Raw genomic sequence first — 56623 nt, forward strand, 5'->3', positions numbered from 1 at the left:
CTGCCCGTGAACCAGGGGTGCGAGCGCCGTCTCCCAAGAATCTCTAGTTGGGTCGGCGCTGTTGCCGGCCGGAGGGAAAGCGATGGGTAGGACCCTCCGGCCGGACCGGGACTCGGGGGTCACTCGTGCGGGAGGATCGCGACCGGGCAGCGGACGTGGTGCATCACCGCGTGGTCGACCCGACCGGTGTGCGTGCCGACCCTGGCCGGGCGGTTGCGGCGGCCGACGACCAGCAGGCCGGCGTCCGCGACCGCGCTCTGGATCAGGTGCGCCGCATGGTCGTTCGCCACGCGCTCGTGGACCTCCACCGTCGGGTACTTCTCGCGCCACGGCCCGAGGACCCTGGCCAGCTCCCGCTCGGCGTCGTCCTGCGCGCTCATGTTCTTCGCGCCGGGCCCTGGTGCGATCGACTGCTGCCACGCGTGCACCGCACGCAGGGGCGCGGACCGCAGTACAGCGCTCTCGAAGGCGAACGCGAGGACCTCCTCACACGTACGCGCCGTGTCGACACCCACGACGACCTCCCGGTACGGGGCACGGGCCGACGGCTTGCCGTCGGCGTCGGGCATCCGCTCGCTCGCGGGGGTGTCGTCGGCCCGGACCAGCACGACCGGCCGCGTCACGTGGGCCACCGTCGCCAGCGCCACGGAGCCGGCCAGGAACCCGCCGAATCCGCTGAACGCACGGCTGCCCAGCACCAGCAACTCGCCCTCCGCGCACGCCGACACGAGGGCGTCGGCCGGGGGCCGGGCGATCTGTTCGGCACTCAGATAGACCTGCGGATAGCGCTCGTTGACCCGGTCCATGGCTTCGCGCAGAATCCGCCGGGCCCAGAACCGGGGCGCCTCCAACTCGGGCAGCGTCGACGGTTCGGGCGACGCCGCCTGCCACGCGTGCACCAGGCGCAGCGGCAGACCGCGGCGCAATGCCTCCCTGGCCGCCCAGTCCGCGGCGGCGAGGCTCTCGCGTGAACCGTCCAGTCCTACGACAACAGGACGCAGCACGGTCAACACCTCCCTGGATCGGTGGCCGCGGGCTGGTCCGCGGACCCTGTACCACCAGCGTCGTCCCGACGGCACCGCCGCAGGAGAGCCCATCGGGGCCCGGGTGGGGACCGTTCGGCCCATGCACCGGGTGCTGCCGTGACTGAGGCTGAAGGTGTCCCGTGACAACGCCGGAGGACGTCATGAACAGCACCCCGCACATCGTCAGCGATGTGATGACCCGCACCGTCGTCGCCCTCGGGCGCGGGGCCGGGTTCAAGGACATCGTCACGACCATGCAGCAGTGGAAGGTCAGCGCCCTTCCCGTCCTGGACGACGAGCGTCGGGTGATCGGCGTCGTCTCCGAGGCCGACCTGCTGCCCAAGGAGGCGTTCCACGACGGCGACCCGGACCGGTACTCCGAACTGCGCCGCCTGTCCGACCTGGTGAAGGCCGGGGCCGTCACCGCTGCCGACCTGATGACCGCACCGGCTCTCACGGTCCACGCCGACGCCACTCTCGCCCGGGCCGCACGCACCATGGCCCAGACCCGGACCAAGCGGCTTCCCGTGGTCGACGGCCAGGGTGTGCTGAAGGGCATCGTCAGCCGCTCCGACCTGCTGAAGGTGTTCCTGCGGGACGACGAGGACATCGCGGGCGAGATCCGCCGCGAGGTCGTCGCCCACCTGTTCCCGGAGCAGGTCGAAACGATCCGCGTGGAGGTGCACGACGGCGTCGCCACTCTCACCGGCCGCATCCCCGACACCGCCCTCGTGCCCGTCGCCACCCGCCTGGTGCGCGCGGTGGAGGGCGTGGTGGACGTGGACTGCGCGCTCCTCGGACCGACCCGCCGTCCGGACCTCGAACCCCTGTGAACACGGCGGGCGTTCGGCTGCCAGGGCCGACCGGGTCGACCACGGGCCCGGTCGGCCCACGCGTGCGACGCCTGCGCGCGGGACGCTGGAAGTGAAGAAGAAGAGGAGGGAGAACATGAGCGGCATGATCGAGCGGCTCCCCGGCTGGCCGACACTCCCCGAACTGTTCGGCTGGGTCGAGACAGGGCTTCCGGGCGCGCACACGATCCCGGGACTGCACACCATCCGGGTCGAGGAGCACCTGACGGACGGGACGTATGTGCTGCGGGCCGAGCTTCCGGGCATCGACCCCGCCAAGGACGTGGAGATCACGGTCACGGAAGGCGTTCTGACCCTGCGGTCCGAGCGCGGTGAGGAGATCACGGAGAAGCACCGCACGGAATTCCGCTACGGCAGTTTCGCCCGCTCCGTCCGGCTGCCGGCCGGCGCGAAGGGCGACGAGGCCACCGCCGCGTACAAGGACGGTGTCCTGACGATCACGGTCCCGGTGCCCGAGACGAAGACCGGCACCCGGACCATTCCGGTGCAGCACGGCTGAGCGCGCGCACGCGCCGTGTCGCACCACGTGTGCGCGGCCGGGACAGGGCCCCCGGCCGCGCACACGACCGAGCCCCGCTCCTTCGACGAGGAGAGCGCCATGACCCCGAACGAAGCACCACCGCCGGCACGACCCGCGCAAGTCCGTACCAGACCCGCACTGCTCACCTTTCTGGGCGGCGTCGGGACGGTCACCGGCAGCAAGTTCCTCGTCGAGAGCGACCACGCGCGCGTACTCGTCGACTGTGGCCTCTTCCAGGGCCTCGCCGATCTGCGCCGGCTCAACTGGCGGCGGCTGCCGTGCGACGCGACCGACATCGAGGCGGTCGTCGTCACGCACGCCCACCTGGACCACTGCGGATACCTGCCCAGGCTGGTGCGTCACGGTTTCCACGGCCGCATCGTGACGACCGAGTACAGCGCACGCCTCATCGAGATCGTCCTCAGGGACAGCGCCAAGCTCCAGACGGAGGCCGCCCAGCACGCCAACGACCACGGCTGGTCCAAGCACCGGCCCGCACAGCCGCTGTACGACGACTCGGACGTCGACCGCACCCTCAAACTCCTCGACCCGGTACCGACTGGCGTGACCACCGAAATCGCCCCGCACACCCGGCTCACGCTGCATTCGGCCGGCCACATCCTCGGCTCGGCCTGGGCGCTGCTCACCCTGGAGGACGGGCACACCCTCGCGGCCAGCGGCGACCTCGGCCGCCCCGGACACCCCCTGCTACGGCCCCCGGAGCCGTTCTCCGGAGCGGACGTCCTCCTCATGGAGTCGACGTACGGAAACCGCCGCCACGAGGAGGACTCCGGGCGGGCCCACTTCGCCGACGTCCTGGCCCGCACCCTCAGGAGGGGCGGCACGGTCGTCATCCCGGCGTTCGCCATCGACCGCACCGAGGTCGTCCTGCACGAGCTCGCCGCACTCCGCCGCCGGGGCCTGCTGCCCGCCGCCGTACCGGTGTACGTCGACAGCCCGATGGCCCTCGCCGCGTTGGACGTCTACCGGGACGCCGTCCTCGCCAAGGCCCCCGAACTGCACCCCGAGGTCACGGCCGACGGCACGGACGCGCTGAGCCCCGAGCCGTTCCTCGCGGCACGGACCGTCCAGGAGTCCATCGAGATCGGCCGCTCCACCGGACCCGCCGTCATCGTCTCGGCGTCCGGCATGGCCACCGGCGGCCGTGTCCTGCACCATCTGGAGCGGCTGTTGCCCGACCCGCGCAACACCGTCATGGTGGTGGGTTTCGCGGCGCGGGGCACCCGGGCCCGCGACCTCGTCGACGGAGCCAAGGCGCTCAAGATGTTCGGCGAGTACGTCCCGGTGCGTGCACAGGTCGCCGACGTACCGCACTTCTCGGCCCACGCGGATGCCGCCCAGATCATCGACTGGCTGCGCGGCGCGCCCGCCCCGCACACCACGTACCTGGTGCACGGTGAGCCCGACGCCGCCGAGGCCCTGCGGGACCGTATCGATCAGATCCTGGGCTGGACGGCCGTCGTGCCGCGCTCGGGGGAGCGGGTCCTCGTCCGCTGACGGGGCGGTACCGGGTCAGTACGGGAGACGCCGTCCGGACGGGGTCCGCAGATCGAGCGGCGCGGGCCGGCGCGGGATCGAGGGGCGCTTGGTCTCCTGTATGCGCTTCATGACCGCCGCCTCCTGGATTCCCGTGGGCGGGGTGCCTCTCACCCTGCCACCGCGCTCGTACGACGACGGGGCCTCCGACTCCGGTCCGTGGGCATCAACGACCACGTACCAGAACCGAACGGCCCCACTCCCTCGTACCCGTACGGCACACCCCGTACCCCTCCGGCACGAGAACCGGCCCGGACTCCAGGTCCGAGCCGGTCGGTCTTCCGCCCGCCACGGCGCTACGAGGCACCACTCCTGGCCAGCGAAGGCGAGTCGACGCCTTCCCACGGCTCCCGGGACCGCTCCGCCACCGGCACGGTCACCACCGGAACCGTCGCGTGCCGCAGGCACTCACGGCCCACCGGGCCGACGGAGGGCAGTCCGAAGTCTCCGTGCGCCTTGCGTCCCAGGGCCAACAGCAGGGCGCCGCGCGCCTGTTGGAGCAGCACGCGTGCGGGCGGCCCCTCCACCACGACGCGAAGAACGGCATCGCTGGTCCGGGGTCCCAGAGCCGCGCGCACGGTGGTGGCGAGGACCTGGGCGGCCTGTTCGCGCTCCTGGGCGACCGTCGGACGAGCGGGTACCGGAGCGTAGGGTGCGTGTCCGCTCGCGGCCGGCTCCCAGGCGTGCACGGCGACGAGGTCCGTGTGCAGGACTGTCGCCTGCTCGGCCGCCCAGCGCAGGGCCGCCATCGACTGCTCGGATCCGTCGACGCCGACCACGATGCCGGTGCCGTCGGTGTGTTCGGTCATGGGAGCCTCCCTGGTCGGTCTCTTGTCACCCGGTGGCCCGGACACGGCGGCCGTGGCGTGGGCCGACGGGGCCGTGTCCGGGCCCGGACGGGTGCCGTGCTCAGGGCGCGACTTGGGGTTCGTCACCGCCCTGGTCGAGCCGGAACGGCGGGTACACGTCGGTGAGGAGTGCCGCGTAGGCGATCACGCGCAGCACCCACCGGTTGAGTCCGATCACCAGGTCGAACAGGCCGCGCGGGTAGCGTCCGGTGGCGGCCAGCGAGACCCCGGCGAATATGGCGAGCAACGCGATGAGGCCGCCCGAGGCCCAGGGCACCTTCAGTCCGCCGAGCAGGAACGCCAGGATCAGATAGTGCGGGACGGCCAGGAGCCACCACTTCACCAGGACGAGACCGCGGGACAGGTGCTCCGGATGGGCCATGTCCCAGTGCGTCGGGTAGTCGGGTACGTCGGCGAGGGTGAAGGGCGGGTACCGGTCGGTGCCCAGGGCGCCGTACGCGTAGTACGCCACGCGCCAACTCCAGCGCAGCACACCGGTGTTGAAGTCGAACAGCGGGCGCGGGTAGCGGCCGGTGAACAGGATCGAGAAGAAGGCCACCGCGCTCGTCCCCACGAACGCCACCCACAGGAAGAACAGGACGACGTAGTGGGGGAGGGCGAGCAGCCACTTCACCAGCCACAGCCAGCGCGACAGGGCCGGATCGAGGTCCGCGGTCAACCGGGCGGGGTGGACCGCGGGCATCGCTTCATTCATGGCGAACGATCCTTTCGGGGGCTGATGCGGTCAACTCCGGTAGTTCCGGTGGTCGTCGTGCTTGCCGATGTAGTGCCGTTCCTCGATGACGGCCTCGCGCTCGCCCGGTCGCAGGACAGTGCCCCGGGTGCTCATGAATGTGATGAGGCCGATGACTCCCGCCACCATCAGGAAGAAGCCGACGATGAACGAGTTGTAACCGAACACCAGGCAGCCGCCCAGTACGGTCGCGCCGAGCAGAATGAGCGGAATCATGACCGTCTCCTTCAGTTGGACGCGCGGTACTCGGGATGCCATCTCGGCCGCGGGCCGGCGGCATCCTTCATCCGGCATCAGCGCCAGCGTCCCGCTCCGGTCTCCGGCAGCACAGGGGCTGAGTGGGCAGGCAGCCGGGCCGAGTGGCCCTCGTCCTGCCCGGACTCGCGAACTGACCGCAGACGACGGGGACATGGGGCCGGATGGCCCCGCGCATGCCCCGGAGGCCCCTCCCGCCCGGGCGGTCGGGGAACGACGCTGGCATCGAGGAACACACCGAGTGTGGGGAGGTGCGGATCATGCTTGCGTCCGTCATGGCCGGAGTGGACGGATCTGCGGAGAGCCTGGCCGCGGCCGAATGGGCGGCCCGAGAAGCGTTGCGCCGCGGCCTGCCGTTGCGGCTCGTGCACGTCTGGGACCGGCATCCGCATCCGGCGCAGGAAGAGTCCGTGAGCGCGGTCCAGCGGCATCTCGCGCGCAGCGCCCTGCGGCAGGCACAGGACCGGGCCCGGGCGGTGTGTCCGGACGTGCGCCTGGCCAACGAGCTGGTGGAGGGTCCCGCGATCGCGGAGCTGCTGAAGGCAGCCGAAGACGCTGAACTGCTGGTGCTGGGTTCGCGCGGCCTGAGCGGGTTCACCGGGTTCCTGGTGGGCTCGGTCGCGCAGGGCGTGGTGGCCCGTGCCACGCGTCCCGTGGTTCTCGTCCGGGCCGGCGAGACGGCGGCCGACGAGCTCGTGTCGACCGACTACGACAGTGACGGCCCGCGGACCGGGTACCGGGACGTGGTACTGGCCGTCGACCTCGACGCACCGGGCGACGCGGAGATCGAGTTCGCCTTCGAGGCGGCCCGGCTGCGCGGCGCGAGGCTCCGCGTCGTCCACGCCTGGCAGACGCCGATCCTGGGGCTCGGCCCCGGCGAGGTCGACCTGCTCAACGACCCGCACCGGGCCGAGGAGTGGCAGAACGCACTCACCGGCGCGCTGCGGTTGTGGTGCGACAAGTACCCCGACGTGGAGGTCGTCGCCACCGTGACCAAGGACCAACCCCGGACCGCGCTGATCCGAGCCGCGTCCGGAGCGGGCCTGCTCGTCGTCGGCCACCGGATCGCCGAGCGGCCTCTCGGCCGCCGTACCGGCCCCGTGACCCACGCCGCCATCCATCACGTCGACTGCCCGGTCGCCGTGGCCCCGCACGTCTGAGGAGTGACCCCGTGATGATGTACTGGAACCACCACGACATGAGCGGCTGGGACTGGTTCGCGATGTCGATCGGCTCGGTCCTGCTGTGGGCCCTGCTCCTGACCGTCGCCATCCTGCTCATCCGCAACCTGAGCCACACCTCTCAGCGTCCGCACACCCTCGCCGCGCCCCCGCCCGAGCAGGTGCTCGCCGACCGGTTCGCCCGCGGGGAGATGGACGAGGAGGAGTACCGCAACCGCCTGGCCGTCCTGCGTACGGACGGCTCCAGGCTCACCGAACACTGAGGCCCGGGGTGGGACGACGAACTACGGCAGAGGCCCGTCCGTCGTCCCACCCCGGTGCGTTCCGGGGGGCGCGGGACTGTCCGCCGAGGGCCCAACGGGTCCGCGGGCGGGGACCGGTCGGTGTGCCGAGGGGCCCGTCCGGCCCCTGTGGAAGTACCGGAGACCGCACGAGTCTGGAGTCCAGTGGAGCGCCTCTTCCGACCAGGGAGGGTGCCTGGAGAGGGGTGGACTGTGATGAGTGGACCGGTGGTCGTGGGAGTGGATGGTTCGCGGTCGAGCCTGGCGGTGGTGGAAGTCGCCGCGCAGCAGGCCGAGCGGCTCGGAGTCGGCCTGGAGCTGATGCAGGTCATCGGCTGGCCGACCGCGGGCGCACCGTCCGCGATCCCCTCGTGGGACGCGGACAGGACCGGAGGACGTGCGTCGTCGACCGGTGCACTGGCAGAGGCCGAGCGGTGTGCGCACAGCGCCGCACCGGGCGTGCGGATCTCGCGCGAAGTCCTTGTCGGCGAACCCGAGAACGTGCTGTTGGCGGAGTCGCACCGCGCGTCCCTGACCGTCGTCGGAAGCAACGGCACTCGAGGGCACGGCACCCCGCGCAACGACCCCCTCGCCGGCCGCCTGTCCGCGCGTGCGTCCGGTCCGCTGCTGGTGGTGCGCGGCAGGCCGAACCCGGCCGGTCCCGTGCTGCTCGCCGTCCACGGCACGTCGACACTTCGCGAAGCCGCCGAATTCGCCTTCGCCGAGGCCTCGTTGCGGGGAGCCGACCTGGTGGCCGTACATCTGCGGCCCGTTGTCGCGACAAGGCCGTACGGCGAGTCCGATGTCGCCTCCGCGGCGGAGGACGACGAGGACTTCGCGCTCGCCGAGACCCTGTCCGAGCTGAGCAAGCGCCACCCGGACGTCACCCTGCGCTGCCGTCGGCCACAGGGCCGATCCCGCCGGGTCCTCGTCGAGGCCAGCAGCGACAGCCAGCTCCTGGTGGTAGGGGTACGTGGCCGGTCCCGGTTCGGAGGCGGCCTGCTGGACCCGGCCGCCCGGACCGCCCTGCACGAGGCCGACTGCCCAGTCGCCCTCGTCCGCTGCTAGCCGCAGCGGAGAGTGGCCGGTGGAACACCGTCCGGTGTTCCACCGGCCACTCTCCTGTGCGACGACGGTCACTTCAACGGGCGGCCACACCGGACCCCGCGCCCTGCTCCAACGACTGACCCGCCGACCGGCGCGGTGAGGCGGGCCCCTGCCTGCCGTAGCCCAGACGGAGCACCATCTGTGCGTGCTCCCGTCGGCCGTCCGCGAGCTGCTCACGCAGGTCGGGCCATTCCAGTGCCTGGTGCAGGAGCGATGCCCGCACGCCGTGGGCGGTGGCCACCAGCAGGACGCGTTCGAGCGCCTCCCCGGCGCGCAGCCAGTCGGTCCTGCGGTCGTGGAGGGTGGACAGTACGGCGATGGAGGGCCGCTTCTCGAAGGGGCGGGCGGCGAGTGCCGTCTGGTGCCGGTGGGCGCCGAAGTCCCGCACGGGTACCTGCTCCCGGAAGTCCTGCGGGCCGATCGCCTCGGGTGGCATGCCGAGCGACTCGGCGTCGGGAGGGTGGACCCAACGGCGGCTCTCCACGGCCCGTCCGGTGTCCGCGATGTTGCGCTGTTCCGCCTGTCGCGTCAGCCGCAGCAGCCGGTCCGTCGCCGTGGGCCCGGGAAGGTCCAGCACGGCGCCTTCAGCATGCGCGGCCTCGGTCAGTTCGGTCAGTACGGAGGCCGGCACCGGCCGGTCGGAGAACGGGAAGCGGCTGCTGCGCCGGCGCCACAGGGCGTTGTACAGCTCCGGAGCCGCTGAGAACCGGGTGGTTCCGGCGAGCCGTACGGTGGCCAGCAGGTCCGGTTCGCCGGGCCGGGGGAGACGCCGCGTCACGGGCTCCCAGCCGTAGTGGGCGACCGCGACGCGCAGGTTGTACAGCGCGCACCCGACCGAGACGTGCAGGGCGCGTCCCGACGGGTCGATGTGCGGCAGGCCGCGTTCCACGACGGCCCGGATCTCCAGCGTGACCGTGTCCGGGTCGAGCCGGAACCGCCAGGGCTGGGTGTTGTGGATCGAGGGCGCGGCGACGGACGCCGCGATCAGCGTTTCCAGGGTCAGGACGTCGAGAACCGTGCTGGACATGGGGTCTCCTCCCCGCCCCGCGCCCGAAGGGTGGCAGGGCTGTTCGCCGTTCCTGTCCAGCGTGGTGCTGCGGGGAGGGCCGGAGGGAGGGGCCGTACGGCCTCGGGTCGCGCCGGACGGCCCGGCGCGCGGCTCAGCCGCCGGAGCGGTTCCCGGACTCGGACTGCTCCAGGTGCGAGGCGAGTACCGCGGCCTGCACCCGGCGCTGGACGCCCAGCTTGGCGAGCAGCCGGGAGATGTGGTTCTTGACCGTCTTCTCCGAGAGGTAGAGCCTCTTGCCGATCTCGCGGTTGGTCAGGCCGTCCCCGATCAGCGCGAGGATCTCGCGCTCGCGTGGTGACAGGCTCGCCAACTCGGGTGCGATCTCCGGGGTCTGGGCGGGTTCGGCCCGCAGGGAGCGCATCAGACGGGCCGTCGTCGCGGGGTCGAGCATCGACTGTCCGGAGGCGACCGTCCGTACCGCCGAGACCAGGTCGGAGCCCTTGATCTGCTTGAGCACATAGCCGGACGCCCCGGCCATGATGGCGTCGAGCAGGGCGTCCTCGTCGTCGAACGAGGTGAGCATCAGTACGGCCAACTCCGGCATCTGGTCGCGGAGTTCGCGGCAGACGGTGATGCCGTCGCCGTCGGGGAGGCGTACGTCGAGCACGGCGACGTGCGGGCGCACCGCGGGGGCTCGTACCAGCGCGTGCTCGACGTTCTCGGCGTCGCCGACCACCGAGATGTCGTCCTCGGCGTCCAGGAGGTCGGACAGACCGCGTCGCACGACCTCGTGGTCGTCCAGCAGGAAGACCCGGATCGGGTCCTGTGCGGTGAAGGTACGTGCCTCGGTCATCTCGACCCCTCGTTCCCCGGAGTATGAACGGACTGCGGGCCGTCCGTGAACACGATCATCACGCGCCCGGCCCGGAAGTACTAGGGCCGACCGGCCCAACCGGCACCGTGGGCGTGTCCTCACCGGCCCCCACACGACGGTCGGGTGGCCCATCCCCGCGGCGATCACCCGGTGGGACCGTCCTCTTGTCCTTGTCTTCATGATGCCCGCGAGGGGGTGTGACCGATGCCGAAGACCAAGCGCCCGAAGGTCCTGGGGTGGCGCTGGCGGCACAACGAACTGCGCCGGCACAGTGACGCGGTCGAGGCGTGGATCGTCCTGGCGGCCTGGGCGTTCGCGACAGCCGGCGGTGTCGTGGCCGGCGTGGGCGGCGCCCAGGCCGTGGCGGCCGGGCAGGCGAGGGACGCGGCGGAGCGCCGGCCGGTGACCGCCGTGATGCTCGGTACCGCGCCGGGCGCCGCGGCCGAGTACAACCGCGTGAAGGCGACCGTGCGCTGGACCGACGCGCAGGGCACCGTCCGTACCGCCACGGCGGACGTGAAGGACGGAACGGCCGTCGGCGGCACGGTACCGGTGTGGACGGACGGGCACGGCCACCTGGTGGACGAGCCCGCGAGCCCGGTCGTGGCGACGGCACGCGTGGTGCTGGCCGGAACGGGAGCCGGGCTGGCAGGCGGACTGTTCGTGCTCGCGGGTGGTCGTCTGATCCGGCTGCGGGTGGAGCGGCGGGCCACCGATCGGTGGGGCGAGGAGTGGGAGCTGACCGGGGAGCGGTGGGGGCGCAAGGCCGGCTGAGACGCCGTTGCCTCGCCGGCAGTCGGTGGCCGACGGGGCAACGGCTTACGGGCCCAGGGCACTTTGCGCTACCGGGATTCATTCGCAGTGCATCGGGCTTCAGTCCGGTGGTGAAGCGAATCTGATGGTTGCGACGCGGAGCGTCGCGGATTCTGGTCCGGCGGAGCCGGATGGTGTGTGTCGATTACCCGTGGCGCGGAGCGCCGCGATGGCTGGGCCCCGGTTGAGCCGGGCGGTGCTCACACGGGCCGGTTCTGCTGTTCGATGTACTGCTTGACCATGGAGAGCGGGGCACCGGCGACGGTTCCGGCGAAGTAGGAACCGGACCAGAGCTTGTTGGCCCGCCAGTAGTGGCGTACCAGGTCGGGAAACTCCTGCCGCAGACGGCGGGAGGACACGCCCTTGAGGGAGTTGACGAGCTTGGTGACGGTAACCTTGGGAGGGAAGTTCACCAGGAGGTGGACGTGGTTGTTCTCGCCGTTGAACTCCACCAGCTCGCAGTCGAAGTCCGCGCACACCGATCGCATGATCTCCTCCATGCGCGCCAGATGAGCATCGGTGAACACTTCATGCCGGAACTTGGTCACGAAGACCAAATGGACATGCATCACGAAAACACAGTGCCGACCAGTTCTGATGTTCTGCATATCGCCCATAACCCAAGTATGTACGGTGGGTCTCATGCGGCTTCGGTACAGCTTCCGCCTGTACCCGGACACCGGCCAACGCACCGCGCTGGCCCGCGCGTTCGGGTGCGCCCGCGTCGTGTTCAACGACGCCGTGCGTGCCCGTGAGGACGCCCGGACGGCGGGCGGGGCGTTCCCGACGGCCGGCGAGCTGTCCAAAAGGCTGATCACCGTCGCGAAGCAGACCCCTTCACGGCTCTGGCTGGGTGAGGTCTCCGCGGTCGTGCTGCAGCAGTCCCTGCGCGACGCGGAGGCCGCCTACAAGAACTTCTTCGCCTCCCTCAAGGGCGAACGCAAGGGTCCGAAGGTGGGTACGCCCAGGTTTAAGTCCCGCAAGGACAACCGTCAGTCGATCCGCTTCACCGCCAATGCCCGCTGGTCGGTCACCGACTCCGGGCGGTTGAACCTTCCCAGGATCGGCGCGGTGAAGGTGAAGTGGTCACGGACCCTGCCCGCACAGCCGTCCTCGGTCACCGTGATCAAGGATGCGGCCGGTCGGTACTTCGCCTCCTTCGTCATCGAAACCGACCCGGCCGCTGACGCGACCCGCATGCCCGACTCCGACCAGATGGTCGGCATCGACCTGGGGCTGACCCACTTCGCCGTCCTGTCCGACGGCACGAAGACCGGCTCCCCGCGGTTCCTGCGCCGCGCGGAGAAGAAACTCAAGAAGACCCAGCGGGAGCTGTCCCGTAAACAGAACGGCAGCAAGAACCGCGACAAGGCCCGCCTGAAGGTCGCCCGCGCCCATGCCCAAGTGGCCGACGCGCGCCGGGAGTTCCACCACCAGCTCTCCACGAAACTGATCCGCGAGAACCAAGCGATCGGCGTGGAGGACCTGGCGGTCAAAGGACTCGCGCGCACCAGGCTGGCCAAGAGCGTGCACGACGCGGGCTGGGCACAGTTCGTACACATGCTGGAATACAAAGCAGCCAGGTACGGGCGGACCCTGGTGAAGATCGGCCGCTTCGAACCGACCAGCCAGGTCTGCTCGGCCTGTGGGACCAAGGACGGGCCCAAACCCCTGAACATCCGGGAATGGACCTGTGCCGCCTGCGGTGCGGTCCATGACCGGGACCACAACGCCGCGAAGAATGTCAAAACGGCCGCCGGACTGGCGGTGACAGCCTGTGGAGCGCAGGTCAGACCAGGACACGTCCTGGCACAGCGTGCTGAAGCAGGAAGCCACGGATTCTCACCCGAACCCCGTGCCGCGTAGCGGCACAGCAACGGACGAGAAGGCCAGAATCCTCGGGCTTCAGCCCGAGGAGCAAGTCAAGCGGAGCGCTCGTCGGGCCCGTCGAGTCCGAATTCCACGTCCACGACCCCCTCGATGGCTCGCACCAGCCGCGCGGCCACGGGGACCAGGGACGTGTCCCGCACCCGGCCGCCGAGCCGTACGACACCGTCCCGGACCTCGACCCGCACCGCCGACGCCGGACCGGGGAACAGGTACGCCACCACCTCGCGCCGTACCTCCTCCGCGATCTCCTCGTCGTCCCGGAGAAACACCTTCAGCAGGTCGGCACGGCTGACGACACCCTCCAGCCGGCCCGCGTGATCCACGACGGGCAGCCGCTTGACCTTGGCCCGAGCCATGGTCCGCGCCGCCTGCGCGAGGGTCGCTCCCGCGCCCACGGTCAGGGCGGGCGACGTCATCAGCTCGCCCGCCGTCACCGAACCGGCCTTCGCGAGGTCGGACAGCCGGCGCCACTGCGTGTGCCGGTCGGGGTCGCTGTCGCGGAACTCCTCCTTGGGCAGCAGATCCGCCTCCGAGACGATTCCGATCACCCGCTCCGCCGCGTCGAGCACGGGCAGGGCGCTGACCTTCCGCTCCTGCATGGCGCGCACGATGTCCTTGAACGCGGCCTCGCGGCGGACGGTGGCGACGGTACGGGTCATCACGTCGCTCACGATGTGCGGGGATCCGTGCATGGTCACTCCCAGTTCGTCGCGGCCCGTCGACGCGGTCATCGCATGCCGCCGCTGCCGTAGGGGGCGTACAGGTCCAGCAGCCGGGTACGGGCCGAACGGAGCCGGTGGGCCACGATGTCGCCCACCCACTGGAAGACGTTCACGCCGAGCGCGGGATCGTCCCTGCACAGGGTGCGGACGGCCGTGGCGTCGAACTCCCAGGCGCGCACCGGCGTCGTCGCCTCGGCGCCCAGATGCCAGGTGTGCGGGGCGAACAGCCAGGACCAGCCGACGAGTTCGTTGTGCCCCAGCGACTCGATGACGGCGGCCTGCCGGCCGGGCACGCGCATGTCGAGGGCGACAGTGCCGGTGCGGATGATCCAGAACCGGTCGGCGCGCGCGCCCTCCGCGAAGAGCCGGGTGCCCTGCGGGATCGACACCTCGCGGGCGAGCTTCATCAGCTGCTCGCGGTGCTCCGGGGGCAGGGCCCGCGGCATGCTCATGGTCGGGGAAGCGTTCATGGCGTACCTCCGGAAAGCGTACGTATCTACCACTTCCAGCGTCCGCCCGTGTGTCCCGACGGGCCATGGGCCACTCGGCCCGCGGACCGGGCCGACCGGTGCCCCGGGGGAGCCCTACGGCACCCTGTGCCACCCGGCTGCCCGCGGTTCGATGAAAGCGAGAGAGGTACTCGACCGACATGAGCATGAGGGGGTGAACACCGTGGGTACGACCTTGACACCGGAGTTCTGGAGGCAGTTCGCCGTCCTGCTGGTGATCGCGACCGTGGCCACCGCCGTACTCAGCGCCGTACTCGACGCGCTGGTGCTGCGGATGCGCGCCCACCGGACACCGCAGCGGCCGCCGGCCACACCGGTGGTCCGCACACACCGGCCGATCCGGCGGACACCCGTCCACCACTGACGCACCGTTCGCGAAGGGCTGACCCCGGAGCCGCCGACACGGAATGCGGTGACCTGAGAGTCTGTCGCTCGTCGGAAAGGAAGCAGGGGTGCCGCCGGCGTCCCGACGGACGGTCCCTACGATCGGACAGTGATCAAGCAGACCACGGTGCGTACCGGGCGGGGGAAGGTCTTCGGGACCGTCCTCTGCTGTGTGATCGCCCTTTCCCTCTTCGGCGTCGCCGTCCACATGGCCGTCTCGGCCGTCGGGCGCCTGGGGCTGGTGGGGAAGGAGCTGACCATGCGGGTCACGGTCTGTGACGCGTCCGCGCCGGTCACGACATCCCGGGGCGGTGGTCATCCCGACCTCGACTGCCGGGGGTTCGTGGATCCGGCGCAGGTCCCGGGTGGTGGGACACGCCGGATCACGGCGACCGGCTTCTCCTCCGAACCCGTCTTCGGCGCGCCGGTGAAGGTGGCCCAGGAGCCGTGGGGGTCCTGGGTGCCGGTGGACCAGGGCGACTGGAACCGGCTGGGCCGCGCGCTCTCCCCGCTGATCCCGCTCGCCTTCGCCGGCTTGTTCGCCAACGTGCTCTTGGCCGCCCACCGCCGACGGAAGAGCGCTGGGCAGTTGCCCGCAGGGGCCTCGACGGAGAAGTAGAGAAGGAGAAGGGCCCTTGCTCCCGAAGACGGCGCAGGGCCCATCGGGCAGGGCCGGCACCGGCAACGCCCTCCCGCACCCGGGCGAGTGGCCGAAGCCCTGCCCGGCCGTTCCAGGTATCCGTACTCACAGCGCGCCCTCTTCTGCTGCTGAGCGCAGTGCGAAGAGTCGAGGCTTCTGCTCCTTGGCCCGGCGGGCCGCCCGGTGGCCGATGCCGGTTGCCACGCAGACCGTTCCGGCAGGTGGCCCAACAGGCCCTGCGGAAGGGGTCGTTCAGCCCGCCGCCGACGGACCAACGGCATCAGGTGACGGACGTCCCGGCGCACCAGAGTGAGGGGTGCAACGAACGACCCGACACCTCGAAAGGAACACGATCATGGCCGTGCACGAGCACCCGCACCGCAGCTCCGGCTTCCACCTGCCCACGTTCCGCAGGAACGGCTCGGCGTCGGACGGCGCCGTGACGGCAGTTGCCACGCCGACCACCATGACGCGTGCCTACGCGTTCGCGTCCCTGCGTCTGCTGACCGGGTTCGTCTTCCTGTGGGCTTTCCTGGACAAGACGTTCGGGTTCGGTTATGCGACTCCGTCCGGCAAGGGCTGGATCGACGGCGGCTCGCCGACCAAGGGTTTCCTGAGTTCGGTGGCGGCGGGTCCGATGGAGTCGACGTTCCATGACTGGGCCGGTGCCGGCTGGGCGAACTGGCTGTTCATGCTCGGTCTGCTCGGTATCGGTGTCGCGCTGGTCTCCGGTGTCGCGCTGCGGCTGGCCGCTGTGGCGGGTACGGCGATGATGGCGCTGATGTGGATCGCCGAGTGGCCGCCGGCGAAGCACCTGTCGGACGGCACGCTGAGCATGTCGTCGAACCCGTTCGTGGACTACCACCTGATCTACGCCGTCGTCATCATCGCCCTCGCGGTGGCGGGCGCCGGTGCCACGTGGGGGCTCGGCAAGGTCTGGGCCACGCTGCCCATCGTCCGCGACCACACCTGGCTGCGCTGACCGCAGGAGAAACGCTGGGCCCCCTTGTGAGGGGGCCCGGCCTGCCGCTGCCCATTGGGCCGAACGGCCCCTGTCGGGGACCTGCGGCCCCTGCTGCGGGAACCCCTACGGCGCGAAGCTGAAATCAGACATCCGTTCAGGAGGAAGAGTCATGGTGCGCACTGTTGTCGCAGGTCTCGATGGTTCGCCCGAAAGCGGTGCCGCCGCAGAATGGGCGGCCCGCGAGGCGGAGCTGCGCGGCCTGCCGCTGAAGGTCGTCCACGTCTGGGAGCCCGTCCCGGACCCGCTGGCCCAGGCCCCGCTGATGGGCGCGGAGACGCAGCAGCACTGGAGCGAGCGGATTCCGCGCGAGGCGGGCGAGGGCCTGCGCCTGCGCCACCCCGGCCTGGACGTCTCCGAGGAGCAGGTGACCGGTTCGCCCGGGGACGCGCTGGTGGACGCGGCGAAGGACGCCGAACTGCTGGTCCTCGGCTCCCGCGGACTGAGCGGCGTCGGCGGATTCCTCGTCGGATCCGTCGGCCTCTCCGTCGTCGCGCACGCCGAACTCCCCGTGGTCCTGGTCCGGGCCGGCGAACAGGCCGCCGACGAGCACGAGAGCGACCCGGCGGGCAGCCCGTCGACCGGCACCTCGTACCGGCCCGTGGTCCTGGGCCTCGACGCCGACGCCCCCGCCGACGCGGTGATCGAGTTCGCGTTCGCCGAGGCCGCCCGGCGCGGTACCGGCCTGCGGGTCGTCTACGGCTGGAACCTGCCGCCGTACTACGCCTACGGCCTCGCGATGGACGCGGGCCTCAACGACGAACTCTCCCGCGAGGAGACCACCGCCCTCACCGAGGCCCTGCGCCCCTGGCGCGAGAAGCACCCCGCCATCGAGGTCGCCCTGGAGCCCCGCGTCGGCAGCGCCGCCGACCACTTGGTGGACGCCTCCCGCGAGGCCTCCCTGGTCGTCATCGGCCGCCGTATCCGCCGCAATGCGCTCGGCGCCCACATCGGCCCGGTCGCACACGGAGTCCTGCACCACGCCATCGCCCCCGTCGCCGTCGTCGCGCACGACTGACCCACCCCTCAAGGAGCAGGAATCATGAAGGCAGCCGTTGTACGAGCGTTCGGTGAGCCCCTCGTCATCGAGGAGCGCCCCGATCCCGAGCCCGGCCCCGGCCAGGTCCGTGTCCGCGTCGAGGCCTCCGGGCTGTGCCACACCGACATCCACGCCGCGCACGGCGACTGGCCCGTCAAGCCGAACCCGCCGTTCGTGCCCGGCCACGAGGGCGTCGGACTCGTCGAGAAGCTCGGCGACGGCGTCACCCACCTGGCCCTCGGCCAGCGGGTCGCCGTGCCGTGGCTCGGCAAGGCCTGCGGGCGGTGCGAGCACTGCCTGTCCGGCTGGGAGACGCTGTGCGAGCAGCAGATCAACACCGGGTACGGCTGTGACGGCGGGTACGCCGAGAAGATGCTGGCCTGGGCCGACTTCGCCCAGCCGGTGCCCGACGGCGTGAGCGCGGTGGACGCCGCCCCGCTGACCTGCGCCGGCGTGACCACGTACAAGGCCCTCAAGGTCGCCGGTGTGCGGCCCTCCCAGCTCGTCGCGATCTCCGGGATCGGCGGGCTGGGCCACCTGGCCGTGCAGTACGCGAAGATCGCGGGGGCGACGGTCGCGGCGATCGACGTCACCGACGAGAAACTCGAACTGGCCGCCGAACTCGGCGCGGACCTCGTCATCGACGCCCGCAAGGAGGACGTCGGCCAGGTCCTCAAGCAGCACGGAGGTGCCCACGCCGCCATCGCGCTGGCCGTGAACGAGGCCGCGTTCACCGCAGTCAACTCCGGTCTGCGGCGCGGCGGCAAGCTCGTCATGGTCGCCCTGCCCGCGCACGGCACGATCCAGGTCCCGATCTTCGACACCGTGCTGAACGGCACCTCCGTGATCGGCTCGATCGTCGGCACCCGGCAGGACCTCGACGAGGTCTTCCGGCTGCACGCGGCGGGCCGTACGAAGGTCATCCACGAGACCCGTCCGCTGGACACCGTCAACGAGTCCATCGCCGACGTGCTGCGCGGCGAGATCAAGGCCCGGATCGTCTTCGACCTCACGTCGGGGCGGTGACCACGATGACACTCCCCATGGTCGTGGGCGTGGACGGCTCGGAGCCGAGTCTGCGCGCCGTCGACTGGGCGGCCGACGAGGCCGCGTTGCGCGGAGTTCCCCTGAGGCTGGTGTACGCCTCGCTGTGGGAGCGCTACGAGGGCACCTCGATCGCCGAGGACCTCGCCAAGCCGGACGAGCAGGTGATGGCCGAGGACATCGTCGACAACGCCGCACGCCGGGCACGTCGCCGCCGTCCGGAACTCGACGTGAGTGTCGAGGTGTTGGCGGAGGAGCCCGAGTACGCGCTGGTGCGGGAGAGCCGCAGCGCCTCGGTGCTGGTGACGGGGACCCGCGGCCGGAGCGGTCTCGCCGAGGCGCTGCTGGGTTCCGTGAGTCTGGTCGTGGCCGGGCACGCGCAGTGCCCGATGATCGTCGTGCGCGGCAACCACGACAACCAGGCCCGCACCGGCACACACGGCCGCGTCGTCGTGGGTGTCGGAGAGAAGCCGGCGGGCTCTGCGGCGGTGCGCTTCGCCTTCGACGAGGCGCGGCGACGCGGGGTGCCGGTGGAGGCCGTACGGGCCTGGCGCTGGCCCGCGCACGAGACCACCGACCATCCGCTGATGTCCGGCGAACCCGCCCGGCTGCACGAGCAGCAGGCGGTGGAGGCGCTGGACACGGCACTCCAGGACGCTCCCGCCGATGTCGACGCACGCCGCCGTACGGTCGAGGGCCCCACCCGGAAGGTGCTCGTGGACGCCTCGCGTGAGGCCGACCTCCTGGTGGTGGGGGCCAAGCGCCGTGCCGGGCACTACGGGCTCCAACTGGGCCGAGTGGCCCACGGGGTACTGCACCACTCCGCCTGCCCGGTGGTCATCGTGCCCGAAAAGGGATGAGCACGATCGTCCCCAACTCCGTCTGCTGACGCAGTAGTTCAGCCTCCACCACCCGTTGACCCATGCCGATGACTTCCGGAGCATCCGATGCCCAAGGTCGCACACCAGGACGCCACCGCTCTGTCCGTACAATCCGAACTCTCCGACGACGAACTGCGCACCCTCGACGCCCACTGGCGGGCCGCCAACTACCTTGCCGCGGGCCAGATCTACCTGATGGCGAACGCGCTGCTCACCGAGCCCCTGAAGCCGGAGCACATCAAGCCCCGGCTGCTGGGCCACTGGGGGACCTCGCCCGGCCTCAACCTCGTGTACACCCACCTCAACCGGGTGATCAAGGCGCGCGGTCTGGACGCACTGTGCGTGTGGGGGCCCGGACACGGCGGTCCCTCCGTGCTCGCCAACTCCTGGTTGGAAGGCAGCTACAGCGAGACCTACCCGGACGTGTCGCGCGACGGTGCGGGGATGGAGAGGCTCTTCAAGCAGTTCTCCTTCCCCGGCGGTGTGCCGAGCCATGTGGCGCCGGAGACCCCCGGTTCGATCCACGAGGGCGGTGAGCTCGGCTACTCGCTCGCCCACGCGTACGGCGCCGCCTTCGACAACCCTGACCTGCTGGTCGCCTGTGTGATCGGCGACGGGGAGGCGGAGACCGGGCCGCTGGCCGCCGCCTGGCACTCCAACAAGTTCCTCGACCCGGTCCACGACGGCGCCGTCCTGCCGATCCTGCACCTCAACGGCTACAAGATCGCCAACCCGACCGTGCTGTCCCGCCTCCCCGAGTCCGAACTCGACGAGCTGCTGCGCGGCTATGGCCACGAGCCGATCCACGTCACCGGCGACGACCCGGTCAAGGTGCACCGGGCGATGGCCGCCGCGTTCGACGACGCACTGGACCGCATCGCCGTGATGCAGCAGACCGCCCGCGAGGACGGCGTCACCGAACGCGTCCACTGGCCCATGATCGTGCTGCGTACGCCCAAGGGCTGGACCGGACCCGCCGAGGTCGACGGCGTCCCCGTCGAGGGCACCTGGCGCGCGCACCAGGTCCCGCTGTCCGAGGTGCGCGAAAACCCCGAGCACCTACGGCAGTTGGAGGCCTGGCTGCGGTCGTACCATCCGGAGAAGTTGTTCGGCGCCGACGGCCGGCCCGTCGCGGACGTCCTCGCCTGCGTACCCGAAGGCATCAAGCGGCTCGGCTCCAGCCCGTACGCGAACGGCGGTCTCCTCGTCCGCGATCTGCCGATCCCGTCCCTGGACCGATTCGCCGTCCCCGTCGACAAGCCGGGCACCACCCTGCACGAGCCGACCCGCATTCTCGGTGACCTCCTCGAAGAGGTCATGCACGACACCGCGGCGAGCCGCGACTTCCGCGTCGTGGGCCCCGACGAGACCGCCTCCAACCGCCTCCAGGCCGTCTTCAACGCCAGCGGCAAGGCCTGGCAGGCAGGGTTCCTGCCGGTCGACGAGCATCTGGACCGGCACGGCCGTGTGATGGAGATCCTCTCCGAACACACCTGCCAGGGCTGGCTGGAGGGCTACCTCCTCACCGGCAGGCACGGGCTGTTCTCCTGCTACGAGGCGTTCGTCCACATCGTCGACTCCATGGTCAACCAGCACATCAAGTGGCTCAAGACATCACGGGAGTTGGCGTGGCGGGCGCCGATCGCCTCCCTCAACTACCTGCTCACCTCGCACGTGTGGCGCCAGGACCACAACGGCTTCTCGCACCAGGACCCCGGCTTCGTCGACCACGTCCTCAACAAGAGCCCCGAGGTCGTCCGCGTCTACCTCCCGCCGGACGCCAACACCCTTCTCTCGGTGGCCGATCACGTCCTGCGCAGCCGCGACTACGTCAACGTGGTCGTCGCCGGCAAGCAGCCCTGCTTCGACTGGCTGTCCATGGACCAGGCCCGCGCCCACTGCGCGCGCGGCGCCGGGATCTGGGAGTGGGCCGGCACCGAGAACGGCGGCGAGCCCGACGTCGTGCTGGCCTGTGCCGGTGACGTTCCCACCCTGGAGGTGCTGGCCGCCGCGCAGCTGCTGCGCCGGCACCTGCCCGGTCTCGCCGTCCGGGTCGTCAACGTGGTCGACATGACGAGGCTGCTGCCGCGCGAGGAACACCCGCACGGGATGAGCGACTTCGAGTACGACGGCCTGTTCACCGCCGACAAGCCGGTCATCTTCGCCTACCACGGCTACCCGTGGCTCATCCACCGCCTCGCCTACCGCCGTGCCGGTCACGCCAACCTGCACGTACGCGGCTACAAGGAGTCCGGCACCACGACCACACCCTTCGACATGGTCGTACGCAACGACCTCGACCGCTACCGCCTCGTCATGGACGTCATCGACCGCGTCCCCGGCCTCGCGGTACGCGCCGCCGCCGTACGCCAGCAGATGGCCGACGCCCGTACTCGCCACCAGTCCTGGATCCGCGAACACGGCACCGACCTGCCCGAGGTCGCCGACTGGACCTGGAACGCCTGAAATCCGCGACCCGGTAAATCCCCTGCGACGCAAAGGAGTTCACCGTCATGACCGTACGCGTCGGCATCAACGGCTTCGGCCGGATAGGCCGCACCTATCTGCGCGTGGCACTCGACCGTGCCGAGGCGGGCACCCAGGACGTCGAGGTGGTCGCGATCAACGACATCACCTCGCCCGCCACCCTGGCCCACCTCCTGGAGTACGACTCCACGTTCGGCCGGATCGGACGGGAGGTCAGCCACGACGACAGCTCGATCACGGTCGACGGCAGGCGTATCGCCGTCAGCGCCGAGCGCGATCCGGCAGCCCTGCTCTGGTCCGACTACGGCGCCGGCATCGTCATCGAGTCCACGGGCCGCTTCCGGGACCGCGACTCGGCCGCCCTGCACCTGAAGGCGGGCGCGCACACCGTGCTGCTGTCCGCGCCCGGCAAGAACGCGGACGCCACCATCGTGATGGGCGTCAACGACACGACGTACGACCGCAGGCAGGACCGGATCGTGTCGGCCGCCTCCTGCACCACCAACTGTGTCGCTCCGATGGTCAAGGTGCTGAACGATGCCTTCGGTATCGAGCGCGGCATGATGACCACCATCCACGGTTACACGAACGACCAGTCCCTGCTGGACGGTCCGCACAAGGACCTGCGCCGGGCCCGGTCTGCGGCCCTGAGCATCATCCCGACCAGTACCGGTGCCGCGCGTGCTGTCGGCCTGGTGCTGCCGGAGCTGGCCGGCGCCCTGGACGGCATCGCGGTGCGGGTGCCCGTCGAGGACGGCTCGCTGACCGACCTCGCGGTGGTGCTGCGCCGCGAGGTGACGTCCGAGGAGATCAACGCGGTCTTCGACGAGGCCGCCGAGGGCCCGCTCAACGGCATCCTCCGCGTGTCGAAGGCCCCGATCGTCTCCCGTGACGTCATCGGCGACCCCGCGTCGTGCATCTTCGACCCGGCCCTGACCCAGGCGCACGGCACCCTGGCCAAGGTCTTCGGCTGGTACGACAACGAGTGGGGCTACACCAACCGTCTCCTCGACCTGACGGCGCTGGTCGCCGACGACTGAGCGCGACCGGGAGAGGCCCCGTGCGGTGGGCCTGTGCGGCGGGTTCCTGAGGGCCGAAAGGCCCATCGTCCGCCCCCAGGCAGCCCATGGGGCCTCTCTCCGTTCCGCGGGACGCTCGAAGTGCCTAAGAATCCTGGAGGGGATCCGCGATGACGCACGACACACTCGGTCGACCCGGTGTCCACGCCCTGCTCGCGGACGGCACCACCGTGTGCATCCGCCCCGTCGAGGCCGGCGACCACGACCAACTGCAGGGTCTCTACGAGGAGATGTCCCCGGAGAACCTGCGGCTCCGCTTCTTCGGAGTGAGCCGCCGGTCCGCCGAGACGGCGGCCGACCGGGCCTGCCGGGCGCACCCCGGATACCGGGCCCTGCTGGCCGAGTCCAAGGACCAGGTGATCGGACTCGCCGAGTACGACACCGGTGGCACCGGGACAGCGGCCGACATCTCCATCGCGGTCGCCGACGGACTGCACCACCGGGGTATCGGCACCCTTCTCGTCGAGCACCTGGTCTCCGCCGCGCGCGCCGAGGGCGTCACCACGTTCACGGCCGACGCGCTCAGCGAGAACCACGAGATCCTGCGGCTCTTCGCCGACCTCGGCCTGCGCACCGCCCGCCGCTTCGAGGGCCCCGAGATGCGCTGCACCATCGAACTCGACGAGGACGAGAACTACTTGTCGGCCACCGAGGCGCGGGGCCGTGCCGCCGACGTCGCCAGCCTCGAACCGCTGCTTCGCCCGGACGCGGTCGCCGTCGTCGGTGCCGGGCGCAAGGCCGGTTCCGTGGGCCGGGCGATCCTGCACCACCTGAAGGCGGGCGGCTTCACCCGCCGCCTCTTCGCGGTGAACCCCGCCGCGACCTCGATCCTCGGCGTGCCGAGCTACCCCTCGGTCGGCGCCCTGCCCAGGACGCCCGACCTCGTGGTCGTCGCCGTACCCGCCGCCGCTGTTCCGGCCACCGCCGAGGAGTGCGGCAAGGCGGGCGCACGCGCCCTCCTCGTCGTCACCGCGGGACTCGACCCGGCCCAGGCCAAGGCGCTGACGGAGGCCTGCCGGACGTACGGCATGCGGCTCGTCGGCCCCAACTGCCTCGGCGTCTCGAACACCGATCCGGAGCTGAACCTCGACGCGACCTTCGCCGCCGACCACCCCCGCCCCGGCACCGCGGGCATCGCCGTGCAGTCCGGTGGCGTCGGCATCGCCCTGCTGGACGGGCTGTCCCGGCTCGGCATCGGTGTCTCGACCTTCGCGTCCCTGGGCGACAAGTTCGACGTCAGCGGCAACGACATGCTCCAGTGGTGGGAGAGCGACGGCACCACCGACCTTGCCCTGCTGCACTTGGAGTCCTTCGGCAACCCGCGGGCGTTCTCCCGCACCGCGCGGCGCGTGACGCGCCGTATGCCCGTGCTGACCGTCGACGCGGGCCGCACCGACGCGGGCCGTCGTGCCGCCGCCTCGCACACCGCGGCAGCGGCCACCCGCACCATGACCCGCGGGGCGCTGTTCACGCAGGCCGGCATCACCGCGACCCGCTCCGTCGGTGAACTCCTGGAAGCAGCGGCGCTGTTGCACTCCCAGCCGCTGCCGGCCGGATCCCGCGTCGCGATCGTCACCAACGCCGGGGGAGCCGGGGTCCTCGCCGCCGACGCCTGCGCCGAGGCCGGGCTCAGCCTGCCGACGCCCACCCCCGAACTCGTCGACGACCTGCTCGCCGTACTGCCTGAGGGCGCTGCTATCGGCAACCCCGTCGACGCCACCGCGGCCGTGTCGGAGGAGCAGCTCAAGGACTGCGTGGACCGCATCATGCGGCACGCCGGCGTCGACGCCGTCCTCGTGGCCCTGGTCCCCACCGCGGTCGCCGAGGCGACCGGCGACGACCTCGTCAGGGCGTTGACCCAGGCAACGGGACACAGGCCCAAGCCGGTTGCCGTGATACGGCTCGAACAGGCCCTGCCCGTCGAGCTGTTGCCCACCACCGACCTGCGTACCGTCCCCGCCTACTCCGAACCCCAGGCGGCGGCACGGGCGTTGGCGCACGCCGCCCACCGCGCGGCCTGGCTCGCCCGGCCCGCCGGGACGATCCCCGACCTCGACGAAGTCGATACGGCACGCGCCCACGCCGTCGTCGAGGCCTACCTCGACGCCAACCCGGACGGCGGCTGGCTCGGCCCGCGCGAGTGCGCCGAACTCCTCGGCTGCTACGGCATTCCCCAGCTCGCCTGGGCCTGGGCCGACACCGAGGACGACGCCGTCCTCGCCGCCGACCGGATGCGCGGCGCCGACGGCCGGGTGGTCATGAAGGGCCACTGGCCGGGCCTGCTGCACAAGAGCGAACAGCACGCCGTCCACCTCGACCTGCGCGGCGACGCCCAAGTGCGCGCCGCCTTCCGGGACTTGGAGACCCGATTCGCCGGACTGCTGACCGGCGTGGTCGTACAGCCGCTCGCTGCGCGCGGCACCGAACTGTTCGCCGGCGTCGTCCAGGACCAGGTCTTCGGACCACTCGTCCTCTTCGGCCTCGGCGGCACCGCGACCGAGATCCTCGCCGACCACACCGCCAGGCTCGCCCCGCTCACCGACCACGACGTGCACGACCTGATCACGGCCCCGCGCTGCGCCCCGCTCCTGTTCGGCGCGCACGGCAGCCCGCCCGCCGACCTCGAAGGCCTCGAACAACTGCTGCTGCGGCTGTCCCGGATGGCGAGCGACCTGCCGCAACTGGCCGAGGCCGACTTCAACCCCGTACTCGCGGCACCGGGCGGAGTCTCCGTCCTCGACGCCCGCGTCCGCCTGCTGCCCAACCGGCCGCAGGACCCGTATCTGCGCCGACTTCGCTGAGGAGGGAACACCATGAAGCACAACAAGGTCGGCTCCGTGATGACCACGGAGGTCGTTCGCGCCACGTACGACACGCCGTTCAAAGAGGTGGCACGCCTGCTCGGCGAGCACCGCATCAGCGGCCTGCCCGTGGTCGACGAGGACGACCAGGTCGTCGGAGTCGTCTCCGAGACGGACCTGATGGCCCACCAGGCCGAGGCCCCCGACCCGTACGAGCCGAAGAAGCGGTTCCGGTTCGCCGGCCTCACGCGCACCGCCAGGCAGCGCGCCGTGAAGGCCACTGCCCGCACCGCCGGCCGGCTGATGACCGCGCCACCCGTCACCGTGCACGCCGACGACACCATCGTCGAGGCCGCCCGGACCATGGCGCAGCATCGCGTGGAACGGCTGCCCGTCCTCGACGAGGAGCAGCGGCTCGTCGGCATCGTCACCCGCCGCGATGTGCTCCAGGTCTTCCTGCGACCGGACGCGGAGATCCGCGACGAGATCGTCGCCGAGGTGCTGGTGCGTGCCCTGTGGCAGGCGCCGAGCACCATCGACGTCGCCGTGGTGGAGGGCGTCGTCACGCTCGCCGGTCGGATGGAGCGCAAGAGCGAGACGGAGATCGCCGTCTCCATGACCCGCCAGATCGACGGCGTCGTGGCAGTCGTCGACCAGCTCTCCTACCGGCGGGACGACTCGCACATCCAACCCGAGGAACAGACGTACCGCGGTGTCACCGACACCTGGGTGCGTCACCTGTGAAGTGAGAGGAGGCGGACCGCCATGCCCACCAGCGTGCTGGTCGCCTACGGGACGACGAACGGATCGACCGCGCGGATCGCCGAGGCCGTGGCCGAGGTCCTGCGCAAGGAAGGGCTCACCGCCGACCTGTTGCCTGCCAGGTCCGTCGTGGACGTGCGGCCGTACGGCGCCGTGGTGCTCGGCAGCGGGCTGTACATCAACCGCTGGCACCGCGACGCCCGCCGGTTCCTGCGCCGGCACGGCCGCCAACTGGCTGAGCGTCCGGTGTGGTTGTTCAGCAGTGGCCCGCTGGACGCCTCGGCCTCCGAGCGGGACATCCCGCCCGTGCGTGGCGTACGGCGTGCCATGGTCCGGCTCGACGCCAGGGGTCATGTCACCTTCGGCGGTTGTCTGGAGGAAGGGGCCAAGGGACGTATCGCCCAGTCGATCGTGCGCAACGGAAAGGGCGGAGACTTCCGCGACTTCGGCGCGATCGAGGAGTGGGCGGCGCGGATCGCGGACGAGTTGATGTCGGCGCGAGAGGAGGGCTGACCTGTTGCACCTTCCTCATGGAGGGCCCCGGCGCGGAACCGATGCGCCGGGGCTGTTCCGCGTCGTGGGCCGGTGCCAGCGGTTCACGGTCAACGGCACGGAATAGACGGTCACCCTCCTGCCGTCCTTGGGGGACAGGAAGTACGCGGTGAGCAGACCCGGGCGAGGCGCTCCCGCATCGACAGGCTGCCGCCTCCGGGGTCGTAGCGGCGGGGCTGGGGAGACCTTGTCGCCGTGCAGGAAGTACATCCCCGCACGGACTCGCGTCCCCGAAGTGCCGCCTCTGCCACCGGAGTTGCTGGTGGGGGGGCGCCGCCGTCTCCGGGGCCGTTGTCCTGCACGGAGCGGGAGCGTCCGCCCGGGGTTCCCGCACCGGTGGTCGTACCGCACGCGGTGAACGCGAGCAGAGGCAGCGTCAGCGCCGCGTTGAGCACAGTGGTGCGGCGGCGACGGCTGGTGGACGCGAGTGGTGATGCGCTGTTCATGGCACTCTCCGCCGACACTTCCAGCGAGCTCCTCCCGGTGGGCGGTCACCAGTGCCGCACGACCCGTCTCCAGGGCCGGAAGGCTCATGCGCGGGGCTCCGGTGGCGAGGACCCTGAAAGGGAACGGTCGACGAAGGGGGCACCATGTCTCTGGCCTACGAACAACACGGCCGCGCGGCCCTGCACCTGGCCCACGCCGCATCCCTCGCGCCCTCGCCGCACAACAGCCAGCCCTGGTTCTTCGCCGAGGAGGGCCACGACCACGGCTTCGAGATCCACGCGGACCGCGAGCGGCGCCTGGCACTGACCGATCCGGGCGGCCGGGAGGCGGTTATCGCCTGTGGGGCGGCGCTGTTCAACGCGCGGATCGCCGTGCGCAACCTCGGTTTCCGGCCCGCCGTCGACCTGCTGCCGGAGTCCGGGAACCCGGCATACCTGGCCCGTGTGGCCTTCGCGGCCCACGCCCCGGTGACCTACGACGAGGCGCTGATGGCGGGCTCGATGGCACACCGGCACACGCACCGCGGACCGTTCACGGCCGAGCCCGTCCCGGAGGAGCTGCTCGACGACCTGCGGGAACACGCACGGGCCGAGGGCGCCGTTTTTCAGGTCGTCGATGACTCGGACCAACTGGACCAGCTCGCGGATCTGGTGCGCACCGCGGAGGACGTGCACCGCGCCGACCGGGGGCACGCCGCCGAGATCGCGGGGTTCGTAGGGCCGGCCGGGGTACCGGCCGAGGGGTGCCTGTACCACCCGGACTGCGTACTGCTGGCCGGCCGTGACTACCTGGGCCTGGTCCGGCAGTTCGCGGTCCCGCCGCAGAGATGGGTGTCGCGCACCGGCACGGTCGTTGTGCTGGCCACCCCCTACGACACCCGCGCGGACTGGCTGCGCGCGGGGCAGGCGCTCCAGCGCGTGCTGCTGTACGCGGCGGCCCACGGGGTCCGGGCGGCCTTCCACACGCAGCCTCTCGAAGTGCCCGCGGTACGTGGGGAGTTCCGCACGCGCATCGCCTTCGGCCGGTTCCCGCAGCTGGTCCTGCGCCTCGGCCACACGAACCAGACGTGGGCCACGCCACGGCGCGGGCCCGCCGAGACGCTGCTCCGCAGTGACCTGCCGGTCAGGTGAGGACCATGACCCTCAGCAGGCGCGGAAATCCGGCCGGAGTGCGCTGGTGGCGGCTTCGGCCCAACCCGCTCAGGCGCCGCAGCTACCTCGTCGAGGCCTGGCTGCTGCTCGCGGCCTGGGTCCTCGCGGTCGTGGCGGCGGTCGGCGTGGGCGCATGGACGGCCCTCGCCGTCGAGCGGCACGTCGACGCTCTGCGGGCCGAGCGGCACCCGGTGCCGGCTGTGCTCGTCGAGGACGCCGTGCGCACCGTGGGCACGAGCGACGGCAGCGACAACTACCGGGCCACAGTGCGCTGGACCGCGGCGGACGGGACGAAGCGCACGGGCCTGGCCCACGTGGACTCCGACAGCAAGGCCGGGGCCACCACGCATGTATGGCTGGACGCCCAGGGTCGTCTCGTGCCCACCCCCGCCGGCCCGGCTCAGGCGCGACTTGAGGGTGTGGTGCTGGCGGTGTGGACCGCCGTGAGCGCCGGCGGGGCGGTGCTCCTCGTCGGCCGGGGGATGTCCTGGCGGCTGGAACGGCGGCGCCTGGACCAGTGGGACGCCGAGTGGGCGCGCGTCGGTCCGCAGTGGGGTCACAAGACCGGCTGACGAGCCTCTGCGTCAACGGTCAGCAGATGCGCGGGAGTTGCTCACCGAGCGGCATCTCCACGATGCGCCGGGCACCGACCAGGGTCCGCAGCGTCACTCGCTCCAGCGATCCCTCTCGCAGCACCTCGCCGATCCGCACGGCCTGCGCCCCCTCGGGCACCGACCGCATCGCGGCCAGCGCGTCCCCGGCCGCGTCGGCGTCGACGAAGGCGACCAGACAGCCCTCGTTGGCGACGACCAGCGGGTCCAGGCCGAGCAGGTCGCAGGCCGAGGCGACCGCCTCGGGCACGGGAACCGCGCTCTCCTCGATCTCGACGGCGGCGGAGGAGTCGCGGGCGATCTCGTTGAGCGCGGCGGCCAGTCCGCCCCGGGTCGGGTCGCGCAGCACGTGCACGGCGTCGCCGAGCGGTGCCAGGGCCCGTACCAGCCGGTGCAGGGGCCGGGAGTCGGAGGCGATGTCGCCCTCGAAGCCGAGGTTCTCGCGGGTGCTGAGCACGGTCGTGCCGTGCAGTCCGATCGGCCCGGAGAGCAGGACGGCGTCCCCGGGGCGGGCCGACGCGGCGGACGGGGCGAGGAGTTCGTGCCGCTGTCCGACGCCGGTGGTGTTGATGAACAGCCGGTCGGCCGCACCGCGCCCCACGACCTTGGTGTCCCCGGTGATGACGGGGACGCCGACGTCCTGGGCCGCTTTCCCCAACGACTCCATGACGGCCCGGAGTTCGGACAGTGGCAGCCCCTCCTCGATGATCAGGGAGACCGACAGGGCGAGCGGCCACGCGCCCCGCATCGCGAGGTCGTTGACCGTGCCGTGCACGGCGAGGGAACCGATGTCCCCGCCGGGGAAGAAGAGCGGGCTGACGACGAAGCTGTCCGTGCTCATCACCAGGCCGGGGTGCCCGGGCAGCAGCGCGGCGTCCTCCATGGGTCCCGTGCCGCCGCCGACTGCGGGCAGCACCAGTTGGTCGAGCAGCTCCTCGGTGAGCCGTCCGCCGGCGCCGTGGCCCAGCAGGACGACCTCGTCCTCGTGGGCGGGGGTGGGGCACTGGATGTTCATGCCGTGCTCCTCGTGGGCGTGCGTCCGGCCGCGTGGAAGGCGGCGCAGGTGCCCTCGGACGACACCATCGGGGCGCCGAGGGGATGACGGGGCGTGCAACGGGTGCCGTACGCGGCGCAGTCGGTGGGCAGCCGGGCCCCGGTGAGAATGGTCCCGGCGATGCACTCGGGGTCCTCGACCGGGCACAGCCCGCCCACGTCGAAGCGCAGGGCGGCGTCGAACTCCTGGTATTCCTTGGCGAGTTGGAGCCCACTGTCGGGGATTTCGCCGATACCGCGCCAGGCCCGGTCCGTCACCCGGAACACCTGGCGGACCGCGTCCTGCGCCGAGGTGTTGCCCGCCCGCTGCACGGCCCGCGCGTACTGGTTCTCCACCTTGCAGCGGCCCGACTCCAGCTGCCGTACGGCCATGAGGATGCCCTCCAGCAGGTCCAGCGGCTCGAACCCCGTGACCACGATGGGCACTTGGTACCGGGCGGCGATTGGCTCGTACTCCCGCCAGCCCATCACCGCGCACACGTGCCCGGCGGCCAGGAACGCCTGTACCTCGCAGTCGGGGTCGTCGAGCAGTGCGGTCATGGCCGGCGGCACGAGGACGTGACTGACCAGCATGGAGAAGTTGGCCAGCCCGAGGCGGGCCGCGTGCAGCACCGCCATCGCGTTGGCGGGCGCCGTCGTCTCGAAGCCGACGGCGAGGAACACGACCTCGCGGTCAGGGTGTTGGGCGGCCAGGCGTACGGCGTCCATCGGGGCGTAGACCACCCGTACGTCCGCGCCCCGCGCCCGCAGCGACAGCAGGTCGGTGTCCGTGCCGGGCACCCGCAGCATGTCGCCGAAGCTGGTGAAGAGCACGCCAGGGTGGGCGGCGACGGCCATGGCCCGGTCCAGGGTCTCCAGCGGGGTGACGCAGACCGGGCAGCCCGGACCGTGGATCATCCGCATCCCGGCGGGCAGCAGCTCGTCGATGCCCTGACGGACCAGGGTGTGGGTCTGGCCGCCGCACACCTCCATGATCCGCCAGGGCCTGGTGGCCGTCCGCCGCAGCTCGTCCAGCAGCCGCCGGGCGAGCACCGGATCCCGGTACTCGTCCAGGTACTTCATCGCTGAGTGAGGTCGAGCCGGATGTCGACGACCCCCTCCACGGCCCGCACCGCCCGGGCCACGACGGGCACGAGCGACCGGTCGGGCAGGAGACCGCCGAGCGTGACGACGCCCTCGGTGACACGCACCGTCAGGGCGGTGGTGACCGGGAGCCGGCCGAGCACGTGGTGCCGGATCTCCTCGGCGATGTCTTCGTCGCTCCGCAGGAACACCTTCAGCAGATCGCTGCGGCTGACCACACCTTGCAGGATGCCGACCGCGTCCACGACGGGCAGTCGCTTCACGCGCCGGCGCGCCATGATGCGGGCTGCCTCGGCGAGCGAGGCGTCGGCGTGCACGGTCACCGCCGGGCTGCTCATCAACTCGCCCGCGGACACCGCGACAGCCTTGGTCCGAGCCTCGGGGTCGCCCTCGTCGGTGTCCCGGAACTCCTCCTTGGCCAGCAGATCCGCCTCGGACACCACCCCGACGACCCGTCCCTCGCCCGCCAGCACCGGCACGGCGCTGATCTTCCACTGGTCGAGGAGCTCGACGATCTCCTTGAAGGGCGCCTCGCTTCCGATGGCGATGGCGGTGTGGGTCATCACATCGCTCACGGTGTACGGAGATTCAGACATCACAGCCTCCCGCGGTTATGTCCGAGGTACGGACGACGGTCAGGTCGAGGAAATGGGTGGAGCACGAGATGCACGGGTCGTGATTGCGGATCGCCCGCTCGCACAGGGCCGTCAACTCGTCGTCGTCCGGGTCGTGTTCGCCGATCGCGCGCTGGGCAAGACGGCGCAGGTCGTCCTCGATCGCGCCCTGGTTCTGCGCGGTGGGCGGCACCAGCAGCGCGCTCTTGACGATGCCGTCGGCGTCGATCTCGTAGCGGTGGTAGAGCAGCCCGCGCGGCGCCTCCGTGGCACCGTGTCCGATGCCCGCGACCGGCGGCACGTCCGTGTACGGGTGCGCGGGCGGCTCGTAGCCGTCGATGATGCGCAGCGCCTCGGCGACGGCGTACACCGTCTCCACCGCGCGCACCAGGATGGACCGGTACGGATTGCGGCACACCGCGCCCTTGCGCGGATCGCCGAGCCCCGCCTCGACGGCCGCCTCCAGCGCCACCGGCGACAGCAGTCGGCCGCTGATGGCGAACCTTGCGAGGGAGCCGGTGAGATGCAGGCGTCCGTCGAGCCGTGAGTGCAGGGCGGTGGAGTGGGCGACATGGGTCTCGACCACGTGCTCGGTGAAGTCCCGTACGGGGAAAGAGGAGTTGGTGCCGTCGGCCCGCAGTACGGTCGGGGTGCCGCCCTCGATGGCGTACGTGTCGGGTTCGGCCAGTGCGAGCAGGTCGGCCTCGACGCTCGCGTCCGGGAACTCGAAGCCCGCGACCCAGCGCACGGTGGCCCACGCGTCGTCGAGAGCGTGCTTCAACTCCTCGGTGAGCGAACGGAGTTCGGTGCGTGCCGGGGCCCGGTGGAAGCCGCCGAGGCGGACGTTGACCGGATGTATGGCCCGTCCGCCGAGCAGCTCCATCAGGGAGTTGCCGGCCTTCTTCAGGCGCAGCCCCCGCTCCACCTCGGCGCGGTGCGTGCGGGCCAGGTCGATCGCGCTGGGCCTGCCCAGGAAGTCCGGGGCGTGCAGGAGGTAGATGTGCAGGGCCTGGCTCTCGATCCACTCGCCGCAGTACAGCAGCCGGCGCAGATCACGGATCACCGGGTCGACCGTCACCCCGCAGGCGTCCTCGATCGCCGCGCACGCGCTCATCTGGTAGGCCACCGGGCAGATTCCGCAGACCCGGGCCGTGATGTCCGGCGGCTCGGTGTACGAACGGCCGCGCAGGAACGCCTCGAAGAAGCGCGGCGGCTCGTAGATCTCCAGCCGCGCGTCGGTGACCGTGCCGTCGTGCACATGCAGGCTCAGCGCGCCCTCGCCCTCGACCCGCGACAGCGAGCCGACGTGCAGCACACGGGATCCGCGGTGCGTCACTTTCCCAACTCCTTGTCGAAAGCAGGGGCGTTGAAGGTGTGCAGGAACCGGACCACGGCGTCCTCGTCGAGGCCGTCGCGGCGCAGCAGCGGGATCAGCGCGGGCAGGTTCACCGAGCCGGACGGGCCGAAGCAGCCGAAGCAGCCGCGGTGGTAGGCCGGGCACAGCGCCCCGCATCCGGCGTGCGTGACCGGGCCGAGGCAGGGGGTGCCGTGGGCGACGGTGACACAGACCGTGCCGCGCCGCTTGCACTCGAAGCACACGCTGTGGTCCGGGACGTCCGGCTTGCGGCCGGCCAGGAACGCGGTGATCACCTCGATCAGCTGCCGCCGGTCGACCGGACAGCCGCGCAGTTCGAAGTCGACGTCCACATGGGCCGACACGGGGGTGGAGGTCGCCAGCGTGGAGATGTACTCGGGGTGCGCGTAGACCGTGCGCCGGTACTCGTCCACGTCCGCGAAGTTGCGCAGCGCCTGGATGCCGCCGGCCGTCGCGCACGCGCCGATCGTCACCAGGTGGCGCGAGTCGGCCCGGATCGCGTGGATGCGCTCGGCGTCCTCGGGCGTGGTGACCGAGCCCTCGACGAGGGTCAGGTCGTAGGGGCCGGGGGTCATCGTGCTGGACGCCTCCGGGAAGTGCGCGATCTCCACCGCGCCCGTCAGCGCGAGGAGTTCGTCCTCGCAGTCCAGCAGGGTGAGCTGGCAGCCGTCGCAGGAGGCCAGCTTGAACACCGCGAGTGTGGGCGCCATCTCACAACTCCCTTACGGACAGCAGGGGTTCGGCCAGGTCCCAGCCCACGACCGGACCGGCCTGGCACACCAGCAGCGGACCGAGCTGGCAGTGCCCGCAATGTCCGGTCGCGCAGCGCATGTTGCGTTCCAGGGAGACCCGGACGCGGTCGCGGGGCACGCCGCGGTGGGCGAGTTCGCGCGCGGTGGCGCGGATCATCGGCTCGGGACCGCAGACGAACGCCGTCGTGTCGTCGGGGTCGAAGTGCGCCCGCCCCAGCAACTGGGTGACCACACCGACGTCCCCGCGCCACTCGGCGTCGGGCTGGTCGACCATCACGCCGGTGTAGGCGGTGGCCCAGCTCTCGATCTCCTTGCGGCCGATCAGATCGTCCGGAGTGCGGGCCCCGATCAGCACGTTGAGGCGGCGGTACGCCTCCGGCTCGGCCAGCGCGCTCAGGATCAGCGGCCGCAGCGGGGCGAGCCCGATGCCGCCCGCCACGACCAGCACGTCCCGGCCGCGCGCCCGCTCCAGTCCCCAACTCGTGCCGTACGGGCCGCGGATGCCGACGACGTCACCGACCCGGGCGGCGCACAGCCCGTCGGAGACCGCGCCCACCGAACGGATCGTGTGCGCGAGTCCTCCGGTGGCCTGGACGGAACTCACCGAGACGGGAATCTCGCCCCGCCCGAAGCAGTGCACCATCGCGAACTGCCCCGGCACGAAGTCGGGCAGCGCGGCGTCCACCGGTTCGAGTCGCAGCGTCACCGTGTCGCCGGTCTCCTGCCTGCGAGCGACCACGCGATGGGGGACCGGTACGGCGGTCATCGCGGTTCCTTCGTCTCGTACGTCCCGTACAGGTCGATCAGCCGGGCGCGGGCCGCGTTGAGCCGGTGGGCCAGCACGCGGCCGACCCAGTGCTCGATGGCCTGCCCGAAGGCGGGGTCGTCCAGGCACATCAGCCGGACGGAGACCGCGTCGAACTCGTAGGCCCGCAGTTGGGTCACCGACGCGGCGCCCAACTGCCAGACGTACGGCTCGTACAGCCACGACCAGCCGACGAGATCTCCGATGCCGAGCGTCTCGACGACCGGGGGCCGGCGGCCGGGCACGTGCATGTCGAGGGCGGCGGTGCCGTCCCGGATGATCCAGAACCGGTCGGCGTTCCCGCTCTCCTCGAACAGCCGGGTTCCCGGCGGGAATTGGACCTCGCGACCGATGTGCAGCAGTCGGTCACGGTGGTTGTGGGGCAGCGCGTGGTTCATGCGGAGAGCCATCGAGGGAGGCATCAGTCCGTCTCCGTTCCGTGTTCGGCATCCAGGGCAGCGACTTCCTTCGTGATGTCGATACCGGCCGGGCACCAGGCGATACAGCGCCCGCAGCCCACACATCCGGAGGTGTCGAACTGGTCGTGCCAGGTGGAGAGTTTGTGGGTGAGCCACTGCCGGTAGCGGCTGCGGGGCGAGGAGCGGACCGACCCGCCGTGCAGATAGGAGAAGTCCAGGTCGAAGCAGGAGTCCCAGCGCTGCCAGCGCTCGGTGTGGTCACCGGTCAGGTCGGTGACCTCCTCCGTGGTGGTGCAGAAGCAGGTGGGGCAGACCATCGTGCAGTTGCCGCAGGTCAGACAGCGCTCGGCGACGTCGTTCCAGCGCTCGGCGTCCAGGCTCCCGCCCATCAGTGCCCGCAGGTCCACCGGCGGCATGGAGCGGCCCATACGGTCACGTGCCGCGTCCACCGATTCGCGGGCGATGGTCTCCGTACCCAAGTCGGCTGCGAGGTGCGGGACTTGCTCGATCAGCCGGGCCCCCTCCTCGCTGCCGACGCGCACCAGGAACCGGTGACCGTCCTCGTCGACCACCTCGGTCAGCGCGAGGTCATAGCCGGGATCGGCCGCCGGCCCGCCGCCCATGGACACGCAGAAGCAGGTCGCGCCCGGCTCGGTGCACTCGGCGGCGATCAGCAGTGCGCGCCGCCGGCGCTTCCCGTACCCGGTGTCCTCGTGCTGTCCGCCGGTCAGGACCCGGTCCTGGATCTTGATGGCCCGCAGATCACAGGGCCGGACCCCGAGGAACGCGTACGGCGGCGGCTCGGCCTCCTGCTCGGTGAAGACCACGCGGCCCTCCGGCGTCCGGTCGGCGCTCCACAGCCGCTCACGCGCGGGGTGCAGATACGACTTCCAGGACTGCGGGCCCGCGCTGTGCGCGAAGGCGGCCCCGTCCTCGCGGGCGACCAACCGGTAGTGTCCGGCGTCCAGTTCGACGCCCCAGCCGTACGGCAGTGCGTCCGCCGAGGTCAGCTCCGACAGCACGATCGCGCCGTCGCGGACGGTCGGTCCGACGACGGTGCGACCCTGTGCCACCAGAGCCGCGACCAGGGCGTCCAGACCGTGCCGGTCGAGTACGGCGGCCGGGGCTGTGGTGGCGGTCATGTCGTTCCTTCCGGTCCAGGGATTCGTCCGAGGTGGCTCCGTGTTCCTCCACCATCAGGTTCGGCCTCGGCCGGGTCTGCGGGCAGGGGCCGACCGGCCTCACCCGACCGGGCTGACCGGCCCCTGAACCGTCAGGGAAGTGGCTCGCCCAGCTCGCCCTCGACCGCGCCCGCCATCGCCCGCAGCACGTCGAGCGTGCGCTGCGCCTCCGCCTCGTCGACCAGGGTGATCGCGAAGCCGACGTGCACGATGACGTACGACCCCACGTCCGCCTCGGGCGTGCAGCTGAGGCAGACCTCGCGCCGAATGCCGCCGAAGTCGACCGTGGACATGAGCAGTCCGGCGTCGTCGTGGATCTCCAGGATCCGTCCCGGTATGCCGAGGCACATGCGCGTTCACCTCTCCCCGGCCAGGCGTGCGGCCGCGACCGCCGCCTGGCCGTAACTGATTCCGCCGTCCCCGACGGGGACTTGGCCGCCGACCAGCACCCGTAGTCCCTGCGCGTGCAGCCGGCGTTTCACCTCGGTCAGCAGCCGCCGGTTGACGAAGCAGCCGCCGCCCAGACACACCGTGCGGGGCGCGCCCTCGGCCACGGCTCGTGCGACCAGGTCCGCGGTGACCAGCCCGAGCGTCACGTGGAAGGCGGCGGCCAGCCGGTTCACGGGCTCCCTGTCGGCCTGCCGTTCCAGGAGGTCGGTGAGGGTGGGCGTGGGGTCGTACACCCACAGGCCCTGCGCCCGTACGACGCGGTGGGCGAGCGGTACGGCGTGTTCGTCGCCCGCCGCCGCTTCGAGCAGGACGGCCGCCTCGCCCTCGTAACTCACCCGGTCGGCGAGGCCGAGCAGGGCGGCGACCGTGTCGAAGAGCCGTCCGGCGCTGGAGGCCTGCGGGCAGTTGACGTTCCGGGCGACCATGGCGCGCACGATGTCGACTTCCGCCGGATCGAGCCGGTCCGTGAAGGACCGGGTCAGCCACGGGTAGGGGAGTGGGGAGCCCAGGGTCTCGGCGCCGAGCAGCCGGCCGAGGGCCGTACGGGAGGGATGGCGTACCGCCGCGTCGCCGCCGGGCAGGGGCGCGGTCGCGAACCTGCCCACGCGGCGGTAGCCGCTCAGGTTGGCGACGAGGATCTCGCCGCCCCACAACGTGCCGTCGTCGCCCAGCCCGAGGCCGTCGTAGGCGACCCCGAGGAACGGGCCCCGCACTTCGTGCTCGGCCGCGCAGGCGGCCACGTGCGCGTGATGGTGCTGCACCGGGACGCGGCGCAGTCCCTGCGCCTCGGCCCACCGCGTGGACAGATAGCCGGGATGCAGATCGTGGGCGAGGGCCACCGGGTCGATGCCGGTGAGCCGCTTCAACCTGTCGTACGACGTCAGGAACGCGTCGTGGGTCGCCACGTCCGCCAAGTCGCCCGTGTGCGGCCCGAGATGGGCCCGGCCGTCGGCGGCGAGCGTGAACGTGTGCTTCAGCTGGGCGCCGGCCCCGGCGACGGGTTCGCGCACGCGCAGCGGCAGGGGGGCCGGGGCCAGGCCGCGCGCCCGGCGGACCGTGATTCTGGTGCGGCCGGTGCACTGCACCACGGAGTCGTCGTAGCGGGAGCGGATCGGCCGGTCGTGGGTGAGGAAGCCGTCCGCGACGTCCGACAGGACGCGCAGGGCCTCCTCGTCCTCGATGGTGATGGGCTCGCCGCCGAGGTTGCCGCTGGTGACTACGAGTGGACGGTTCAGTTCGTCGAGGAGGAGGTGGTGCAGGCCGGTGGTGGGCAGGAACAGGCCGATGCGGTGCAGGCCGGGATGCACCTCGGGCGCGAGCGGGGCCGTGCCGTGCCACGGCATCCGGGCGAGGAGCACCACGGGACGCTCAGGGGATGTCAGAACTCCGCGCTCGGTGGCGCCGATGCGGGCCAGTCGGACCGCCGTGCCGAGGTCGCGGACCATCACAGCAAGGGGCTTCGTCGGGCGGCGCTTGCGGCGCCGCAGCTCGGCCACGGCCACCGGATCGCCCGCGTCGCACACCAGTTGGTAGCCGCCGAGTCCCTTCAGCGCGATGATCCCGCCCCCGGCGACGGTCTTGACCGCCGACCGCAGCGCCGCCTCGCCGCGCAGTTCCTCCCAGGCCAGCTCCGGTCCGCAGACGGGACAGGCGATGGGCTCGGCGTGGAAGCGCCGGTCGGTCGGGTCGGCGTACTCGGCCGCGCAGTCCGGGCACAGCGGGAAGCGGTTCATGGTCGTGCGGATTCGGTCGTAGGGCAGGTCCTCGATGATGGTGGCCCGTGGCCCGCAGTCCGTGCAGTTGATGAACGGGTAGCGGTGGCGCCGGTCGCGGGGATCGCGCAGTTCGCGCAGACAGGCCTCGCAGATGCCCGCGTCGGGCGGGACCTCGCGGGTCGTGTCGTCCGGGTGCGCGGGCGCGCTGTGCCGGACGTGGAATCCCGGGCGATACGCCGACTGCCGTGCGCCGTCGGCCAGTTGGACCCGGCGTACGCGGGCCAGGACAGGTGCGTCGGTGCGCAGCCGGGTGGCGAACTCGTCGATCGCGTGGGGTGGTCCGGCGACCTCGCCCTCCACATGACCGTTGACGTTGGCCACCCAGCCGTCGAGGCCGAGCCGGGCCGCCGTGCGGTACACGAAGGGACGGAAGCCGACACCCTGGACCGTGCCGTACACCTGGAACCGCCGCATCATCACGATCGCCCCCCGGCCAACTCGTCCTGATGCCGGGCGAGTTCGTCCTCGACGGCCGTCACGAGCGGGTCCACGGCGGCGGCGACTGCGGGGGAGAGACCGGTGCCGAACGAACCGTCGGCGCCCTCCACGGCGTACACGACGAGGCGGTCCGGGAGGAGTCCGAGGACCCGGGCCAGTTCGACGGCCTCGCCCAGGCCCAGTCCGTGCGAACTGGTGGTCCGCGGCCCGTCGAGGCGCTGGGCGTCGAGTGCGAGCCGGTGGACGCGGCCGGGGGTGCCCGGGTGCGCGTGGGCCGCGTCGACGACCACGGCGAGCGCGGCGCTCTCCCACAGTGCGATCAGCCGGCCGGGATCACCGTCGCAGGTCGCCCACACGGTGTCCGAGGGGTGCGGCCCGGCCTCGGCCCGCTTCCGGAGCTGTTCGACCACGGCCCAGCCCACACCGTCGTCGCGCCGGAACTCGTTCCCGACGCCGATGACGGCGATGCGCGTATGCGTCCGCATGTCTCTGACCTCCCCGGTCTATGACGGCACGACGGCGACCGGGCATCGCGCGTGCTCCAGGAGGGCCAGGGCGGTGGTGCCGGGGGCGGTGTGCCGGCCGACCACCACCAGCCCGGACGTCTCGGAGGCGTGTGCCAGGGATCCGGCAGGGGGAAACAGCAGCACGTCCGCCCGGACCTCGACGTCCGGGTACTTCCCGCGCCACGGCCGCAGCGCGTCGGACAGCAGGTCCTCCTCGTGGTCCTCCAGGGCGGCGCGGTCCTTCTCCGGCAGCGGGAAGGGCGACTCGGCGGCGCTCGCCGGCAGTGCCCAGGCATGCACCGCGTGCAGCCGGACGCGGTGCAGGCGGGCCGCCTCGAAGGCGAAGCCGAGCGCGCCGCCGGACGGGTCCCGCGCGTCGACCCCCACGGTCACGGCGTCGGTGTGACCCGGCACATCGAGCCCCGCGAGGGTTCCGGGTACGAGCACCAGCGGCCCGGCGCACCCGGTGGCCAGGGCCGCCGCGGTCGAGCCCAGGGGCATCCTGGCGTGCTGACCCTCGCCGCGCAGACCGAGCACGACCAGCTCCGCGTGCGCGCTTGCCGCCCGCAGCTCGGGGACGGGCGCCCCGGCGAGGCTCACTGCCCGGACCGTCAACGACGGGTGGCGGGCGGTGAGTTCGGCGACCACGTGGTCCGCCACGGTGTCCGGGCGGTAGGGCCACTGCTCCACCGGGTCCAGGTTCTCCGGCGGTGCCACATGCACCACCCGCAGCGGCAGCCCGCGCCGCAGCGCCTCGCGCGCGGCCCAGTCCGCGGCGACACGGCTGCGTGCCGACCGGTCGACTCCGGCGATGATCACTCGTTCCATGGTGTGCCGCCCTCCAGGTCCGTGGCCCCTCCACCATGACGGTCCGGGGCGATCGCGCGCTGGGGCCGAACGGACCTGGGCCGGAGACCTGGCGGCCCATTCCTGATGGCGAGCCGCGGGGCGAGGCTGGAGGGGAGGAGCAGACCGAGCGCAGGAGGTGCGGATCATGCTGCCGCCCGTCATCGCCGGAGTCGACGGTTCCGCCGAGAGTCTCGCCGCCGCCGGCTGGGCGGCCCGCGAAGCAGCGCGCCGCGACCGGCCGTTGCGGCTCGTACACGCCTGGAACTGGCATCCGCGCCAGGAGGACGGCGAGCCCGTCACGGCCGCCCAGCGGCATCAGGCGCGCCGCGTCCTGCGGCAGGCGAAGGAGAGGTGCCGTGCCGTCGCCCCGGGCGTCCGCCCGTACGACGAGCAGGTGGAGGGTCCCGCGACCGCCGCCCTGCTGAAGGCAGCCGAAGACGCTGAACTGCTGGTGCTGGGTTCGCGCGGCCTGAGCGGGTTCACCGGGTTCCTGGTGGGCTCGGTCGCCCAGGGCGTGGTGGCCCGTGCCACCCGCCCCGTGGTCCTCGTCCGGGCGGACGAGGAAGCCGCCGACGAGCACCTTCCGGCGCACGGCGGCCGCCCCTCCGTCCTGACCGGCTACCGGGACGTGGTCCTGGGCGTCGGCCTGGGCGAACCCTGCGACGCGGTGATCGAGTTCGCCTTCGAGGCGGCCCGGCTGCGCGGCGCACGGCTCCGCGTGGTCCATGCCTGGCGGCAACCCTCCCCGCTGGGGCTCGGCCCCGGCGAGATCGGCCTGATGGGCGGACCACAGCGAGCCGAGGAATGGCACGGCTTCCTGTCCGCCGTACTTCAGGTGTGGCGCGACAAGTACCCCGGCGTCGAGGTCGCCGAGACGGTCGCGGAGGGCCGTGCGCAGTCCGCGCTGCTCCGGGCCGCGTCAGGGGCGGGCCTCCTCGTGGTCGGCCGGCACCTCACCGACCGTCCGGCGGGCCCGCGCATCGGACCCGTCACGCACGCCGCCATCCATCACGTCGGCTGCCCCGTGGCCGTCGTACCCCACGAGTGAGAGGCCCGAGTCCTGATGACCGCACCGACCAAGTACGTGTACGCGTTCGCCGAAGGCGGCCGGGAGATGGCCGCCCTGCTGGGCGGTAAAGGAGCGGGCCTTGCCGAGATGACCCGGCTCGGGCTGCCCGTGCCGCCCGGATTCACCGTCACCACCGAGGCCTGCAAGGCCTATCTGAAAACGGGCGAGGAGCCGGCCGAGCTGGCCGTCGAGGCGGCCCGTGCGCTCGCCGGACTGGAACGGACGATGGGCCGCACCCTCGGCGCGCCGGACGATCCGCTGCTGGTGTCCGTCCGTTCGGGCGCCCGCTTCTCCATGCCCGGCATGATGGACACCATCCTCGACATCGGCCTCAACGACCGGTCCGTCACCGGGCTCGCGGAAGCGTCCGGGCAGGAACGGTTCGCCTGGGACTCCTACCGGCGGCTCATCCAGATGTTCGGGCACACCGTGATGGGCGTGGACGGCGACCTGTTCGAGCAGGCCATCGCCGAACACAAGGCACGGCGTGCGGTGACCGGCGACCACGACCTCGACACCGCCGAACTCGCCCTGATCACCGAGGAGTTCAAGACCATCATCCGCAAGGAGACCGGCGAGGACTTCCCGCAGGACCCGGCCGAACAGCTGACCCGCGCCATCCGCGCGGTCTTCGACTCCTGGAACGGCGAACGCGCCCACATCTACCGCCACCGCGAACACATCTCCGAGGACCTCGGCACCGCTGTCAACGTCCAGGCGATGGTCTTCGGCAACCTCAGCTCCCCTGTGACATTCGAGAGCAGCGGCACCGGCGTCACCTTCACCCGCGACCCCGCCACCGGCGAACGCGGTATGTACGGCGACTACCTGCCCGACGCACAGGGCGAGGACGTCGTCGCGGGGGTCCGCGACGCACTGCCCCTGAGCGAGCTGAAGCGGCTCAACCCGCGCGCCTACATCCAACTCGCCGATCACCTGCGCACCCTGGAGGACCACTACCGCGACCTGTGCGACATCGAATTCACCGTCGAGCGCGGCAAGCTGTGGATCCTGCAGACCCGCGTCGGCAAGCGCACCGCCGAGGCCGCCTTCCGTATCGCCCACGATCTGCGCGAGGAGGGCACGATCACGCCGGACGAGTCCCTGGTCCGTGTCGACGGCGCCGAACTCACCCGCCTGATGTTCCCCCGCTTCGACACCACCCCGGCCGACGTGCCCTTGGCCCAGGGCGTCGCCGCCTCCCCGGGCGCGGCCGTCGGCGTCGTGGTCTTCGACTCCGCCGAGGCCGTACGACGCGCCGCAGCAGGCGAGGACACGGTCCTCGTCCGCCGCGAGACCACTCCCGACGACCTCCCCGGCATGATCGCCGCACAGGCCGTCCTGACCAGCCGGGGCGGCAAGACCAGCCACGCCGCCGTCGTCGCACGTGGCATGGGCAAGGTGTGCGTCTGCGGCGCCGAAGCCCTCACCGTCGACCCGGCGGCACGCCGATTCACCACGGAATCGGGCGTGGTGGTGCACGAGGGCGACACCGTCTCCGTCGACGGCACCGCCGGCACCGTCCACCTCGGCGCACTCCCGCTGACCGCGTCCGACGTCGGCCGCGCACTGGAGACCGGCACCGCGAGCGGCCCGCTCACCGAGGCGGTCCTGGGCGCCCTCACCCACGCCGACTCCGTACGACGCCTCGAAGTGCGGGCCAACGCCGACACCCCCGAGGACGCCGTACGTGCCCGCAGTCTCGGCGCGCAGGGCATCGGCCTGTGCCGCACCGAGCACATGTTCCTCGGTGAGCGCAGGGCACTGGTCGAGGCGATGATCCTGGCCCGCGACGACAGCGCCCGCCAGGAGGCGCTGGCCGCCCTGTTGCCGCTGCAGCGCGAGGACTTCACCGGCATCCTGACGGCGATGGACGGACTGCCGGTGACCATCCGGCTCATCGACCCGCCGCTGCACGAGTTCCTGCCGGACCGCACGGAGTTGGCCGTACGCCTGGCCCGCACCGAGCACCCGGACCCCCACGACCGTGAACTCCTCGCCGCCGTCGAGCGCATGCACGAGCAGAACCCGATGCTCGGACTGCGCGGAGTCCGACTCGGCCTGGCCGTGCCCGGTCTGATGGCCATGCAGGTGCGGGCCGTCGCCGAGGCCGTGGTCGCCCGGCTGCGAGCCGGTGGTCGGCCCCGCGCCGAGATCATGATCCCGCTCGTCGGCACGGTCGAGGAACTGCGCCTCGCACGCACCGAGGCGGAAACGGTCCTCGCCGAGGTCCAGGAGGAGACCGGCACGACTCTCGACTGCCCGATCGGCACGATGATCGAGCTGCCGCGCGCCGCACTCACCGCGGGCCGCATCGCCGAGTACGCCGACTTCTTCTCCTTCGGCACCAACGACCTGACCCAGACCACCTGGGGCCTGTCCCGGGACGACGCCGAGGCCTCCTTCTTCCCGCTGTACCTGGAGAAGGGCGTCTTCAGCGTGTCGCCGTTCGAGACGATCGACCAGGAGGGCGTGGGCCGACTGGTACAGCTGGCCGTCGAGGCGGGCCGGGCCGTCAACTCCCGCCTGGAGACCGGGGTCTGCGGCGAACACGGCGGTGACCCCGAGTCCATCCACTTCTTCCACCGGGTGGGCCTCGACTACGTCTCCTGCTCGCCGTTCCGCATCCCGGCGGCACGGTTGGAGGCCGGACGGGCGGCCCTCATGGACACGACCGGGGGCAGCGACAGCAGGTAGGAAGAGCGCCATGGGCGGCGGGTGCAAGGTCTCTGAGGACCCTGCACCTGCCGCCTCGGTGCCTCAGAACAGCGCCGGTACGACGGCCTCGACGAGATGGGGCCCGGGCTCGGCGAAGGCCTGGCGCAACCGGGCCGTGAAGTTCTCGGCGGTGGTGGCACGCGACGCCGGTACGCCCATGCCCCGGGCGAGGGCGACGAAGTCGAGGCCGGGCCGGGTCAGATCGAGCAGGTCGTGGTGTGCGGAGCCGTCCGCCGGCATGCCCAGGCGCCGGGACTCCATGTCGAGGATCGCGTACGAGCCGTTGGCGAAGATCACGGTGGTGATGTCGAGCCCTTCGCGGGCATGGGTCCACAGGGCCGAGATGGTGTACATGGCGCTGCCGTCGGCCTCCAGGCACAGCACCGGCCGGTCCGGACACGCGAGTGCGGCGCCTGCGGCGAGCGGCAGGCCCTGGCCGATGGCGCCGCCGGTGAGAGTGAGCCAGTCGTGGCGTGGTGCGCCCGCGGTGGCGCCGGGCAGCCAGAGCCCCGAGGTGTTGGCCTCGTCCACCACGATCGTCCCGTCCGGCAGCAGCGCCCCGACGACGGCAGCAGCGGTCTCGGCGGTCAGTGCCCCGGTGGGCAGTGGCGGCCGTACGGCGGCCTGGAGCACCGCGGCTGCGTCCGCGGCGACGGTGTCCGCCAAGTCGCTCAGAGCCGCGGGGATGTCGTCGGCCGTCGTGGCCAGGGTGTGGATCCGGCAGCTGTCGGGAGCGAGCAGACCGGGCAGGGTCGGGTGGGCGAAGAACGACACGGGCGCGCGGGCGCCCACCAGCACCAGGTGCTGTACTCCGCCGAGTTGGGCCATCGCTCCTTCGGCGAGGTAGCCCAGCCGCTCCACGGCGGGCAGGCCGGCGCCGCGTTCCAGGCGGGCCGGGAAGGTCTCGCACAGGAGGCGGGCACCGGTGGCCGCGGCGATCCGGCCGGCGATGCTCAGGGCCGGTTCGCGGGTGGCGGCGCCGCCGAGGAGCAGAGCTGCGGGCTCGCCGGTGCGCAGGGCCGCGACCACAGCGGCGACGGTCTGCTCGGGTACGGCAGTCGGCGGCCGGGCCGCGACCGGCGGCGCGGGCCGGGCACCGTCCGACCAGGACACGTCGGCGGGCAGCAGCACGGTGGCCACCCGGCCCGGGGCACCGGTCGCAGCGGCCACCGCCTCTGCCACGTCGGTGCCCACCCCGACGGCGTCGTCGCAGCGACGGACCCAGCCGGAGACGGTACGGGCCAGCGCGTCGACGTCCGACTCCAGCGGCGCGTCGTACTTCTTGTGGAAGGTCGCGTGGTCGCCGACCAGGTTCACCACCGGGGTTCCGGCGCGACGGGCGTTGTGGAGGTTGGCCAGACCGTTGCTCAGCCCGGGGCCGAGATGCAGCAGGGCGGCGGCGGGGCGTCCGGTCATCCGGCCGTAGCCGTCGGCCGCGCCGGTGGCCACGCCCTCGAACAGGCAGGGCACGGCCCTTAGGGCGGGCTCGTCGTCCAGGGCGGCCACGAAGTGCAGTTCGGAGGTGCCGGGGTTGGCGAAGCACACCTCGACGCCGGAGTTCAGGAGGGTGCGGGCAACGGCATGGGCACCGTTCACGGTGATTCCGCCTTTCACGCGCTCAGTCGCGTTCATTCCGGTTCAGTCGAAGAGGACACCGGGATTCAGGATCCCGTCGGGGTCGAAGGCTCGCTTGATCCCGCGCATCAGCTCCACCTTGGCGGGGTCTTCCAGCTCCAGGAAGAAGCGCTTCTTCGTCGTACCGACGCCGTGCTCGCCGGAGACGGCCCCGCCGAGGTCCGCTCCCGCCCGGAACAGCCGCCGTAGGACCTCGTCCCGCAGCTTCGTGTCCGGCTGGAAGACCGCGAGGTGCACGTTGCCGTCTCCCGCGTGTCCGCAGCCGGTGACGATCGACGCGCTCTCCCGGGCGATCACGTCCGCCTCGGCGAGCAGCCGGGGGAGGGAAGCACGGGGTACGACGATGTCCACGACCTCGTCGGCGCCGGCCGACTTGGCGGCCCAGAAGGCCCGTTCCCGGGCCTCGATCAGTTGGCGTGCCGCCGCTGCCGGCAGTACGTAGACGTCGGCGGCGCCCAGGTCGAGCAACTGCCCGCCCAGGGTTTCCACATCGGCTTCGATGCGCTCGGCCGACTGCGCTTCGAGGACCACGACCAGATAGCCGAGCGCGGTGGCGCGGACCTGTTCGGGGATGCCGAGCCCGAGATCCTGCTGGGCGGTCATCGCGGCCATCGTGAGCATGTCGACGTACTCCAGGGCCAGCGGGTCCAGGCCTCCGGCCAGCAGCCGCGGCACCGCTCGCGCGATCTCCTCGGCCTCGGCGAAGGGCGCCAGCACCGTCGCGCCGTGCCCGGCCCGGGGTTTCAGGCGCAGGACCGCCTCGGTGACGAGGGCCAGGGTGCCTTCGGAGCCGACGATCAACTGCGTCAAGTCGTAGCCGGTGCTGGTCTTCACGTACTTTCCGCCGCTGCGCACGACCGCGCCGGAGGCCAACACGGCTTCCATGCCGAGGACATGGTGCCGGGTGACGCCGTGCCGGACGGCGTGCATGCCGCCGGCGTTGGTGCCGATCGTGCCGCCGACCGACGCGCTCTGCTCACCCGGGCGTACCGGGTAGCACAGCCCCGACTCGGCGGTCCGGCGGTCGAGTTCGGCCAGGGTGACGCCGGGCTGGACGACGGCGACGTGGTTGTCGGTGTCGATCTCCAGCACCCGGTCCATCCGCTCGAACGACACGACGATGCCGTCCGCGCGGGGTACGCAGGCTCCGGACAGCCCGGTGCCGGAACCCCGTGCCGTCACGGGGACCTGCCGCGCGGCGGCGACCGCGACGACCCCCGACACCTCGGCGGTCGACGCGGGCCGCACCACGAACGTCGGCCGCCGTGCCACGGCGTTCAGCGACTCGTCGTGCCCGTATTCCGCCGGCACACGGTCTTCCGTGAGCACGTGCTCCGCCCCCACCACTTTCGCGAGGAGCGTTCCGGTGTCGGTCATTGTCCGGTTCCCTTCGTAGGGTCTCCCGCCCCGGGCCTCCGCGCGCGGGCCGGCCACGCACTCACCAGAATGTGGGCGTGGCGGCGGACCGGGGATCAGGTCAACCGGCCTTACCGCAGGGCCGGTTGACCCAGCTGCTTCCGCTCAGGCCAGCGCGGCCCTGAGCACCTCGAAGGCGGTCGTCGGATCGGCCAGGGCGTGGTAAATGCCGGGTATCTCGCGGTTGTCGAGGCCGAACAGGCCGTAGACGGCGTGCATCGCGCCGCGCACGGAGTACTCGACGGTGAAGACCACGTCCTCGGGGATCTCCGTGAACTGCCCCAGGAAGGCGAAGTTGGCGGAGCCGCGCGGGATGACCGGCGGGCGGTCGTGCACGGTGCGCGGGGCGAACTGGCTGGTGATGTACGGCATCATCACCGGGATCACGGTCGTGGTCGCCGCGACCTGCTCCTCGATGTCCGACATACCGAGGTGGCCGAGGAGCTCGGTGAGAATCTCCCGGCCGGTGGCCTCGGCCATCGGCTTGCCGACGAAGTCGCCGTCGCGGTCGGTGAACAGGCCGTAGCCCCACACGGTGCAGACGTCCGCGGGCTGCCCGTCGAAGTGCGGGGCATGCGGTACGACGACGGACATCAGCCAGTTGGAGTCCTTGAAGGTCATCAGCGCGCCCGTGCCGGGGAGGTTGCCGGAGAGTTCCTCGATGCGGTGCAGGAGCAGCGGGTCACGCAGGGTGAGGGTGAAGGACTCCCACTTGGCCTCGTCCACGTTGCCGTTGAAGGTGGTGGGCCGGCCGAAGTCGTCGGCCTTGGAGGCGAGGGTCTCCCAGAGCCGCCAGCCGCCGTCCCGCTTGGTGCGGACCAGTTCGGGCGCGGTGTCGTCGCTGCCGTAGGCGGCGTCGGCGGTCATCGATCCCAGAGTGAGGAACGCGTAGTCGTCGACGCCGAGTTCGCACGTGTCCGGGTGTCCGTCGCGTTCGAGGCGCAGGCGTTGTGCGCGCCGTACGCCGTCCTCGGTGGTGAAGTCGACGTCGGTGACCCGCACGCCGTACTCGAAGACCACGCCACGGGCCTCCAGCCAGGTGCGGAGCGGCCGGATGATCGAGTCGAACTGGTTGAGGCGGGTGCGGCGCACACCGGCGAGGGTGTGCATGCGGGGGAACTCCTGCATGAAGCGCAGGAGGTAACGCTTGAGTTCGATCGCGCTGTGCCAGTTCTGGAAGGCGAACGTGGTGCGCCACATCGTCCAGAAGTTGGTGGCGAAGAAGTGCGGAGAGAAGAAGTCCTCGATCCTGCGGGCGCCGATGACCGCTTCGGGCAGCACCAGCAGGCGGGTCAGTTCGAGGCGGTCGCGGGTGTCGAGGCCGTAGTCGGCGGCGTCCAGGATCGTGGTGCCGCGGCCGATCAGGCGGGCCCTGGCGTCGGTGGGCCACTTGGCGTTGAACTCGGTGATCTCCTCGCGTACCGAGACCGTCTCGTCGGTCAGGGTGGGGATCGTCTCCAGGAGGTTCCACAGGCAGGTGTAGGCCTCCTCCTCCAGCATCCGTCCGCCCCGGGTGACGTACCCGGCGGGCTCCCCGCGACCGTCCATCGAGCCGCCGGCGATGGGGAGTTCCTCCAGGATGTGGATGCGCTCGCCGGGGAAGTCCGCGTCGCGGACGAGGAAGGCGGCGGCCGCGAGGGAGGCGATGCCGCCGCCCACGAGGTAGGCGTGGGATGAGCGCGGAGCGTCTGCCATGACGTCCCTCCGTTCTGCCGCCCGGGTTCCCCAGGGCGGCCGACAGTGTTCGGGATCCTGCGCGCCGGACACCCGGTGTGACCGTGCGGGGTGGGGCGCGGGGACGGCGCCGGGCTGCTCGGGGCGAGCGTGGCGGCCGTGCCACCAAGCCAACGCGCGGGGTGATCGCGAGGACAGGGGCCGAAGGTCCCCGCCCACCGGCCGATTGCCCCTGGCCGGAACCTCGCGCTCATCGCTGAGAAGACCTCCACCCGCACCCGCCGCACCTTCGAGGTCGCCGACACCGCCCGGGTGCCGGGCCGGATGTTCGACGGCATCGAGTACCGCGGCTCCGCCCGGAGCCTGTGCGACGTCCTGACCATGGACGAGCACAGCCCCGAACCGCCGCCGGACATCAGCTACTGCTACCTCGGCGACGCCCGCAACAACATGGGCGACTCGCCGCTGTCGAGGGGTGCCCTGCTCGGCATGGACGTACGCCTCGCCGCACCCCGGGCGCTGTGGCCGACGGTCGAACCGGTCGCCTCCTACCGGGAGTTGGGCGAGCACCGCAGCGCCCGGATCACCCTCACCGAGGACGTCGGGGCCGCCGTACACGGTGCGGACTTCCTGCACACCGACGTCTGGGTCTCGATGGGCGAGCCCGCCGACTCCCGGCAGAAGCGGAGAGAACTGCTCCTCCCGTACCAGGTGAACGACAAGACGCCGACCGCCACCGGAAACCCGGATGTGAAGTTCGTGCACTGCCTGCCTGCCTGCCCTGCACGACCGTCGCACCCACCTCGGCCTCGATCGTCTTCGACCAGACGGAGAACGCCGGGGTGGCTTCCCCGAGGGCTCGATGGGCCCCAAGGCCGGGGCAGCCACCCGCTTCGTCGAACACACCGGGGGACCGGCCGCGATCGGCGCCCTGGACGCGGCGTACGAGATCGTCCACGGCCGGTCGGGCACGCTCGTCCGCCCTGAACTGCCTGCCGTATGAGCGTCCGCGACAGGGGAGGGCCGTTCGGCCCCGTGAGAGGGCCGGACGGCCGGGACCAGGGCCCTGGGCGGCCCTCCCCGCGATCACGGCGCCGCAGGACCATCGACAGAGAGGGATTCAGGTGCGAAGCAAGGGAGAGAACCGGCGATGACAATGACAGCGGTGGCTGGCACGCGCGCCTCCGAGGCATGGCGCGGCTTCGCGGGTACTTCTTGGCGCGAAGGCATCGCCGTACGTGACTTCATCCAGGCCAACTACAGCCCGTACGAAGGAGACGCGGCCTTCCTGGCCGGTGCTACCGAGCGCACGCGAGTCGTGTGGGAGAAGGTCAGCGCCCTGTTCCCGGAGGAGCGGCGCAAGGGCATCCTCGATGTCGACACGGCGACACCCTCCACGATCACCTCGCACGCGCCCGGATACATCGACCGCGAGCGCGAGTTGATCGTCGGCCTGCAGACGGACGCCCCGCTGAAGCGCGCGATCATGCCCAACGGCGGCCTGCGCATGGTCGAGAACAGCCTGAGGGCCTACGGTTACGAGTCCGACCCCTTCGTCTCGCGCGTCTTCGGCACCTACCGCAAGACCCACAACGACGGCGTCTTCGACGCCTACACCCCCGAAATGCGGGCGGCCCGCAAGGCCGGCATCATCACCGGACTGCCCGACGCCTACGGCCGCGGCCGGATCATCGGCGACTACCGGCGCGTGGCGCTGTACGGCACGGACCGGCTGATCGAGGCCAAGAAGGCCGAGCGGGCCATGCTCGACGCCTGTGCGTCCAGCATCGAGGTCATCCGGGACCGGGAGGAACTCGCCGAACAGATACGGGCGTTGGGCGAGCTGACGCGGATGGCGGCCACATATGGCTGTGACGTCGCCCGGCCCGCCGCGACCGCCCACGAGGCCGTGCAGTGGCTCTACCTCGGCTATCTCGCCGCAGTGAAGGAGCAGAACGGCGCCGCGATGTCACTCGGCCGCACCTCCACCTTCCTCGACATCTACCTTCAGCGAGACTTGGCGGACGGCGTCCTCGACGAGACGCGCGCCCAGGAACTCATCGACGACTTCGTGATCAAGCTGCGGATCGTACGGTTCCTGCGCACCCCCGAGTACGACGCCCTGTTCTCCGGCGACCCGACCTGGGTGACGGAGTCCATCGGCGGCATGGGCGGCGACGGCCGGACCCTGGTCACCCGCACGTCCTTCCGGTTCCTGCAGACCCTGTACAACCTCGGCCCCGCCCCCGAACCCAACCTGACGGTCCTGTGGTCGCCCCAACTCCCCTTCGCGTTCAAGGAGTTCTGCGCCCAGGTCTCGATCGACACCAGCGCGGTCCAGTACGAGTCGGACGAGCTGCTGCGTCCGTGCACCGGCGACGACACGGCCATCGCCTGCTGTGTGTCGGCGATGCAGGTCGGCAGGCAGATGCAGTTCTTCGGCGCCCGGGTCAACCTCGCGAAGGCACTGCTGTACGCGGTCAACGGCGGCCGCGACGAGATGACCGGCGAACAGGTCGCGTCGCCGACGCCCCCGCTGACCGGCGACTACCTGGACCACGAGGAACTGGCGAAGGCCTACGACCACGTCCTGGACTGGCTGGCCCGGACGTACGTCAACGCGCTCAACGTCATCCACTACATGCACGACAAGTACGCCTACGAACGCATCGAGATGGCCCTGCACGACTATCCCGTGCACCGCTTCATGGCCTGCGGCATCGCCGGCCTGTCGGTCGCCGCCGACAGCCTGTCCGCCGTCAAGTACGCACGGGTGAAGGTGTTCCGCGACGCCACCGGCCTCGCCGTCGACTTCCGGACCGAGGGCGACTTCCCCGCGTACGGCAACAACGACGACCGCGCCGACAGCATCGCCGTGGGCCTGGTGGAGTCGTTCATGACGAAGGTGCGCCAGTACCCCACCTACCGGAACGCCGAGCACACCCAGTCGGTCCTCACGATCACCTCGAACGTCGTCTACGGCAAACACACCGGCAACACCCCCGACGGCCGTCCTACCGGAGCGCCGTTCGCGCCCGGAGCCAACCCGATGAACGGCCGCGACCGGCACGGGGTCGCCGCCTCCGCGCTCTCGGTCGCGAAGCTGCCGTACGAGCAGGCCCGTGACGGGATCTCGCTGACGACGACGATCACGCCCGAGGGACTGGGACACAACCCGGACGAGCGCGCCGGACACCTGGTCGGCATCCTCGACGCCTACACGGCCGCCGGCGGCTTCCACATGAACGTCAACGTGCTCGACCGCACCACCCTCGAAGACGCCATGGAACACCCGGACAAATACCCGGACTTGACCATCCGTGTGTCCGGCTACGCGGTCAACTTCGTCCGCCTGACCCGCGAGCAGCAGCTCGACGTGATCAGCCGCACCTTCCACGGATCGCTGTGAGCACCGTGCGCACCGCGACCACCGGCCGGATCCACTCCTGGGACCTGTCCACCGGCGTGGACGGTCCCGGGACCCGGTTCGTCCTCTTCGTCAGCGGCTGCCCGCTCCGCTGCCTGTACTGCGCCAACCCCGACACCTGGCACATGCGTGACGGCCAGGAGATGAGCGTCGACGCGGTGATGGCGGAGATCGGGAAGTTCGAGGGCTTCGTCACCACGGCCGGCGGCGGGGTCACCCTCACCGGCGGCGAGCCACTGCTCCAGCCCGCGTTCACCGCGGAAGTCCTGCGCCGCTGCAAGGAGGCCGGCCTGCACACCGCCCTCGACACCTCCGGCTTCCTCGGCGCCCGCGCCACCGGCCAACTCCTCGCCGACACCGACCTGGTGCTCCTGGACATCAAGTCCTTCGACGTCAACACCTACCGGAAACTGACCGGCGGCGAACTCGCCCCCACCCTCAACTTCGCCACCCGACTCGACCGACTCGGCGTCCCGATGTGGATCAGGTACGTTCTGGTCCCGGGCTGGACCGACGATCTTGAGTCGGTGGACGCCCTGGCCCGTTTCGTGGCGGGACTCGGCGCGGTCGAGCGGGTCGACGTGCTGCCCTTCCACAAACTCGGCGCCGCAAAATACGAAGCCCTCGGTATCCCCTTCCCGCTGCGCGACAACCCGGTCCCCGAACCTGCGCTGATCGAGAGCGTTCTCGAATGCTTCAGGGGACGGGGAGTTCAGGCTCACTGACTGCCGAGCCGTATCCGACAGGACTCAGGCGCCCGACCACCGCTCGCTGCCCTGGTCACCGGCGGGAGCGCGACCGAGCCGCGTTCGTCGGTGAGTTGCTCGCTCGCCCGCTCAAGGACCCCTCAGCCGCCCCATGTGAGTCGGCGACAGCGGGAGCACGCGGTCGAGGAGCTCCTCTCGCGCCTCACGCGGCAGTTGGCCGGACGATGGTGTCTCGCCGCGCCGGTTTCACTCACCCCGAAACCCCTGAGAACGCCCTGCAACCGCGCTGAATCCGTGGTCGGTCACGCTCTGTGGCATGACGACGACGGCCCCGCCAGGGGTAGCGGACGGGGAGGGGATCACCATGAACGGCCTGCGACTGATCCGTCGGCACGCGGCGGCCTTCGGGCGCTTCGCCGGGCTGGGCAGCGGGGTCACTCTGGCGGCCTCGGCGGCCCTGGTCCTGCTCGCGCAGTGGATACCGTGGATGGCTGCGAACGCACTGACTACCGTCGTCTCTACGGTAGTTGCCACCGAGCTGCATGGCCGCGTCTCGTTCGGCCACGGACGGCCCGGCCTGGTCGGCCACCTGAAGAGCGCGGCAACCATGGCCCTCGGCTGGCTGGTCACCTCCGCCGCGGTCGCCGTGCTGGCCGCGCTGCGTCCCGGCGCCGGGCTCGTCCTGCAACAGACGGTGTACCTGTCCGCCACCGCGCTCGTCGGGATCGGCCGCTATCTCGTGCTGCGTCTGGCGGTGTTCGCGGAGCGCACTCCGGGCTCCCGGACGGGCGGCGGCGTCCGGTCACGGGCCGCGTACGACGCGGCGGCGTGAGGGCCGGAGGGGAAGGCGCTGCGGCCCGGGGTCGGCGCGGGCCGCGCGTCCCTCGGGGACACTCGTCGCAGCCCGCACCCGCACGGTCGACGGCAGCGGGGCTTTCGACGAGGCGGATCCTCACGGCGCGGACTGTCCGGAGTATCGGACACCCGCGTAGGGTCACTGTTACGATTCAGTGAAGCCAGCTGCTCAGTCGGACGCCCCCGTAGCAGGATTGTCCAAGATCCCCCCAGGAGGCTGCCATGGCGCGCAGGACCGGCCGCGTGACGGCGACCGATGTCGCCAAGGAGGCAGGAGTCTCGCAGACGACGGTCAGCTATGTGCTGAACGACGTGTCGCACCAGAAGATCTCCGAGCAGACCCGGCGCAAAGTGCTGGACGCGGTGGCGAAACTGGGCTACGAACCCTCGGCCGCCGCCCGCGCGCTGCGCCTGGGCCGCAGTGATCTGGTGCTGCTGTTCCTTCCCGATGTTCCTGTCGGCGGAACTCTGACGGCCCTGGTCGAGCTGCTCGGCGACGAACTGGAGCGGCACGGCCTGAACCTCGTCACCCGGCGCGAGCGGCACGCCCCGCTCAAGGCGCTGTGGCGTGAACTCATGCCGGCTGCCGTGATGACGGCCTTCGATGTCGGCGCCGATGACGTGGCCAGTATGCGGGCGGCCGGCATCCACGTGGTCAGCGCCGGGATGGGTCCCGCGGTCGCCCCGGGCGTCCTGACCGTTCCGCAGAACCGGATCGGCATGATGCAGGTCGAGAGGCTGGCGGCGACAGGACACGTCCGCATCGGCTACGCCGCGCCCGGGGACCCCCGGCTCCGGGACTTCTTGGACCTGCGGCTCGGCGGCGCCCGTACCGCCTGCGCTGAGCGCGGTCTTGAGCCGCCCGTCGTGCTGGACGTGCCCCTCGACATCTCGGCCGCCGCCGCGGCGGCCGAGCAGTGGCACGCGGCCGTCCCCGCCGTCACGGGAGTGTGCGCCTACAACGACGAGACGGCCTTCGCCCTTCTCGCGGGCATGCGCAGGGTGGGGCTCGCCGCCCCCGGCGACCTGGCCGTGATCGGCGTCGACAACGACAAGCTGGCGCCCTTCGCGGTACCGCCGCTGACGACGATCGACAACAACCTCGACGTCGCCGTGGGCCGTCTCGCCCGCATGATCGTGAATGGCGTGACCGGCCAGTCCCAGCCGCCGGCACCTCAGGTGACTCCGCTGACCCTGGTCGTACGCGAGTCCGCCTGACGCGAGTCCTCTCGGCGCGCGCCGGTCTGACCAGTACGTTTTCGGGCCGAGGTCGGGGAAAGTCGTACCCCGGCGTGCCATGCGGCCGTTCGTCCGGATTGCCGCTTCCCAAAAAGCTGATGCACGGGCCTTGTGGTCCTCCAAGTGCGGGGCTACGTTACGCATACGTTTCACTTGTACGTATCAGTGGCTGATTTCGGACCCACCGAAAAACGGTGGACATATAGCCCCCTTCTGCCAGGAACGGCTGACCGCCAAGAACGGTCCAGGCCGCGTCAGGACCTGGTTTCCCACTCCCTCCGAGGCCCTTGAGGGCGGCTCGCTGTCCGATGCCGCCCGGTCATCCACTTATCAGCGGAGTACCCATGCGAAGAATCGCGCTGACCGCCGTATCGGCTGTCCTGATGTTGTCCGCGGCCGCGTGCGGCTCGGGATCGGGTTCCGGTTCGGGCAGGGCGGCCACCGGCGGCACGCTCACCCTGGCCCCTCTGGTCGCGGCGCAGCCGTGGGATCTGGCCGACGCCGGACTCGGCAACAACACGCAGTACTACCAGCCCGTGTACGACTCGCTGCTCCGGCTGTCCCCGACGGCCGACGTCAAGCCGAACCTGGCGACCAAGTGGTCGTACGACGCGGCCCGCACGGTACTCACGATGACCCTGCGCACCGGCGTCAAGTTCACCGACGGCACCGCCCTGGACGCGGCGGCGGTCAAGGTCAATCTGCTGCACACCGAGAAGGGCACCAGCGAGGCTGCGGGCCAGCTCAAGGGCATCAGCGGCGTCGACGTCGTCAACGCCACCACGGTCGCGATCAAGCTCTCGGCGCCCGACCCCTCCCTCGTCCCGAACCTCGGCAACGTGGCCGGAATGATGGCCAGCCCCAAGGCCATAGCCGCGGGGACGATCAAGACCACCCCGGTGGGCTCCGGGCCGTACACCCTGGACAAGTCCGCGACCACGGCTGGCAGTACGTACACCTTCGTGCGGAACCAGGGCTACTGGAACAAGGCCGCCTTCCCCTTCGACAAGATCGTCCTCAAGCCGCTGACCGACCCGACCGCCGTGCTCAACGCGCTGCGCTCCGGGCAGGTCAACGGTGCGCTGCTGGCCAGCGCCAAGAACGTCGCGCCGGCGAAGAGCAGCGGGCTGAACGTCACCAAGTACACCTCCGGTGACGTCGAGGGCGTGTACATCTGGGACCGCGAAGGAAAGATCGTCAAGGCGCTCGGCGACGTCCGGGTCCGTCAGGCCCTGAACTACGCCTTCGACCGCTCCACGATCGTCAAGACGGCCAAGCAGGGACTGGGCAGGGCGACGACCCAGATCTTCAACCCGGGCGGCTCGGCCTTCGACAGCTCGCTCGACTCCAAGTACACCTACGACCCGGCTAAGGCCAAGCAGTTGCTGGCCGAGGCCGGCTACCCGCACGGCTTCTCGGTCACCGTCCCGGACGTGTCGTCGGTCTTCCCGGACCAACAGGCCGCCA

General features: G+C 71.4%; 52 protein-coding genes and 2 pseudogenes (1 of these 54 cut by a window edge). 30 read left to right on the plus strand and 24 right to left on the minus strand.

Going from position 1 to position 56623, the window contains the following annotated elements:
- Positions 1-119: 119 nt before the first annotated feature.
- Positions 120-1004 (minus strand): universal stress protein, encoded by an 885-nt coding sequence (locus AB0I69_RS47290; RefSeq protein ID WP_363102044.1) that lies wholly within the window; start codon positions 1002-1004, stop codon positions 120-122.
- Between the two features lie 182 nt (positions 1005-1186).
- On the opposite strand from AB0I69_RS47290, the gene AB0I69_RS47295 reads away from it, so the two are divergent.
- The 3 genes from AB0I69_RS47295 (at position 1187) to AB0I69_RS47305 (ending at position 3935) form a co-directional block, all read left to right on the plus strand.
- Entirely contained in the window at positions 1187-1858 is a 672-nt protein-coding gene (locus AB0I69_RS47295; RefSeq protein WP_363102045.1) for a CBS domain-containing protein, read from the plus strand.
- Positions 1859-1973: 115 nt separating this feature from the next.
- Positions 1974-2396 carry an Hsp20/alpha crystallin family protein gene (locus AB0I69_RS47300; RefSeq protein WP_363102046.1) on the plus strand — a complete coding sequence of 141 codons (423 nt, stop codon included), beginning with the start codon at positions 1974-1976 and terminating at the stop codon, positions 2394-2396.
- Between the two features lie 99 nt (positions 2397-2495).
- Positions 2496-3935, plus strand: a complete 1440-nt coding sequence (locus tag AB0I69_RS47305; protein WP_363102047.1) for an MBL fold metallo-hydrolase — start codon at positions 2496-2498, stop codon at positions 3933-3935.
- A 335-nt stretch (positions 3936-4270) separates the two neighbouring features.
- On the opposite strand, the gene AB0I69_RS47310 is transcribed toward AB0I69_RS47305, so the two are convergent.
- The 3 genes from AB0I69_RS47310 to AB0I69_RS47320 all read right to left on the minus strand — a co-directional run bounded on the left by AB0I69_RS47310 (position 4271) and on the right by AB0I69_RS47320 (position 5792).
- Positions 4271-4783 (minus strand): universal stress protein, encoded by a 513-nt coding sequence (locus tag AB0I69_RS47310; RefSeq protein ID WP_363102048.1) that lies wholly within the window; start codon positions 4781-4783, stop codon positions 4271-4273.
- Positions 4784-4883: 100 nt separating this feature from the next.
- A complete protein-coding gene (locus AB0I69_RS47315; protein ID WP_363102049.1) occupies positions 4884-5537 on the minus strand; it encodes a DUF4389 domain-containing protein in 654 nt (217 codons plus the stop codon).
- Positions 5538-5567: 30 nt separating this feature from the next.
- Positions 5568-5792 (minus strand): hypothetical protein, encoded by a 225-nt coding sequence (locus AB0I69_RS47320; RefSeq protein ID WP_363102050.1) that lies wholly within the window; start codon positions 5790-5792, stop codon positions 5568-5570.
- A gap of 299 nt (positions 5793-6091) precedes the next feature.
- Here AB0I69_RS47320 and AB0I69_RS47325 point away from each other — a divergent pair, with 299 nt between their 5' ends.
- The 3 genes from AB0I69_RS47325 (at position 6092) to AB0I69_RS47335 (ending at position 8361) form a co-directional block, all read left to right on the plus strand.
- The gene (locus tag AB0I69_RS47325; protein ID WP_363102051.1) at positions 6092-6991 is read left to right on the plus strand and encodes a universal stress protein; all 900 of its coding nucleotides are present in this window, start codon (positions 6092-6094) and stop codon (positions 6989-6991) included.
- A gap of 14 nt (positions 6992-7005) precedes the next feature.
- Positions 7006-7275, plus strand: a complete 270-nt coding sequence (locus tag AB0I69_RS47330) for an SHOCT domain-containing protein (protein WP_363102102.1) — start codon at positions 7006-7008, stop codon at positions 7273-7275.
- Positions 7276-7509: 234 nt separating this feature from the next.
- Positions 7510-8361, plus strand: a complete 852-nt coding sequence (locus AB0I69_RS47335) for a universal stress protein (protein ID WP_363102052.1) — start codon at positions 7510-7512, stop codon at positions 8359-8361.
- Between the two features lie 73 nt (positions 8362-8434).
- Here AB0I69_RS47335 and AB0I69_RS47340 read toward each other — a convergent pair whose 3' ends face one another.
- Together AB0I69_RS47340 and AB0I69_RS47345 are read right to left on the minus strand one after the other, a co-directional pair.
- Positions 8435-9427, minus strand: coding sequence for a nitroreductase family protein (locus AB0I69_RS47340; protein WP_363102053.1), 993 nt, complete (start codon positions 9425-9427; stop codon positions 8435-8437).
- A gap of 133 nt (positions 9428-9560) precedes the next feature.
- Positions 9561-10262, minus strand: coding sequence for a response regulator transcription factor (locus AB0I69_RS47345; RefSeq protein WP_363102054.1), 702 nt, complete (start codon positions 10260-10262; stop codon positions 9561-9563).
- A 225-nt stretch (positions 10263-10487) separates the two neighbouring features.
- Here AB0I69_RS47345 and AB0I69_RS47350 point away from each other — a divergent pair, with 225 nt between their 5' ends.
- A complete protein-coding gene (locus tag AB0I69_RS47350) occupies positions 10488-11057 on the plus strand; it encodes a hypothetical protein (protein ID WP_363102055.1) in 570 nt (189 codons plus the stop codon).
- 239 nt (positions 11058-11296) lie between these two features.
- On the opposite strand, the gene tnpA is transcribed toward AB0I69_RS47350, so the two are convergent.
- Positions 11297-11713, minus strand: a complete 417-nt coding sequence (gene tnpA / locus AB0I69_RS47355; RefSeq protein WP_363102056.1) for an IS200/IS605 family transposase — start codon at positions 11711-11713, stop codon at positions 11297-11299.
- A gap of 25 nt (positions 11714-11738) precedes the next feature.
- On the opposite strand from tnpA, the gene AB0I69_RS47360 reads away from it, so the two are divergent.
- Entirely contained in the window at positions 11739-12962 is a 1224-nt protein-coding gene (locus tag AB0I69_RS47360) for an RNA-guided endonuclease TnpB family protein (protein ID WP_363102057.1), read from the plus strand.
- A 56-nt stretch (positions 12963-13018) separates the two neighbouring features.
- Here the strand turns inward: AB0I69_RS47360 and AB0I69_RS47365 are convergent, their stop codons facing one another.
- Both AB0I69_RS47365 and AB0I69_RS47370 read right to left on the minus strand, forming a co-directional pair.
- Positions 13019-13678, minus strand: a complete 660-nt coding sequence (locus AB0I69_RS47365) for a CBS domain-containing protein (protein WP_363102103.1) — start codon at positions 13676-13678, stop codon at positions 13019-13021.
- A gap of 35 nt (positions 13679-13713) precedes the next feature.
- The gene (locus AB0I69_RS47370) at positions 13714-14178 is read right to left on the minus strand and encodes a cyclic nucleotide-binding domain-containing protein (protein WP_363102058.1); all 465 of its coding nucleotides are present in this window, start codon (positions 14176-14178) and stop codon (positions 13714-13716) included.
- Positions 14179-14380: 202 nt separating this feature from the next.
- On the opposite strand from AB0I69_RS47370, the gene AB0I69_RS47375 reads away from it, so the two are divergent.
- The 13 genes from AB0I69_RS47375 (at position 14381) to AB0I69_RS47435 (ending at position 29077) form a co-directional block, all read left to right on the plus strand.
- Positions 14381-14581, plus strand: a complete 201-nt coding sequence (locus AB0I69_RS47375) for a hypothetical protein (protein ID WP_363102059.1) — start codon at positions 14381-14383, stop codon at positions 14579-14581.
- A 129-nt stretch (positions 14582-14710) separates the two neighbouring features.
- Entirely contained in the window at positions 14711-15220 is a 510-nt protein-coding gene (locus tag AB0I69_RS47380; RefSeq protein ID WP_363102060.1) for a hypothetical protein, read from the plus strand.
- A 376-nt stretch (positions 15221-15596) separates the two neighbouring features.
- The gene (locus AB0I69_RS47385) at positions 15597-16223 is read left to right on the plus strand and encodes a DoxX family protein (protein WP_363102061.1); all 627 of its coding nucleotides are present in this window, start codon (positions 15597-15599) and stop codon (positions 16221-16223) included.
- Between the two features lie 151 nt (positions 16224-16374).
- Positions 16375-17280: a universal stress protein gene (locus tag AB0I69_RS47390; RefSeq protein WP_363102062.1), complete on the plus strand. Its 906-nt coding sequence runs from the start codon at positions 16375-16377 to the stop codon at positions 17278-17280.
- Positions 17281-17304: 24 nt separating this feature from the next.
- A complete protein-coding gene (adhP, locus tag AB0I69_RS47395; protein ID WP_363102063.1) occupies positions 17305-18327 on the plus strand; it encodes an alcohol dehydrogenase AdhP in 1023 nt (340 codons plus the stop codon).
- A gap of 5 nt (positions 18328-18332) precedes the next feature.
- Positions 18333-19205: a universal stress protein gene (locus AB0I69_RS47400; RefSeq protein ID WP_363102104.1), complete on the plus strand. Its 873-nt coding sequence runs from the start codon at positions 18333-18335 to the stop codon at positions 19203-19205.
- An 87-nt stretch (positions 19206-19292) separates the two neighbouring features.
- Positions 19293-21692: a phosphoketolase family protein gene (locus AB0I69_RS47405; protein WP_363102064.1), complete on the plus strand. Its 2400-nt coding sequence runs from the start codon at positions 19293-19295 to the stop codon at positions 21690-21692.
- 47 nt (positions 21693-21739) lie between these two features.
- Positions 21740-22753, plus strand: a complete 1014-nt coding sequence (gene gap, locus AB0I69_RS47410; protein WP_363102065.1) for a type I glyceraldehyde-3-phosphate dehydrogenase — start codon at positions 21740-21742, stop codon at positions 22751-22753.
- A gap of 149 nt (positions 22754-22902) precedes the next feature.
- Entirely contained in the window at positions 22903-25593 is a 2691-nt protein-coding gene (locus AB0I69_RS47415; RefSeq protein ID WP_363102066.1) for a GNAT family N-acetyltransferase, read from the plus strand.
- A gap of 12 nt (positions 25594-25605) precedes the next feature.
- Complete coding sequence (locus AB0I69_RS47420; RefSeq protein WP_363102067.1) at positions 25606-26337, plus strand: CBS domain-containing protein; 732 nt, start codon at positions 25606-25608, stop codon at positions 26335-26337.
- A 21-nt stretch (positions 26338-26358) separates the two neighbouring features.
- A complete protein-coding gene (locus AB0I69_RS47425) occupies positions 26359-26868 on the plus strand; it encodes a flavodoxin domain-containing protein (RefSeq protein ID WP_363102068.1) in 510 nt (169 codons plus the stop codon).
- A 629-nt stretch (positions 26869-27497) separates the two neighbouring features.
- The gene (locus AB0I69_RS47430) at positions 27498-28484 is read left to right on the plus strand and encodes a nitroreductase family protein (RefSeq protein WP_363102069.1); all 987 of its coding nucleotides are present in this window, start codon (positions 27498-27500) and stop codon (positions 28482-28484) included.
- A gap of 5 nt (positions 28485-28489) precedes the next feature.
- Positions 28490-29077: a hypothetical protein gene (locus AB0I69_RS47435; protein WP_363102070.1), complete on the plus strand. Its 588-nt coding sequence runs from the start codon at positions 28490-28492 to the stop codon at positions 29075-29077.
- A 19-nt stretch (positions 29078-29096) separates the two neighbouring features.
- Here the strand turns inward: AB0I69_RS47435 and hypE are convergent, their stop codons facing one another.
- The 12 genes from hypE to AB0I69_RS47495 form a co-directional block, all read right to left on the minus strand.
- Positions 29097-30131, minus strand: coding sequence for a hydrogenase expression/formation protein HypE (gene hypE, locus AB0I69_RS47440; RefSeq protein WP_363102071.1), 1035 nt, complete (start codon positions 30129-30131; stop codon positions 29097-29099).
- Positions 30128-31231 (minus strand): hydrogenase formation protein HypD, encoded by a 1104-nt coding sequence (gene hypD, locus AB0I69_RS47445; RefSeq protein WP_363102072.1) that lies wholly within the window; start codon positions 31229-31231, stop codon positions 30128-30130. The genes hypE and hypD overlap by 4 nt, the downstream gene beginning before the upstream one ends.
- A complete protein-coding gene (locus tag AB0I69_RS47450) occupies positions 31228-31848 on the minus strand; it encodes a CBS domain-containing protein (protein ID WP_363102073.1) in 621 nt (206 codons plus the stop codon). Before AB0I69_RS47450 ends, hypD begins: the two co-directional genes overlap by 4 nt.
- Positions 31841-33202: a Ni/Fe hydrogenase subunit alpha gene (locus AB0I69_RS47455; RefSeq protein ID WP_363102074.1), complete on the minus strand. Its 1362-nt coding sequence runs from the start codon at positions 33200-33202 to the stop codon at positions 31841-31843. The genes AB0I69_RS47450 and AB0I69_RS47455 overlap by 8 nt, the downstream gene beginning before the upstream one ends.
- Positions 33199-33951 (minus strand): oxidoreductase, encoded by a 753-nt coding sequence (locus AB0I69_RS47460; protein ID WP_363102075.1) that lies wholly within the window; start codon positions 33949-33951, stop codon positions 33199-33201. The genes AB0I69_RS47455 and AB0I69_RS47460 overlap by 4 nt, the downstream gene beginning before the upstream one ends.
- Position 33952: 1 nt before the next feature.
- Positions 33953-34759 carry an FAD/NAD(P)-binding protein gene (locus tag AB0I69_RS47465; protein ID WP_363102076.1) on the minus strand — a complete coding sequence of 269 codons (807 nt, stop codon included), beginning with the start codon at positions 34757-34759 and terminating at the stop codon, positions 33953-33955.
- The gene (locus AB0I69_RS47470; RefSeq protein WP_363102077.1) at positions 34756-35220 is read right to left on the minus strand and encodes a cyclic nucleotide-binding domain-containing protein; all 465 of its coding nucleotides are present in this window, start codon (positions 35218-35220) and stop codon (positions 34756-34758) included. Before AB0I69_RS47470 ends, AB0I69_RS47465 begins: the two co-directional genes overlap by 4 nt.
- Entirely contained in the window at positions 35220-36359 is a 1140-nt protein-coding gene (locus tag AB0I69_RS47475; protein WP_363102078.1) for a 4Fe-4S dicluster domain-containing protein, read from the minus strand. Before AB0I69_RS47475 ends, AB0I69_RS47470 begins: the two co-directional genes overlap by 1 nt.
- A gap of 131 nt (positions 36360-36490) precedes the next feature.
- Entirely contained in the window at positions 36491-36748 is a 258-nt protein-coding gene (locus AB0I69_RS47480) for a HypC/HybG/HupF family hydrogenase formation chaperone (protein ID WP_363102079.1), read from the minus strand.
- Positions 36749-36754: 6 nt separating this feature from the next.
- Positions 36755-39043 carry a carbamoyltransferase HypF gene (hypF, locus tag AB0I69_RS47485; protein ID WP_363102080.1) on the minus strand — a complete coding sequence of 763 codons (2289 nt, stop codon included), beginning with the start codon at positions 39041-39043 and terminating at the stop codon, positions 36755-36757.
- Complete coding sequence (locus tag AB0I69_RS47490) at positions 39040-39546, minus strand: hydrogenase maturation protease (protein ID WP_363102081.1); 507 nt, start codon at positions 39544-39546, stop codon at positions 39040-39042. Before AB0I69_RS47490 ends, hypF begins: the two co-directional genes overlap by 4 nt.
- Positions 39547-39564: 18 nt before the next feature.
- Positions 39565-40395, minus strand: a complete 831-nt coding sequence (locus tag AB0I69_RS47495; RefSeq protein ID WP_363102082.1) for a universal stress protein — start codon at positions 40393-40395, stop codon at positions 39565-39567.
- Between the two features lie 166 nt (positions 40396-40561).
- Between AB0I69_RS47495 and AB0I69_RS47500 the strand changes: the two genes are divergently transcribed.
- Together AB0I69_RS47500 and ppdK are read left to right on the plus strand one after the other, a co-directional pair.
- On the plus strand, positions 40562-41464 hold the full coding sequence (locus tag AB0I69_RS47500; protein ID WP_363102083.1) for a universal stress protein: 903 nt from the start codon (positions 40562-40564) through the stop codon (positions 41462-41464).
- Between the two features lie 15 nt (positions 41465-41479).
- Positions 41480-44182, plus strand: coding sequence for a pyruvate, phosphate dikinase (gene ppdK, locus AB0I69_RS47505; protein WP_363102084.1), 2703 nt, complete (start codon positions 41480-41482; stop codon positions 44180-44182).
- Between the two features lie 63 nt (positions 44183-44245).
- Here the strand turns inward: ppdK and AB0I69_RS47510 are convergent, their stop codons facing one another.
- From AB0I69_RS47510 to AB0I69_RS47520, 3 genes are all read right to left on the minus strand, one after another.
- Complete coding sequence (locus tag AB0I69_RS47510) at positions 44246-45799, minus strand: acetolactate synthase large subunit (protein ID WP_363102085.1); 1554 nt, start codon at positions 45797-45799, stop codon at positions 44246-44248.
- Positions 45800-45841: 42 nt separating this feature from the next.
- Positions 45842-47215 (minus strand): FAD-linked oxidase C-terminal domain-containing protein, encoded by a 1374-nt coding sequence (locus AB0I69_RS47515; protein WP_363102086.1) that lies wholly within the window; start codon positions 47213-47215, stop codon positions 45842-45844.
- A 144-nt stretch (positions 47216-47359) separates the two neighbouring features.
- Positions 47360-48949 carry an oleate hydratase gene (locus AB0I69_RS47520; RefSeq protein WP_363102087.1) on the minus strand — a complete coding sequence of 530 codons (1590 nt, stop codon included), beginning with the start codon at positions 48947-48949 and terminating at the stop codon, positions 47360-47362.
- 213 nt (positions 48950-49162) lie between these two features.
- On the opposite strand from AB0I69_RS47520, the pseudogene AB0I69_RS47525 reads away from it, so the two are divergent.
- From AB0I69_RS47525 to AB0I69_RS47555, 7 genes and pseudogenes are all read left to right on the plus strand, one after another.
- Positions 49163-49705, plus strand: a pseudogene (locus AB0I69_RS47525) (ornithine carbamoyltransferase subunit F); the annotation flags it as partial.
- A 58-nt stretch (positions 49706-49763) separates the two neighbouring features.
- A pseudogene (locus tag AB0I69_RS47530) lies at positions 49764-49931 on the plus strand (carbamate kinase); the annotation flags it as partial.
- Positions 49932-50078: 147 nt separating this feature from the next.
- The gene (gene pflB / locus AB0I69_RS47535; protein WP_363102088.1) at positions 50079-52337 is read left to right on the plus strand and encodes a formate C-acetyltransferase; all 2259 of its coding nucleotides are present in this window, start codon (positions 50079-50081) and stop codon (positions 52335-52337) included.
- Positions 52334-53080 carry a pyruvate formate-lyase-activating protein gene (gene pflA / locus AB0I69_RS47540; RefSeq protein WP_363102089.1) on the plus strand — a complete coding sequence of 249 codons (747 nt, stop codon included), beginning with the start codon at positions 52334-52336 and terminating at the stop codon, positions 53078-53080. Before pflB ends, pflA begins: the two co-directional genes overlap by 4 nt.
- Before the next feature lie 298 nt (positions 53081-53378).
- Positions 53379-53894: a hypothetical protein gene (locus tag AB0I69_RS47545; protein WP_363102090.1), complete on the plus strand. Its 516-nt coding sequence runs from the start codon at positions 53379-53381 to the stop codon at positions 53892-53894.
- 245 nt (positions 53895-54139) lie between these two features.
- Positions 54140-55135: a LacI family DNA-binding transcriptional regulator gene (locus AB0I69_RS47550; RefSeq protein WP_363102092.1), complete on the plus strand. Its 996-nt coding sequence runs from the start codon at positions 54140-54142 to the stop codon at positions 55133-55135.
- 365 nt (positions 55136-55500) lie between these two features.
- A protein-coding gene (locus AB0I69_RS47555; protein ID WP_363102093.1) for an ABC transporter substrate-binding protein crosses the window boundary here: on the plus strand, positions 55501-56623 show its 5' portion. The gene runs 407 nt beyond the window's last position; the window shows 1123 of its 1530 coding nt (coding positions 1-1123); its start codon is at positions 55501-55503; the stop codon falls past the right edge of the window.

It is taken from the genome of Streptomyces sp. NPDC050508 (assembly GCF_040655155.1).
GTDB lineage: Bacteria > Actinomycetota > Actinomycetes > Streptomycetales > Streptomycetaceae > Streptomyces.

Coding starts and splice junctions, on each gene's coding strand:
- AB0I69_RS47515 (WP_363102086.1), bottom strand. CDS start 47,215: ATGACCGACACCGGAACGCTCCTCGCGAAAGTGGTGGGGGCGGAGCAC.
- AB0I69_RS47325 (WP_363102051.1), top strand. CDS start 6,092: ATGCTTGCGTCCGTCATGGCCGGAGTGGACGGATCTGCGGAGAGCCTG.
- AB0I69_RS47435 (WP_363102070.1), top strand. CDS start 28,490: ATGACCCTCAGCAGGCGCGGAAATCCGGCCGGAGTGCGCTGGTGGCGG.
- AB0I69_RS47465 (WP_363102076.1), bottom strand. CDS start 34,759: ATGACCGCCGTACCGGTCCCCCATCGCGTGGTCGCTCGCAGGCAGGAG.
- AB0I69_RS47320 (WP_363102050.1), bottom strand. CDS start 5,792: ATGATTCCGCTCATTCTGCTCGGCGCGACCGTACTGGGCGGCTGCCTG.
- AB0I69_RS47340 (WP_363102053.1), bottom strand. CDS start 9,427: ATGTCCAGCACGGTTCTCGACGTCCTGACCCTGGAAACGCTGATCGCG.
- AB0I69_RS47405 (WP_363102064.1), top strand. CDS start 19,293: ATGCCCAAGGTCGCACACCAGGACGCCACCGCTCTGTCCGTACAATCC.
- AB0I69_RS47385 (WP_363102061.1), top strand. CDS start 15,597: ATGGCCGTGCACGAGCACCCGCACCGCAGCTCCGGCTTCCACCTGCCC.
- AB0I69_RS47345 (WP_363102054.1), bottom strand. CDS start 10,262: ATGACCGAGGCACGTACCTTCACCGCACAGGACCCGATCCGGGTCTTC.
- AB0I69_RS47310 (WP_363102048.1), bottom strand. CDS start 4,783: ATGACCGAACACACCGACGGCACCGGCATCGTGGTCGGCGTCGACGGA.
- AB0I69_RS47365 (WP_363102103.1), bottom strand. CDS start 13,678: ATGCACGGATCCCCGCACATCGTGAGCGACGTGATGACCCGTACCGTC.
- AB0I69_RS47480 (WP_363102079.1), bottom strand. CDS start 36,748: ATGTGCCTCGGCATACCGGGACGGATCCTGGAGATCCACGACGACGCC.
- tnpA (WP_363102056.1), bottom strand. CDS start 11,713: ATGGGCGATATGCAGAACATCAGAACTGGTCGGCACTGTGTTTTCGTG.
- AB0I69_RS47305 (WP_363102047.1), top strand. CDS start 2,496: ATGACCCCGAACGAAGCACCACCGCCGGCACGACCCGCGCAAGTCCGT.
- AB0I69_RS47520 (WP_363102087.1), bottom strand. CDS start 48,949: ATGGCAGACGCTCCGCGCTCATCCCACGCCTACCTCGTGGGCGGCGGC.
- AB0I69_RS47415 (WP_363102066.1), top strand. CDS start 22,903: ATGACGCACGACACACTCGGTCGACCCGGTGTCCACGCCCTGCTCGCG.
- gap (WP_363102065.1), top strand. CDS start 21,740: ATGACCGTACGCGTCGGCATCAACGGCTTCGGCCGGATAGGCCGCACC.
- AB0I69_RS47470 (WP_363102077.1), bottom strand. CDS start 35,220: ATGCCTCCCTCGATGGCTCTCCGCATGAACCACGCGCTGCCCCACAAC.
- AB0I69_RS47350 (WP_363102055.1), top strand. CDS start 10,488: ATGCCGAAGACCAAGCGCCCGAAGGTCCTGGGGTGGCGCTGGCGGCAC.
- AB0I69_RS47500 (WP_363102083.1), top strand. CDS start 40,562: ATGCTGCCGCCCGTCATCGCCGGAGTCGACGGTTCCGCCGAGAGTCTC.
- AB0I69_RS47460 (WP_363102075.1), bottom strand. CDS start 33,951: ATGGCGCCCACACTCGCGGTGTTCAAGCTGGCCTCCTGCGACGGCTGC.
- AB0I69_RS47425 (WP_363102068.1), top strand. CDS start 26,359: ATGCCCACCAGCGTGCTGGTCGCCTACGGGACGACGAACGGATCGACC.
- AB0I69_RS47550 (WP_363102092.1), top strand. CDS start 54,140: ATGGCGCGCAGGACCGGCCGCGTGACGGCGACCGATGTCGCCAAGGAG.
- AB0I69_RS47370 (WP_363102058.1), bottom strand. CDS start 14,178: ATGAACGCTTCCCCGACCATGAGCATGCCGCGGGCCCTGCCCCCGGAG.
- AB0I69_RS47360 (WP_363102057.1), top strand. CDS start 11,739: ATGCGGCTTCGGTACAGCTTCCGCCTGTACCCGGACACCGGCCAACGC.
- AB0I69_RS47420 (WP_363102067.1), top strand. CDS start 25,606: ATGAAGCACAACAAGGTCGGCTCCGTGATGACCACGGAGGTCGTTCGC.
- AB0I69_RS47300 (WP_363102046.1), top strand. CDS start 1,974: ATGAGCGGCATGATCGAGCGGCTCCCCGGCTGGCCGACACTCCCCGAA.
- AB0I69_RS47335 (WP_363102052.1), top strand. CDS start 7,510: ATGAGTGGACCGGTGGTCGTGGGAGTGGATGGTTCGCGGTCGAGCCTG.
- ppdK (WP_363102084.1), top strand. CDS start 41,480: ATGACCGCACCGACCAAGTACGTGTACGCGTTCGCCGAAGGCGGCCGG.
- pflB (WP_363102088.1), top strand. CDS start 50,079: ATGACAATGACAGCGGTGGCTGGCACGCGCGCCTCCGAGGCATGGCGC.
- AB0I69_RS47430 (WP_363102069.1), top strand. CDS start 27,498: ATGTCTCTGGCCTACGAACAACACGGCCGCGCGGCCCTGCACCTGGCC.
- AB0I69_RS47490 (WP_363102081.1), bottom strand. CDS start 39,546: ATGCGGACGCATACGCGCATCGCCGTCATCGGCGTCGGGAACGAGTTC.
- AB0I69_RS47315 (WP_363102049.1), bottom strand. CDS start 5,537: ATGAATGAAGCGATGCCCGCGGTCCACCCCGCCCGGTTGACCGCGGAC.
- AB0I69_RS47400 (WP_363102104.1), top strand. CDS start 18,333: ATGACACTCCCCATGGTCGTGGGCGTGGACGGCTCGGAGCCGAGTCTG.
- AB0I69_RS47390 (WP_363102062.1), top strand. CDS start 16,375: ATGGTGCGCACTGTTGTCGCAGGTCTCGATGGTTCGCCCGAAAGCGGT.
- adhP (WP_363102063.1), top strand. CDS start 17,305: ATGAAGGCAGCCGTTGTACGAGCGTTCGGTGAGCCCCTCGTCATCGAG.
- AB0I69_RS47495 (WP_363102082.1), bottom strand. CDS start 40,395: ATGGAACGAGTGATCATCGCCGGAGTCGACCGGTCGGCACGCAGCCGT.
- hypE (WP_363102071.1), bottom strand. CDS start 30,131: ATGAACATCCAGTGCCCCACCCCCGCCCACGAGGACGAGGTCGTCCTG.
- AB0I69_RS47475 (WP_363102078.1), bottom strand. CDS start 36,359: ATGACCGCCACCACAGCCCCGGCCGCCGTACTCGACCGGCACGGTCTG.
- AB0I69_RS47295 (WP_363102045.1), top strand. CDS start 1,187: ATGAACAGCACCCCGCACATCGTCAGCGATGTGATGACCCGCACCGTC.
- AB0I69_RS47450 (WP_363102073.1), bottom strand. CDS start 31,848: ATGTCTGAATCTCCGTACACCGTGAGCGATGTGATGACCCACACCGCC.
- AB0I69_RS47330 (WP_363102102.1), top strand. CDS start 7,006: ATGATGTACTGGAACCACCACGACATGAGCGGCTGGGACTGGTTCGCG.
- AB0I69_RS47545 (WP_363102090.1), top strand. CDS start 53,379: ATGACGACGACGGCCCCGCCAGGGGTAGCGGACGGGGAGGGGATCACC.
- hypD (WP_363102072.1), bottom strand. CDS start 31,231: ATGAAGTACCTGGACGAGTACCGGGATCCGGTGCTCGCCCGGCGGCTG.